Consider the following 56412-nt stretch of genomic DNA (forward strand, 5'->3'; position numbering starts at 1 on the left):
AAAAAATCTCCCGTAATATCAGCTACTTAAGCCTCCATCGGGAGGCTTTACGCATTTTCCCCTCCCAACCCCCGGAATCATATCGGAAGCAGTTGGGAGGAAGCAAAAGGTAAGCGTCCGGTCTGACCACCCTGCCGCTACGGTAGAGTGAGAGATAGTGTCTACCAAGGGCTTAGTGGACATTATCGAGGAACAGCGATGGGACGGCGGCGGCGGCGATTTTGGTTGGATGAAGAGAAGCGGATGATTTGCGCGCAGGCGCGGCACCCTGGGGTGTCGGTCAGCCAGGTGGCGCGGCATTACGATGTGAACGCCAATCTGATCTTCAAATGGCTTCGGGAGGGGCATTTCGGAGGCGAAGTCATTGATGAGGGTCCGGCCCGCTTTCTGCCGGTCGAGATCGTTTCCGAAAGCGCCACGCCCGACCATGATGCCGCTCCGGTTTCCGATCCCGCGCAAATTGACATCGATCTTGCAGGTGGTCATCGGCTGCGGATCACAGGCTCTTATGATCCCGAGCTTCTGGCGCGGCTGATCCGGGGATTGTCGGCATGATCCCGGTGCCGAGCAATACGCGGGTCTGGCTTGCCGCTGGCGTGACGGATACCCCTCTCTCCAGTCAAAGCGGATTTCGCCACATGTCCTGCGGCACACCGCTGCCATGGAGTTACTCCAGGCGGGCGTCGATTGTTCGGTAATCGCACTCTGGCTCGGTCATGAATCAATCGAGACGACCCAGACCTATCTTCATTCCCATCTTGAGCTCAAGGAGGCAGCTCTTGCCAAACTCAAGCCCTCGGAACGCCAAAAGGCCAAACGATTTCAACCTGACGATCGTTTGCTTGGATTTCTGAACGCTCTCTGACGACCCAAAATATGCCGAGCGCCACATGCCCTCGCAGGGCATCCCCGTTGGAGTTGATGCCGTCTTCCAACAGCGCTCGGCATAGTTCGCCAATCGGTATAAACCGCCCGGCTCAATGGCGTCGATCCCCAAGCATGGCTGACATGGGTTCTGGGGCGCATTGCTGATCAGAAAATAAACCGCCTCGATGAACTGCTCCCGTGGCGCTACGCCGAACTTGTCGCAGAACAATCATCCGTTGCCGCCTGACACTCACCAGCCGATAGAGTGGACCTTGGTGCCCACTATCGATGGTGGACACTAACGCTCTATCAGACACACCGGCAGGGCGGGTTCACCGGACGCTCACACATAAGCATCCCTCGGGAGGCTTTCTGCATTTGGCCCTCCCAACCCCTGGAATCAAATCGGAAGCAATCGCGCGAAAGCCATAGCGCAGAATCGGCGAGGATCACAAATGCGTGAAATGTAGTAGCGCCTACCGATCACTCAACCTAAGAGTGGATTACCCAGATTCGGCTGAACCTTGTGCAACATCGGCGCGAGCCCAAGCGCGCTCATGTACTGCAGCGCAGCACCCTGATGCAGGCGTTCTTTCGCGTGAAAGGCTAGCCAGAAGTCGGTTTTGCGCATCGCTTCAGAGAGGGTGCGGAGCAGAGCCTGATCCAAGCTTGTCTTCGTATCGTCTAGTCGCTGGACATTGCCGCGCCGACCGCGTTTGATGCAGCTAGCTTGAAGAAGAATGACCACGGAAACGCGGGAGACAGCATGGCGCGCAGCGGCCGGGAACTCAGAACCACGATCACCGAAGACGGAATGCTTCGGATCAACCTCGAGACCTTGCCGGTGCCCGAACCGGCGCAGGGAGAGTTGCTCGTCCGTGTCGAGGCCGCGCCGATCAATCCTTCCGACCTCGGCCTGCTGTTCGGCCCGGCGGACATGAACACGCTGAAGGCCCAGGGAACGGTAGAGAATCCAGTCCTTACGGCGCAAGTTCCGGCGCATCTCCTGCCCGCTGTCAAGGCACGACTGGGGCAGTCCATGCCCGTCGGAAACGAGGGCGCGGGGAAAGTGGTCGGGGCCGGGAGCGACCTTCAGCACCTCGTCGGCAAGCGCGTTGCCATGATCGGCGGGGCCATGTATGCCGATTATCGCCTGATCACCCCCGAGTCCTGCATCGTGCTGCCGGACGAGGCCACGGCCGCAGAAGGTGCGGCCCTGTTCGTGAACCCGCTCACGGCGCTCGGCTTCGTGGAAACGATGCGGGCCGAGGGTCACCGCGCCATCGTCCACGCGCCCGCCGCCTCGAATCTCGGCCAGATGCTGGTGAAGATCTGTCAGGCGGACGGGATCGAACTCGTCAACATTGTCCGCAGCCAGGAACAGGCCGACCTGCTGCGCGGGATTGGCGCCAGGCACATCGTGGACAGCAGTACCGAGACCTTCGCGCAGGACCTTGAAAATGCCATCGCCGACACCGGCGCCATGCTGGGTTTCGACGCGATCGGCGGGGGCGAGATGACCAGCACCATGCTTAACGCGATGGAAGCCGCCGCCGCGCGCAAGATGGACAGCTACAGTCGCTACGGGTCCAGCACGATGAAGCAGGTCTACATCTACGGCTCGCTCGATACCGGGCCGACGATCCTCAAGCGGCGTTTCGGCTTTACCTGGAACTTGGGTGGCTGGTTGCTCTTCAGTTTCCTCAAGCGCACGGATCCGGGTGTCGCAAAACGAATGCGCGACCGCGTCAGAGCCGAGATGACCACGACCTTCGCCAGCCACTACACGGCGGAGATCAGCCTGCAGGACGCTCTCAGGCCCGAGATAGCGGCGGTGTATGAGAAGAAATCGACGGGGGAGAAATACCTGCTCGTTCCGTGACCTCCCGGCTTTTGGCGCCGAGCAGGACTAAGATTCCGTCGCGTGGATTCTATGCGCTTCGAATGATCTCGGTCCCGAAGGTCAGCGGACGCAGGTTGTGGCCTCCGTTACTGTTAGGTTTTGGGGGTGGATACCGCCCGAGGACGGTTATCCGCGTCCGTTTCCTGCCCGCTGTCATTTAGTGCGGTGGTGTCGTATTGATGGCGAAACGATTCAGGACAGATAGTGCGAACTCAATATGCTGCTCTTCTCACCCTCATGATCGCTACCGGATGCACGGTGGGTTCTGGCGCCGTCGTCAAAGGTGCCGGGCCAGATAATCTCCTGAAGCTTCGCGAAGGCCCGGGCCTCAACCACAAAATCATAATCGGCCTGCCAGACGGAACCCGTCTAACCCGTCAGAACTGCGTGACAAATAATGGTAAGGTCTGGTGCAGGGTCTTCCTCACTGACAAGCCCAGTATCTCTGGTTACGTTTCGGCGGACTATCTGGCGCATCGTTGACAGCGATATCGGCGTATTCCGTTGAAATACTCGTCCTTGATCGAAGCGTAAGTTGCTGATTCAATTCTTCTGACGGGCGGGAGGGTTTGACGATGATGGGACCGAGACAAGAAGCTCAGGCGGCGCTGTTCTACGAGTTCTCGCTGGAGGATCACGTTCCGCAAGACCATCTTCTTCGCTCCATTGATCGGTTCGTCGACCTGAGCAGCATCCGTGCCCATCTGACCGAGTTTTACAGCCACACCGGCCGTCCGTCCGTCGATCCCGAGCTACTGATCCGCATGCTGTTGGTCGGATACTGTTTCGGCATCCGGTCCGAGCGGCGGCTGTGCGAAGAGGTGCATCTGAACTTGGCGTATCGATGGTTTTGCCGCCTCGATCTGACCGACCGGGTCCCGGATCACTCGACGTTTTCGAAGAACCGGCATGGCCGGTTTCGTAACAGCGAGCTGCTGCGCCACCTGTTCGAGACGACGGTGGCGCGCTGTATCGAGGAGGGCCTGGTCAGCGGCCAGCGAATGGCCGTCGACGCCAGCCTGATCGAAGCGGACGCGAACAAGCAGAACTCGACATCGAAGGAGGACTGGGATCCATCGGTCATCAACCCGGCCGACGTGCCCCGCGCCGTGCGCGAGTATCTCGACACACTGGACGAGGCGGCGTTCGGTGCCGCCAGCGAGGTTCAGCCCAAGTTCACCTTGCGTTCCGATCCGGCGAGCCAATGGACGGCGGCGCGCAAAGGCCCGGCATTCTTCAGCTATTCCGACAATTACCTGATCGACACGGATCATGGCGTGATCGTGGATGTCGAGGCCACGCGGTCCATTCGACAGGCCGAAGTCGGCTCGACACGCACCATGCTGGACCGCGTGAAGGCCAGGTTCGACCTGCATCCCGAACGCCTGATCGCGGACACAGCCTATGGCACCGGGCCGATGCTGGGTTGGCTGGTCGAACGCAAGATTGCCCCGCACATTCCCGTCTTCGACAAGTCCGGACGCACCGACGGCACCTGGAGCCGGGCGGACTTCGAATGGGACGCCGAGAACGGCCAATACATCTGCCCCGAGGGCCAAGAGCTGAAGCAGTTCCGGCGGAACTATTCCGACCCGAACCGGGGGCCGACCGGACGGGGCAGAGCCAAATACCGTGCCATGAAGCTGACCTGCCAGGCCTGCCCGTCCAAGGCGAAATGCTGCCCGAACGCAGATGCCAGATCGATCACCCGCGAAGAACACGAGGACGCCCGACAGATTGCCCGAGACATCGCGAAGACCAAGCAATACGACATCTCCATGAAGCTCCGGAAGAAAGTCGAGATGCTGTTCGCACATTTCAAACGTATCCTCGGCCTGGGGCGTCTTCGATTACGTGGCCCATGCGGTGCAAATGACGAATTCCTGCTCGCCGCCACCGCCCAGAACCTCCGGAAACTAGCGAAGATCTTTCCTGCACCGCAGCAAACGCGAAACGCCTGAGAAGAAATGCGCACGCGGTCTTGGAAATCTCGGAGTTTCTGCGGTCGCGACCGGGTGTTTTTCCACAGAATCGGCCCAAAGCCGCCGTTCGAGAGGGAGTCGCTCTGCCCTGCAGCATTCGCCAGACCCGCCATTCGATACCCGGCGCAGCATTTTTGCTGACTGGATAGCAGCAACGCGGACGAAGACAAATGCGCTGCTGTGGTCCCAACGGCAGACGGGCAGGACGAGCTCGCCGAATTTGAGACCAAAACCGCCGCGAGCGACGGATGGAGGGCAAGGCGCAGGGCGTGTACAAGGAACGAAAGCCCACCGCAGATTTGAGAGAGGTTCGACGGCTTGACGCCGAGGGTGCGACTCCATCGGCGATCATTCGGTGTCGGAGGATCGGGAACACCAGTGTTTTGTGGGCGGTTCAAGACTAGTTGACATGCCAAAGGCGAATGGAAAATGACGATCAATACCGCAACTCTCGAAATCAACCTTCGCCCTATTCGGCTCGGCTTCCTTGTAAATCCAGTCGATAGGCGAACTCTTTCTGAGGTTGCAAGGGTCGCGACCTGCCAATGGGGCGGCATCGCCTGTCCGATGATCCCGGTCATGGACGCCTTTCCACCGGCTTGGTGCGAGGCTAACCTTCCCAATCCCGATCCGAACGAGCTGACGCTCAGCCTGCTAAGGTACTTTGAGCCGGACCTGCTGGTGGAGACCTGTGCAGGTCAACTTGATCGCGTCGATCCGAACTGGGACAGCCTGGCTGTCGGGCTCCTTCTTCTGGGCAAGGTCATTGCCTCGGCGCTATCGCTCGGCGCGGGATTTCGAGGAGGGTTGTTCAGTTCCTCCTTGCTTATAGGCTGTTTGCTTGGGGCACTTATCGTGCAAATGCTGACTGTATTCGCTCCTGGCGTCGAGATCGCTCGAATACCGGCAATGATGGTCGGAATGGCTGCGGTCGGAGCCGCGATCACGGGTGCGCCGCTGACCATGGTGTTCCTGGTGTTGGAGATAAGCGGCAGTTTCATGTTCGGGATAGGTGTCTTGACCAGCGCTTTCATCGCCTCGACATTGGTCCGGCTGACCTTCGGATATTCTTTTTCTACCTGGCGGTTTCATTTGCGGGGTATTCCCTTGCTTGGAGCGCATGATGTCGGTTGGGTGCGGGACTTGACTGCGCGGCGGCTGATGAGAACCGATTTCCGGCCCGTGGCATTGGGGCGACCGCTCATCCGTTTGCGGGAAGAACTGCCGCTGGGCAGCCGGAAATACGCCTTTGCCGTCGATCAGCAAGGACGGTATGCAGGCATTGTCGATATTGCCACCCTGCATGATCCTGAACTCAATGAACTGGCCGAGATCCTGGTGGCTGCGGATTGCGTCATCGGCGCGGATAAATTCGTGAGGCGGGAGGATAATATCCAGATCGTTCTGGAGAAATTTTCCGCCGCACAGCTGGAGATACTTCCGGTTGTCGATGATGCCGGGAGGCTTGGCATCGTGGGGGCGGTGACAGAGGCATACTGCCTCAAGCGCTATGCGCAGGAACTCGATAACCGTCGGAGCGACGAGATCGGCGCCCCTTGACGGTCGATCGCGATCCGGGGGCGATGAATGAGAGGGGCCTTGAGGGGTCCTCCTGTTTCGTGCTCCTTGACGGCCCGGTCCCCGTCTTGCGGTAAAGTCAGGTCTTTTCACTCGCCTCCGCGGGTTGCGGGCGCAGATGCGCAGCCAGCCAGTCGAAAACCTGCCTGGTGTCGCGGTTGACGCAGCCGGGAGCAATCTTGAGGAAATATCCGCGGTTGCTGGCGAGTTGGTCAGGGACGGCCTGCAACAAGGCTCCGTCCGCAACCAGGTTGTCCACGAGCCCCCGCCAACCCAGGCATACGCCGAGTCCGGCGATCGTGGACTGTATCACGTGGTCGTAGCTGTTGAAGGTCAGGTGATCCGTCGACAGCTTGCGGTCGACGCCATGGGCACGCAGCCATGTTGCCCATGTGAACCATGCCGGCGTGCCATCGGCGGTCAGTTCGACCAGGGTCTTGTCTACCAGGTCGTTCGGGGTGCTCATGTCCGGATGGGCCTGCTTGTAACCCGGACTGCACAGCACCGAGACGGATTCCCGGAACAGGCAGAGCTCGTTCTCTGCGGGCTCGTGCTCGTCCTCCATCCGGATGATCAGATCCGCTTCGGGCAGGTTCTTGTGCCGGGGCTGCTGCACGGTGAGCAGCGAAATGCTGAGTTCCCCGAACCTGTTGCATAGCGACGAAAACACCGGCAGCAGCCGAAAGCTGGCAAAGGCGATGTCGCACAGGATGATAACGCCGCCGCGCGCCGGCTTTTGCTGATATCGGGAAAAGGCTTCCACGGCACCCGAAAGTGGCGTGGAGATAGCATCGAGGAGTTCCTGCCCGGCCTGGGTGAGGGTGATCCCGCGGCGTTCGCGGACGAAAAGCTGCTTGCCCAGGCTGTCTTCGAGAAAGCGGATTCTCTGGCTCATCCGGGGTTGCGACAGGCCGGCCAGCCTGGCGGCGTGGGACAGTTGGCCATGTCGTGCCGCCAACAGGAACAGACAGAGATCGGCGCTGTATCGGCCGAAGGTCGCATAAGGAAGATCAATATCTGACATTACCTGAATCTGCCTGTTTTCACGGGATACTTTGTTAACATGTGGCAGAGAGCATAAAAATTCGCAATGCCATCTTGTTGGGTGTTCCGGTGAATTCGGCATGGCTTGCGAATGAGGATGATAATCAAACGCTTTGAGAAGGAGCGATGATGGCCGTAAGAGCCTTGCCGAATATCCTGATAATCATGGTTGACCAGTTGAACGGAACGCTGTTTCCCGACGGCCCGGCCGACTGGCTCCACGCCCCGAACCTGCGCAAGCTGGCCGAGAGGTCCACGCGCTTTGCCAATACTTACACCGCCAGCCCGCTTTGCGCGCCGGGGAGGGCGAGCTTCATGTCGGGACAGTTGCCGTCGCGAACCGGGGTCTATGACAATGCGGCCGAGTTTCGCAGTGATATTCCCACCTATGCCCATCATCTGCGGCGCGCAGGCTACCATACCTGCCTGTCGGGCAAGATGCATTTCGTCGGTCCCGATCAGATGCACGGCTTCGAGCAGCGGCTGACCACCGACATCTACCCGGCCGATTTCGGCTGGACCCCGGACTACCGCAAGCCGGGAGAGCGCATCGACTGGTGGTATCACAATCTTGGCAGTGTCACCGGGGCGGGGGTGGCCGAGATCTCGAACCAGATGGAATATGACGACGAGGTGGCCCATCACGCCGAGCAGAAGCTTTACGATCTCGCGCGCGGCAGGGATGATCGTCCGTGGTGCCTGACGGTGAGCTTTACCCATCCTCACGATCCCTATGTGGCGCGGAAGCAGTTCTGGGACCTCTACGAGGATTGCGAGCACCTACTGCCGGAACTGGGCGCCCTGCCTTATGATGAACAGGACCCGCATTCCCGGCGCATCTTCGACGCCAACGACTGGCGCAGCTATGACATCACCGAAGAGAATATTCGCCGGGCGCGGCGGGGCTATTTCGCCAATATCTCCTATCTGGACGACAAGATCGGCGGCATTCTCGACGTGCTGGAAAGGACCCGGCAGGAGGCGGTCATCCTTTTCGTCTCGGATCACGGCGACATGCTGGGAGAGCGGGGCCTGTGGTTCAAGATGAGCTTCTACGAAGGCTCATCCCGCGTGCCGCTAATGATCTCTGCGCCGGGAATGGCTCCCGGGCGGATCGATGATCCAGTCTCGACAATCGACGTTTGCCCGACGCTTTGCGATCTGGCGGGCGTGTCGATGGACGAGGTGATGCCGTGGACCGATGGCGAAAGCCTCGTGCCGCTGGGCAATGGAGGATCGCGGGAAACGCCGGTGGCGATGGAATACGCCGCCGAAGCTTCTAATGCGCCGCTGGTCTCGCTTCGGCAAGGCAGGTGGAAATTCAACCGCTGCGCGCTCGATCCCGACCAGCTCTTCGATCTCGTGGCGGACCCGCATGAGATGACCAATCTTGCCGGTGATCCGGAACATGCCGGAACGCTGGCGCCTTTGGCGAATTGGCCGATGCGAAATGGGAACTCGACCGGTTCGACGCCGAGGTGCGCCAGAGCCAGGCGCGCAGATGGGTGGTTTATGAGGCGCTGCGGAACGGAGCCTATTTCCCATGGGATTTCCAGCCGCTTCGCGACGCCTCGGACCGCTACATGCGCAACCACATGGATCTGAACGTGGTGGAGGAGAACCAGCGGTTTCCCGGGGAAGGATAGCTCAGGGAAGGGGGGAGCAATCGGGGGCTGCGGAAGTCCGCGATTGGCAGCCGTCAAACTTCACGAGGACCACCAGACCTATCTGCAAGTTTCACAGGGAAGGGACACACCTATAATGAGCGATTATGACGAAAGCCGGCTCAATGTCGGCACCAGGGGGCTGTTCCGGGACGTGAACCCGCCGATGGCCACCATGTCTAAACTCATCATCCTGCTTTTCGTGCTGGCCGGCGTGATCATGCCAGACCGTGTCGGTGGTTTCTTCTCGGGCGTGCAGAGCTGGATCAACGCCACTCTCAACTGGTATTACATCCTTTCCATCGCCATCTTCATCGCCTTCGTGATCGGGCTGATCTTTTCCCGCTTCGGGTCAATCCGGCTTGGCAAGGATGAGGACAGGCCGGAATTCTCGACCTTCGCGTGGTTCTCGATGCTGTTCGGGGCAGGCATGGGGATCGGGCTCCTGTTCTGGTCGGTGGCCGAGCCGATGTATCATGTGCAGAATGCGCCATTCCTCGAACCGGGCACCGAGAATTCCATGGAGGGTGCCGTGACCGCGATGCAGGTCACCTTTCTGCATTGGGGGCTGCATGGCTGGGGCGTCTATGTGATCGTCGGCATGGCACTTGCCTATTTCGCCTATCGCAAGGATCTGCCCCTGACCATCCGGGCCGCGCTCTATCCGATCCTGGGCGAACGTATCTATGGTGCCTGGGGCCATACCGCCGATCTGCTGGCGATCTTTGGCACGGTTTTCGGGGTGGCCACGACGCTCGGCCTGGGCGCCGGGCAGATCCAGGCCGGGCTGAATCACCTCTTCGGTGTACCGATGGATCCTTGGGTCAAGTATCTGCTGATCATGGTGATATCCGCCATCGCGACCTTGTCGGCGGTTTCCGGGGTTGGCAGGGGAATCAAGATCCTGTCCGAGGTCAACATGTGGCTGTCGATCTTCATGATAATCGCATTTCTTCTGGCCGGTCCGACGGTCTTCCTGCTTGGCTTCTTCATCACCAATATCGGCGAATACATCGTCAACGTGGTGCCAATGGGGTTGTGGGTGAACCCCGACCCGGAAAGCGGCTGGCAAGGGGCATGGACCGTGTTCTACTGGGGGTGGTGGATTGCCTGGGCGCCCTTCGTGGGCATGTTCATCGCGCGGGTGTCGCGCGGGCGGACGATCCGCGAATTCGCCGTGGGCGTCCTGATCGTGCCGACGCTGATCACTTTCTTCTGGATGGCGGTTTTCGGGGGCACGGCGCTCTATCAGGAATTCATGCAGGATGGCGGCATCATTGCGGCGGTCAACGAGGATATCTCCAAGCCGCTCTTCCTGATCATCGAGAATTTCGGCCTTGGCTTCATCGGCAGCATCATGTCCTTCGTGGCACTGATCCTGATCATCACCTATTTCGTGACCTCGTCCGATTCGGGCACGTTGGTAGTGACCACGCTGATCTCGATGGGCAAGGAGGAACCGCCGGTGGCCTACAGGGTATTCTGGGGTTTCGGCGAGGGGGCCGTGGCCGCGGTGCTGCTGGCATCCGGCGGGCTCGGTGCCTTGCAGACGGCCTCGCTGGCCGCAGGCCTGCCGTTTTCGATCATCATGTTCTTGATGATGTGGGGGCTGATCAAGGCTCTGCGGGAAGAACCGGCGATGCAGTATCCCGCGGCCGGTTCGGCCAGATCCTGACCGCGAGGGCGGGCCGTCATGTCATGGCCTGCCCCGACACAATCCAAACCGGAGAATATCATGCACGAGCGCATCCTTGTCCCGATCAAGCTGAAGCACGCCGCCCTTTCCGACGAGTCGATGATGAAGGCCCTGTCCATCGCCCGGGCCCGAAACGCCGAGATCATCGCGTTGACCGTCGTGCCCGAGATCAGCAAGAACCTGAAAGCCCTGCCAGAGGACAGCAAGCCCGAACTGGAGGCCTTCGTGAAGCGTCACGACACCGATGGCATCACCATCAGCTCCGTGATCCGGACCGGGCAACCACACCGCGCCATTCCACGCGCGGCGCGGGAATTCGGCTGTGATCTGATCGTGATGAATTCGCATAACCCGCGCATCCGGGACTATGTCATCGGCTCGACCGCCGCGCATGTGGTCATGCATGCCGAATGCGATGTGCTGGTGGTCCGTCAGGGCAAGTGATGGCTGGCGGCAGGAAACAGTGCGGAAGCCTTCGGCAGCCGTTCCGGCGGGGCGGGCATGAATAGCCTCTCAAACCCCGCCGGTGCCGTCGAATATGCCCAGGGGCAGCATCGAGCGTTAAGATGACGCCAGGATGAACCGCGCGGCTTTCTCGGCAATCATCAATGTCGGAGAGTTGGTATTGCCGCTCGTGATGGTTGGCATGACGCTGGCATCCACGACGCGGAGTCCGGAAACGCCACGTACACGCAGGCGATTATCGACCACTGCTTGCGGATCGCCGTTCTGCCCCATTCTTGCCGTCCCGACCGGATGGAATATCGTTGTCGCGATATCTCCTGCCAGGCGAGTCAGTTCTTCATCGGTCTGGAACTGTGGGCCGGGCTTCCATTCCTCCGGCTTATATTTGGCGAAGGCGGGTTGCGATACGATCCTCCGGACCTGGCGCAGGCTTTGGGCCGCGATCCGGCGATCTTCATCGGTGGAAAGGTAATTGGGCGCGATGATCGGCGCATCCAGGGCTGTGTTCGAGCGGATCCGGACGGTTCCGCGGCTGGTCGGGTTCAGATTGCAGACGCTGGCGGTGATTGCCGGAAAGCGATGCAGGCCCTCTCCAAAGGCATCTAGGCTGAGCGGCTGGACATGATATTGCAAATTGGCATGTGGCTGGCCTTGGTCCGAGCGGGTGAAGGCGCCCAGTTGGCTGGGAGCCATGCTCATCGGGCCCGAACGGGTCAGAAGGTATTTCAGCCCTATCATGCCTTTGCCAAACAGGCTGTTGGCTAGCGAATTCAGGGTCTTGGCACCCGTCACCTTGTAGATGGTACGGATTTGCAGATGGTCCTGCAGGTTTGCTCCCACGCCGGGCAGATCGGTCAGCACGTCGATACCGTGGCGCCGCAGCAACTCGGCTGGACCTATCCCCGAGAGTTGCAGGATCTTGGGGGAATTGATTGCACCGGCGGACAGGATCACCTCGCGGCTGGCGCGAACGGGGGTTGCGTCAGGGCCTCTGCGGACGATGACGCCGGTGCAGCGTTGACGGCCATCAGCCTGGGTGTCGATCAGCAAGCGATCCACTTGTGCCTCGGTCCAGACCGTCAGGTTCCGGCGGGTCTTTGCGGGACGCAGAAATGCCTTGGCCGTGTTCCAGCGCCAGCCGGACCGCTGGTTGACCTCGAAATAACCCACGCCTGAATTGTCACCGGTATTGAAATCGGCGCTGCGCTCAAAGCCGGCCTCGGTCATGGCGGTGGCGAATTCCTCCAGCACGTCCCAATGCAGCCGCTGCTTTTCCACCCGCCACTCGCCACCATGACCGTGGATATCCGAAAGTCGGCTATTGGCGCCGGTCTGCGGATCGGCGCCGTCATCCAGGCTGTGGTGATCCTCATGTGCCTTGAAATCGCGCAGGCAGCTTTCCCAGCTCCAGGCGTCGTCTCCGGTCAGCCGGGCCCAGTTGTTGTAGTCGCGCGCCTGGCCACGCATGTAGATCATGCCGTTGATCGACGAGCAGCCGCCCAGGGTTTTGCCGCGCGGATACCGTAGACTGCGGCCGTTCAGACCCGCGTCGGGTTCGGTCTGGTACAGCCAGTCGGTGCGCGGATTACCGATGCAATAGAGATATCCCACGGGAATATGGATCCAGGGATAGTTGTCCCGTTTTCCTGCCTCGATCAGCAGGACCCGGCAGGAGGGATCCTTGCTGAGACGATTTGCAAGCAGGCATCCGGCAGAACCTGCCCCGATTACGATATAGTCGAATGCATCTCTGGGCATGGCTCAGCTCCGTTCGGACATAAGATGAGCGGCCGGTTTCACGTTGCACGGGCGGGCGGCGCCGCGGGTTGTGCCGGTGTCACAATCGTTCAAGCCAACCGGCAATATCCTCCGGTTAGAGTGGTTAATCCTGTTGTTGGTCACTATTCTTGCCTCCGATCACAATGACCTGTTTGTGTCCGGAGGGAGGATATTTCCAATGATTAATTCAAACCGCTCATATAATTTCCGCTAATATGCGGAACCGGATCGATATGAAGACTCTTCAGGCCTTTATCACTGTCGCACGCGAGGGAAACGTATCGCGCGCCGCGGATATCCTGTGCCTCACTCAACCTGCGGTCAGTCTGCAATTGCGCAAACTGGCGCAGGATACCGGGCTTGAATTGTCTCAGCGCACTCCGAAGGGCCTGGACCTGACCGCCGATGGCAAGGTGCTGATGGTCAAGGCCGAGCAGGTCTTGGGTGCACTTGCCGAATTCGGCCAGACCGCGCAGCGCCTCACACATGTGGTCGGCGGTCAATTGCGGGTCGGTACCGTGGTGGATCCCAGTTTCATCCGTCTCGGAACCTTTCTCAGCGAACTCGTCGAGGCGGCTCCCGAGCTGCGAACTCAGCTCGTTCATGGCATGAGCGGCGAGATCCTGTTGAAGATCCTGCGCGAAGAACTGGATATCGGCTATTTTCTCGGCACGCTCGACGATATTGCAATCGTTGCGGGCTCTGGTGCGGTGGAGAAGAAGGGCGGCGTCGCCTATCGGGAACTGACCCGTTTCCGCTATCGCATTCTTGCGCCAGCGCGTTGGGAAAGCCGGGTACACGGGCTGGGTTGGGCCGAGCTTGCCCGGCTGCCCTGGATCGGCACGCCGCGTGAATCGGTTCATCATCGCCTGCTGCTGCGTGTTCTTGAGCCGCTCGGGATCCGGCAAAACTGTGTCACCCTGGCTGACCAGGAAATGTCGATGCTGGCATTGGTGCGCTCTGGAGTGGGGCTGTGCCTGTCGCGTGAATCAATCGCGCTGCATGAGCAGCAGGCTCATGGCCTGGTCATCGTGGAAGATCATGAGTTAGAGGCTTCGCTGGCATTCATTTCGCTGCAACGAAGAAGTGCCGAGACCCAGGTCGAACTGGCCCGGAGAATCATGATGCGCGTCTGGAACATTGATGCCTGAACGCGCAATCGGGATCATCAGCCGATCAGGTTATCCGGGCCACCCAAGCGCATGATCCGATTCAGGGATTGTTTCCGGCAAGAACTGGATGAATTGCAGCCTGTTCGTGCAGCCCCTGCCGCATTCGAAAAGCGCCCCGCCGTAGCGGAGCGCCCGGGGATAGCCGGTTCCGCGCCGGATGGATCAGCTGGGCAGGAATTCTTGCGCCCAGCCAAGCGAGACGACGTTCCGCGCGATCAGTGCGGTTATCTCTGCATCGCTGTAACCCGCATTGGCCAGAACCTCGCGCGTTGAGTGTCCCCAGCGTTCGGGCAGCGAAGCGGCCCTGATGGGAACTTCCGAAGGGCGGATGGCATAATGGTCGATCTGCGTCAGGCAATGTCCACTGGGATGGTCGCGGTGAATCGAAAAGGCGAAACTGCCCATCGTGGTGCCTGCGGTGCCATCGGCTTCGCGTGAGTAAAGCGCACGCAGGTTCTCGATGGAGTTGGGGACCGCGGCGGCAATTCCATAGGCGCGCAGGCGTGCGGCCCATTCCTCGGCAGTGACGGTGCTCAAGGCCGTTTCAAGAAACCCGCACAGATCATTACTGCGGGCGATACCCTCGAGGCCGGGAATCTTGTCCAGCGTCTCGGTCTCGTTGTTCGAACAGTCGAGATAGAGCCAGCCATCGCCTGCGCGGTAGAAGCGCGACAGCGCATGATGGCCAAGCGCCTGGCGTCCCGAGGGCTCGTTGAACGGTGCCCGTCCGTCGTAATCGAAGGCAAACGGGATCTGCGCCAGGTTTGTAACCGCCGAGAGCGATGTGCGTGGACGGGTAGCCTGACCCGTGCGGCGCTGATGGTAAAGCGCGACCGCGACGCCAACGGCTCCGGCAAAACCGCAATTCACGTCGAGCGTCCCCAGGTGAGCATGTTCTTCCGGGGTGGCTTCGCCGCCGAATCGGCTCATGATACCGCTATTGGCCTGGATGATATCGTCATAGCCGATATAATCGGTCTTGGGGCCCCGGTGCGGGCCGCCAAAGCAGTCCAGGCGTGAGAATATCACCCGGGGGTTGATTGCGGAGAGGCTGGCCTGATCAAGCCCAAGCGGTTCGAGCTGACGCTCGGGGGCGTTGATGACGACGATGTCGGTATTGCGCAGCAGGCGGTTGAATACCTCGCGTCCCTCGGGGGACATGATGTCGACCAGGGCACTGCGCTTGCCCATTCCGGTCTGGAAGGTGAAAAGCGTCCCGATCAAGGGATCGTAAAGCGGCGTGACTGGGTCCAGCTTGGTTACCTCGGCGCCGAAACGGGTCAGGAATGCCGTGGAATGGGGCCCGGCGATCACGTTGGTCAGGTCCAGAACGCGCACTCCTTCGAGCCAGGGCTTGCGTGAATCCGGAAGCGGGGCAGCCGTGACGGGCGCAAAGCGCGGGCCCGCCGCTTGCAGCCAGGCCAACGCGGTCTCGTAGTCGACCATCTCGCGTGGAGCGGGCGACAGCATATCCTCGGCACAGGATTCCAGCCAGACGACCGGGCCGGGCTGGATCATCTCGCCATATTCGGGATCCTCGACCTTCAGCATGAGGCCCGCGGCATGCGTATGCGCATCATTGACCCATTCGCGCGTGGTGCGATGCGGCGCACCGGGAATCCGGCCTTCACCGAAGATACGGCCCCATTCCTCGGAGGTCTTGGTCTTGAAGGCGCGCTTCATTTTTTCCGAGATGATATCGGCCCATTTCTTCGGTAGCGGATAGACCCCGATCGAGGTTTCTCCGTCCCATTCCGCAATTGGGGCATGCAGGTCCCTGACCTCGGGCAGACCCTCGGCGATCAATTCGTCATAAATGCCGAGGACCGTCAGCGCGCGCTTGGCGTGATTGCGGTGAGACGGGCAGACGCAATAGAACAGCCGGCCATCGGCACATTCATAGGTGCGGTAGAACGGGTCCAGATACTCCTGGAGGGCTTCGTAGCCGAGATCCATCTCGATTCCGTTGGCCTTGCGATGCTCGATTTCAAGCTCGCGCATGGTCTTGTAGCGCTCCGGCAGGCCCTCGATGACATAGGAATTGTACGACAACCCTTCCATCAGCGCGGCGACGACAGGGACTTCGATTGCATCGCCGCGACCGGTCTCTTCGCGGGCGTTCAGCGCCAGTGCAACCGAGGCGGCGGTCAGGGTCGTGGCATAGGCCGAACCGAGCGGGAGCGGTGAGAAGCTTGGATTCAGCCCCATCAACACACGGTTGAAGCCCATATCGGTGAATGCCCCCGCGGTGGCAGCAATGATTGCCTCCGTTGCCTTCCATTCGCGACGAAGCGTATCGTTGCTGGCGAAGCCAGGAAGAGAGACGGTGATCAACTCGGGGCGCTGCTGGCGAAGCATGGCGAGATCGATGCCGGATGCGAGCAGTTCCCCGGGCTGGAAGTTCTCGATCACGACATCGGCTTCGTCGATCAGGGAGAGAAGTTGCGTCCGGCCTTCGGCCGAGCCGAGATCCAGCCGTAGAATCTTCTTGTTGCGATTGAGGATCGCATTCGCCGGATGATCCCAGGCGGGACCCTGGGGCGGATCGACATGCACCACATTGGCGCCAAGATCGGCAAGGATCATCGCGCAGGCCGGCGCGGCGATCTGCTGCCCGAGATCCAGGATGCGCACACCGGCGAGCGGCAGGTTATTAGTCCGATTCACTTCGTTCTCCTTTGAAGGCGTTCCAAGCCTGGACGCTTTTTCCATCGAGAACCGTGCAGGCCGCGCGAAGCCATGGCTCGCATCCGCTGCGGATGCGAGACGGGAAGATAAAGGCATGTGATTTGAATGGCTTGCGGACCATCCGGGTTCGCGCGGACAGCGCCGGGTTCGGTCCTGAAAATAGAAAGCCTGCAGGCCGCTCACCACCAAAATATTAAACGTGTTTGGCCAAACTTATTTTATGCCTCGGGGGCAGGATCGCGGTTCGAGACGGTCAAACTGACCCGCTTGTCGCGAATGTCGATTCCTTGTGCGCAAACAGCCCGGACCCATGGGCCTTTTTAGCTTATGGTATTTCGGATGAATCAGGCCCCACCACCTCACGCCGATATGCCGCGATGACAAGAAAGACCAAAGAGAAACGTAAACGCTTGCCGCCGCTGAACTGGCTGCGTGCCTTCGAAGTCGCCGCCCGGCACATGAGCTTCACGATCGCGGCCGATGAACTGAGCCTGACCCAAGCCGCGATCAGCCAGCAGATTCGTGGGCTTGAGGCTCATTTGGGCGTCGAGCTGTTCAAGCGTCTGCCGCGAGGAGTTGCCTTGACCGAAGCGGGGCGCGCCTATTTGCCTGCCGTCCGCGACGGCATAGATCGGATGGCCGTTGCCACGGAAGAGATCTTCGGAAGCGGTCGTATCCGCGAGCTGACGCTTCGTATCAACCTGGTTTTCCTCGTCAACTGGCTCGCACCACGGTTGCGGAGATTCAGAGCAAACTATCCCGACATCGTTCTGCGTTTCAGCTCGAACATCTGGGTCGAGGAACGTGAACGCAAGGAAGCCGATATCGAGGTGCGTTACGGAAACGGGCTCTGGGATGGCCTGACAGCCATGAGACTGACACGCGATACCCTGATGCCGGTCTGTGCACCATGGGTGGCGGAGGAACTTGCGGGTGCATCGGTTGAAGAGGCACTGACACGACATGGGATGCTGCATGTCATCGGCTATGGTGAGGGCTGGGGATACTGGCTGCGCGAATGCGGGATCACCGGTGTCGATCCTTCCTCCGGACTTCAGTTCGACACGCTGATTTCGGCCCTGGCAATGGCCGAGAACGGCATGGGTTTCGCGCTCGCCCGCAGCGAACTGAACGGTCATCTGTTCAATCGTGGCACGTTGATCGCACCCTTCCAGCAAAGAATACCGAGCGCCGAGGCGTTTTACGCCCTGCGCCGGACCAATGCCGTCCGCCTTCCGCAGGTTGAGGCATTCTGGCAATGGCTGGAGCAAGAGGCATACCAGGACGATCCGGACGTGCCGGATGGAGATGGCTCATAGAGAGCATCACGGCCCGGAAAGATGCGGATGAAATGACAGCGGCCGCCCCTGGAGGGCGGCCGGCAGCCTGGATCGTGGATCGTCAGTTTCATTCGCCGGGGCGCAGCCCGACCGGATAGGTTGAGGGAATGCCGTTCATCTCGCGCCGGGTATCGCGGATGATCGCCTTAACAGGCGATAATCCCATCAACACCATCACCAGGCTGAAGGGCAAGGCTCCTATGACCATGGCCGTCTTGATCGCTTCGAGGCCGCCGACCATCAGCAGAGCGGCGACCACCAATGTCAGCGCAATACCCCAGAAGATGATATGGATCCTGCCACGGGGGCTTTCGTCGCCTGCGGAATTGATCGTGTTGATGATCAGGATGGCAGAGTCCGCCGTCGTCACCAGAAATGTCAGAAGCAGCATCACGATGACGATTGCCATGAACCAGGCGATTTGCGGAGGCAGCATGAAGTCGATCATCGCGAATAGTTGCGATTCCTGCCCGGCGTTGCTGATTGCGCCTCCAGCGCCGCCGTTCAGTGTCAGGTCGATCGCGGTGCCGCCGACCAGCGCAAACCACACGAAACACATCATCGCCGGCATGACCGTCGCACCCAGGACATATTCCCTGATGCTGCGTCCACGCGATACACGGGCCAGGAACAGGCCGACAAAAGGTGCGAAAGCAATCCACCAGGCCCAATAGAATACGGACCAGTCACCTTGCCATTGTGCCAATGCGTCACCGACAGAGGTCCCGTCCGGACGCCAGACCGTAAAGACCAGTTCCGGGAGCTGGATAATATATTGCATCAGCCCGTAGAACAGCGTGTGCAGTCCGAAGAATGTCGAGCCGAACAGCAGGAAGAAGACCGGAAGAAAGAAACTCAGGCCCATGTTCAGGTTCGACAGCCATTTGATCCCCTTGCCAACGCCCGACACGGCGGACAGGGTCGAGGCAGCCATGATGATCAGAAGGGCCAGCGTTACCGCCGCGGGGGTTGCCTTGTCGGAATCGTCGAGCATCCAAGCGCCCGGTATGATGCGGTTCATCCCGGCAACGAATTGTTCGACGCCAAAGCCCAGGGTCTGCGCAACGCCCAATACCGTGGCGACGACGGCCACGATGTCGATGGCGTGTCCCAGCAGCCCCGAAAGGCTGCGGCCGAAAAGCGGCGTCAGGCTGGAGCGGATCGTCAGCGGCAGGTTGCGCCGATAGCAAAGATAGGCCATGGCAAGACCGGCGAGCGCATAGGTCGCCCAGGCAGAGAATGCGAACTTCACGGATCGCATCGACACGCGACATTCCTTGGCCGGCCAAGATCTCAACCTGCCGCAACTTTGTGATAATTTCTTCGGGTTTGTGACGCTTGTTCGCCATTTCTGATCTTCCGTTTTCCTAGACATAACGGTGGACAAATCTAGTGGAGGAGCATCAGTATCTCTGGTCGGTTTCGACGATTTCGACCTTGCCACGTTCATAGATCCCCAGATTACCGTTGTCGCGCAGCCGATCAGCAAAATCGGGCCGCTGGCTGCAGAAATCCTGTTGAAGCGGATCGAAGGGGACATGTCGGAGCCGCAGCATCGCAGATTCGCGACCAAGTTAATCATCCGTGGATCGGTGGCGCCGATATAAGGCCGCGCAGTGGCGAACATGGCGTCTTGTTCAACCGGAAGCCGTTCGGTTCAGGGTCAACCTGTCGTTCGAGATTTACCCGTGGAGCCGCGAGCGATGAATGGTGTCGGGATCACGATCTGATCTGGAGGTATCGCCTGGCCTTCCAAACGAGCGATCAATCGTTTGACGGCGGTTTGACCGAATAGATATGTCGGCTGGTCGATGATCGAAACCGGAGGCGAGGTGACGCGCGTCCAGTCCGCATCGAACCAGGAGACGAGCGACATGTCCTTGGGCAGCCGTATTCCGCGCGCTGAAAGCGAGCGGTAGATTTCGGCGCCAATAAGGCTGTCGGATGCAAGTATCGCGGTGAATCGCTGTTCATCCGTCAGCAGCCCGTCGATGATGCCGTCAATCGAGCGGCTGTCTACAGCTCCGCCACGCACAAATGTGGCGGAATTGGCAATGCCCGTCCCGTGCATGGCATCCATGAAGCCGCGCACCCTTTCACGTACGGCGGAGATGGGGATATCCGACAGGTCGGAAAGTCGTCCGTCCGTCAGATCGACCGCGGTCACATAGGCGATGCGTCTGTGACCGTTGACCAACAGATGCTCCATCACTTCGGTTGCAGCAGCATGATCTCCCCCGCATACACCATCGGCGCCGAGATCGGGCACCCAGCGATCCAGCGTGACAACCGGCGTTCCCGCCTTGATCGCATCCTTCAGGTGACGAACATCCCGGTCATCGGTTGGCGCAACGATCAGGCCCGCCACCCGCTGGCGCAGTAGAACCGAGACCATTTCGCGTTCCTGCTCGGGTCTTTCGCCGGAATTCGCGATGACGACATTCAGGCCCGCAGCGCGCGCAGTATCGCTGATGCCGCGAACCGCCCGGCTGAAGAAGGCGTTTTCGATATCGCCGACAACTACGCCGATCAACCCGGTTCGTCCGGTGCTCATGGATCGGGCCAATTCGTTGGGTTGATACCCCAGGCGATCCGCCGCTTCGATGACTGACCGGCGGGTTGATTCGCTGGCCACGCCATACCCGCCCAACACTCGAGCCGCCGTGGCTTTGGATACATTTGCTGCCCGCGCCACGTCCGCAACCGTTATCGAGTTTTTTTTCCTGTTCATAATCAATTGCCTGATCTTGTCGTTTCGATGCCAATACAGTTGGTGTGAAATAAATAATAGGTGATATCTTGACAGATTGATACCGGTCTCACTACGATTGATACCGGTATCAATCAAGATTTGATCGATTCCGAATGTATCGACGGTCGATCGGAGAAAAAGGGGAGGAATTGGAATGTTTCATGGGATGACAACGCGCTTCGCGTCGCTGGCGGCATGTGCATTGCTGGCGTTCGGAGGAACGATCGCAGGCGCGCAGGCCGATGAGGACAATCCCTATAACCTGATTCAGGCAGGGATGGTCAGTGTCGGGACTTTGGGGGATGCAAAGCCCTACGCGTTCACCACTGCGACGGGGGAATTCACCGGATTCGATATCGAGTTCCTGAAGGAGGTGTTGGGCCGGGTCGGCTTCGCCGAGGATCAGATCCAGTTCACCGGTCAGGAATTCGCAGCCTTGCTGCCGTCGGTGGCAAATGGCCGTTTCGACATTGCCGCTGCGGCTGTCGGGATCACCGAGCAGCGCGAGGAGGTTGTTGATTTCTCGGATGGCTACCTGGCGGGGTATCTTTCGGTGCTGTCGGGTGATGAGGCGATTACCGAGGATACGTCCAGTCTGGGAGGTAAACGATTGGGTGTCGTTCAGGGCACCTTGCAGGAGATGTATGCCAAGAAGAACTTCCCAGAGGCCGCGATCGTCCAATTCCCCGACAACAATACCGGGGTGGCTGCGCTGAACAATGGCACTGTAGATGCGCATTTCCTCGATTACGAGGCTGCCAAGGATTATGGCGAGCGTTATGAAGAACTGAAAATCAAGGCGAATATCCCGTCTTTCGATGCGCCGGCGGGTTTTGCGGTCAAGCCGGGCAATGACGCCTTGCGCGAAGCGTTGAACAAGGCGATGCATGATGCGATGCAGGAAGGCGTCTGGCGCGACCTTTACCAGAAATGGTTCCCGGGCTCCCCGATGCCCGAGCAATATCTCCCGAAAGAGTAATCCTGGGCAATCACGTCATCGGTTGCCGCGACCATACCGGCAGCTGGTGGGGTGAGATTCATGTCGTGATGCGAATGCAGGCGCGATCTTTCTGAAAGGGTCTTCTCATGTGGCTGGAGAATCTTCGTCGGACGTTCCTTGACTGGGATGCCATGGCCGAAATCCTGCCGATCATGCTGACGGTCGGTCTGAAAAACACGCTTATTCTGGCAGCTTTCTCGACGGTGATCGGGATCATGATCGGTGTCATACTGGCGGTCATGGGTATTTCGCGTGCGGCGTGGCTGCGGTGGCCGGCACGGGTTTATACCGATATTTTCCGGGGTCTGCCGGCCATCGTGACCATTTTGCTGATCGGGCAGGGCTTCGCCGGGATCGGTCGCGAGATTTTCGGACCCTCGCCCTATCCACTGGGTATTCTGGCGCTCAGCCTGATTGCGGGCGCCTATATGGGCGAGATCTTTCGCGCCGGGATTCAAAGCGTCCCCTCCGGCCAGATGGAGGCCTGCCGCGCTCTGTCCATGAGCTACAGCGAAGGAATGCGGCTGATCGTCGTGCCACAGGGGATCCGCCGGGTTCTTCCTGCCATGGTGAATCAGTTCATCTCCAATGTGAAGGATTCCAGTCTGATCTACTTCCTTGGTCTGCTGGTCTCCGAACGTGAAATTTTCCGGGTGGGGCAGGATGCTGCCGTGGTCACCGGGAATCTGTCGCCCCTGCTGTTGGCCGGGATCTTCTATCTGGTCATCACCGTGCCGCTGACCCATCTGGTCAACTATATTGACCAGCGGCTGCGCACAGGCAAGCGCATCTCTCGCGCTCAGCCGTCCAGCGGGCTGGAGGAAGTCGAAGAATTGAATACCGCCGTGTCGCAGGAACGCGAGACAACGCGGTTCAACGGCGGCAGCCTGTCGATTAAAGGGCTGCGTCTGAGCTATGGCGCCCTTGAGGTGCTGAGGGGGATCGATCTCGAGGTTCCCAAGGGCACCGTGACCTGTGTCATCGGGCCATCAGGTTCGGGGAAATCGACTTTGCTGCGCAGCCTCAACCGGCTGGTGGAAAGCAATGCCGGGGTGATGAAGCTGGATGGCGAGGATATCCGCCTGATGAAGCCCGAAAAGCTGCGTGCCCGGATCGGCATGGTGTTCCAGCATTTCAATCTTTTCCCGGATCACACCGCCCGCGAGAATATCATGCTGGCCTTGACCAAGATCAAGGGGATCGGGCGTGACGAGGCGCGTCGGATCGCCGATGCCCGGTTGGCGGAGGTGGGGCTGCAGGGGCGTGGCGATCATCGGCCCAGCAATCTGTCGGGCGGGCAGCAGCAACGTGTCGCCATCGCCCGCGCCCTGGCGATGGAGCCGGAGGTCGTGCTGTTCGATGAAGTCACCAGTGCGCTCGATCCCGAACTGGTCAAGGGTGTGCTGAACCTGATGGCCGATCTGGGCCGTCGGGGCATGACAATGGTGGTCGTTACGCATGAAATGGGCTTTGCCCGTCATGTTGCCGACCGGATCGTTTTCATGGATGAAGGCCAGGTCGTGGAGGCCGGTCCGCCCGAGCAGCTTTTCACGGCTCCACGCACCGAACGGCTGAAGAAATTCTTCGCCGAAGTCCTGTAGTCACGTGAAACCTGGAGAAATCGATATGGAACCCATCCGCTGGGGCGTACTCAGTACTGCTGGAATCGGCATCAAGGCGATGCTTCCAGCGCTGAACGCCGCGTCAAATTGCGAGCTGACGGCCATCGCTTCCCGGCAGAACGATCGCGCCGAGACTGTGGCCCGTCAGTTCGGGATCGGGAGTGCCTATGGCAGTTATGATGAACTGCTGGCCGATCCCGAGATCGACGCAGTGTACAATCCACTGCCCAATCACCTGCATGTGCCCGTTACGATACAGGCATTGAAGGCGGGAAAGCATGTGCTGTGCGAGAAACCGCTGGCCATGACCGAGGCAGAGGCAAGGCAAGTCGCCGAGGCGGCGTCGGTCGCCGGACGACAGGTGGCCGAAGCGTTCATGATCTGCCATCATCCGCAATGGGTGCGAGCACGCGATCTGCTGCGCGAGGGTCGGATTGGCAAGCCCTCGGCGATCCAGGTGCTGTTCAGCTATTCCAATACCGATCCCGAAAATGTCCGCAACAAACCCGATATCGGCGGCGGCGGGCTATACGATATCGGCTGCTACGCGGTCCGGGCGGGTCGCTGGCTGTTCGGCTCCGAGCCCGAGGCGGTTTGTGCCGTGATGGATCGCGATCCGGAGTTCGGCACCGACCGGCTGACCAGTGGCATGATCCGTTTCCCCGATGGTACGCATTTAAGCTTTACCGTCGCAACCCAATCCGCATTGGCGCAGCAGATGACCATTCTCGGTGCAGAGGGCTATATGCTCTTCGATGCGCCGTTCAATTGCCCGCCCGATCACGCGGCAAGGCTGATCATCGATGACGGTTCGGACCTGTTGGGCAAGGGCAGGCAGGTCGAAATTCTTCCGCCCGCCAACCAGTACCAATTGCAGGCCGAGGAATTCTCCCGCGCGATCCGCAGCGGCGAACCCCCGCTCAACGGCCCTGCGGATGCGATATGCAATGCCGCCACGACCGAGGCCCTGACCCGCGCGGCCGAAAGCGGAGGATGGGAGCTGGTCACGACCTGAGCGCGCCCCGTTAGCATCCGAAGAATTACCAAGATCACAGGAGAACCACCATGCAACCGGCCGCCCTGACCATTGAATCCGCCGTTATTATTGGCGGAGGTATATTCGGCGTATCCACTGCTGCTCATCTGGCCCGCATGGGCGTCTCGGTCACGCTGCTGAACGATGGCCCCCTGGGCTCGGGCGCATCGGGCCGGTCGCTTGCCTGGCTGAACAGCGCCCGCCGCCGTTTACTGCCTTATCATCGGTTGCGGTTGGCGGGGATTGACCGCTATCGCTGTCTCGCGGATCGCCATCCCGGTGCGAACTGGATCAGTTTCGGTGGCGGGCTGACATGGGACGCGGCGGATGAGAGCAACGAGATCGCGGCTGTTTATCGCTACGAGCGTGATCTGGGCTACCAGTCGGAACTCCTGTCGGGGGGCGAGGTCGTGGAACGTATTGCAGGGGTCAATGGCGACGCCGTGACCGCGCCCGGTGCGATCCTGAACGCGAATGAGGGCTGGGTCGATCTGCCCTCACTGATCGGGCTTTTGGCGAAAGAGCTTCTCTCGGCTGGCGGCAGGATCGTAACCGATTCCGGTAAGGCGGAGTTGATCGTTTCCGAGGGCAGGGCGACCGGGGCACGGGCCGCGGATGGCCGGGAGTTCACCGGTGACGCGGTGCTGCTGGCGACGGGCCCTTCGGTGCCTGCGATGCTGGCCAGTCACGGGATCACGATCGGCGACGCCAGTCCCATCGCCCTGCTGGTCGAGACCCGGCCCGTGGCCCATCCGCTGCGTGCGGTTCTGAATACCCCGCGTGTTGCGATCCGGCCGACACCGAACGGGGCGTTCTTTCTCGATTCAGCTTGGTCGGAAGAAGAGGTCGTTGTGCATGAGGATGGCAGTTTCGAGGCTCGTCCTGAAACCGTTACCGGCCTGCTGGACGAGGCTCGCAAGGTTCTGAACCCGATACCCGAACTCGAAGTCGCAGGTGTTCACCTTGGTCCGAAACCCATTCCCGGCGATGGCGAGCCGGTTTTCGGAGAGCTTTCGGCGCTTCCAGGCTGCCACGTCGCCTTCAGTCACAGTGGTGCAACACTTGGCCTGATCGCGGGCGAGATGCTTGCCGAGGAAATGGGCCTGTCAATCCGCCACCCGATGCTGGAGAGTTTCCGTCCTGAGCGTTTTGATTGAGGGGCATATTTGGGGCCCGGTTCAGCTGGCGCGGCGAGATCGGGCTGATCTGCACTTTCTGGGCCTTGTTACCCATCCCGCGGACGCGCATGTCCTCGATCATCCGCGCGCGCAGCGGGTTGCTCTCTCCTCTGTCATGGGAGCCTCCTGTCTGTCGATTGAGAAGGCCTCAATCGTCAGCCAGAAACGCCAATCCCCAAACGCACCACGGTCAGATCATCACGGAATGCCAGCCACATGCGCCATTGCAGCGCAAGCGGCTTCGTCCATGGGCCGGTTGCCTGCCGAGAGGTTCGAGGGTGCCAAGCTAGAGGGGCCTCCCCAGCGGGACGGATCATATATGGGCCTCGCATACGGCTTGCACGGAGGGCGGTGGATATCCGGGGCTTATGTCTATCTTATTGACATGTCATCGCGATGTGCCGATCTTTTCGGTCTGTGTCGACATATTCCTGTTAACGTCCTCCAATGTTGCGCGGCCGACAATCTCTATGTCCCGAGTGTCAGAAGGCGCCTGCTGCGCGCGATGGCCGCGCCTGAAACACTCTGCACCACTGTGTCGGGGAACCCGCGCGGAAGGCTGCCAGTAGCAGCCTCCAGAGCCCGCGGAAGGCGTTCGAGGACCTCCTCAAGGAGGGTAATCGCCCGTGAGCGGGATATTCCACCCCGTACAGCAGTCTGCACGAAATGCCGCCCCAGGATCTTGTCGAAGTGGTAGTGGCGGCTGTCGCCGACGGACATTGCCATCTTCATCTGCTTTTGCTCGATCTGCCGGGCATCGAGAGCCGGCTGCGCTGTAACGATGTCGTAGAGTGGTGTCATGCGGTACCTGCCACCCGGACTGAGCCAGAGACTGAAATTCTTCGCATGCCCATCCGTAGCGCGGATCAGCCAGAAGATGATCTGTGCTTTCAGGAAGGTGTCCTGATCCTCGACAGGCCGGTCGCTGCCCTGAAGCAGGCCGAGGATGTCCGCCATCCGCGGGCCGCCGTCACTTTGGTACTTCAACGTCGGTGGGACGGAAAGTGCCTGGCAGCAGTCCTCCTGGGGCAACCGAAGGAGGCGGCCGTCACGGGCCCAGAGACGATCGAAACGTTCGACCACCAGGGCACGGGTTTCACCAAATGTCTCCATACTGGCCTGGTTGGCCGGCAGTCCGAACGCCTCGGCAAGCTTCAAGCAGTAGAATTCGTTCTCGACGCTGTCGGACAGATCTATCCCACCGGGTAACCGGCCGATCTGTGTCTTGAAAATATGGGTTGTCGGCGTGGTGCCGTGCGGCTTTTTCCACTGGCCATCATGCCGGAGGAGGGCGGTCTTCTCTTGCGCGCCAGCTACCGATATCCGGAAATCGTCATCGCGCGACAAGCCAAGCGGTGCTTGGCCGAGCCCTCGCAGCAGTTTCTCGATGGCAGCTTCATTGACCGGCTCGCCTACCAGCCGACCGGTGCTGTCGGGGATCTCGTCTTCGCCGGCAATGAACTGTAAGGCCCCTACGCAGTCACGGCCGATCACGGAGAGGAGGCTGTAGGCATCCGTGCCGCGGGCGCCGACCTTTTCGGCGACAAGTCGGCGGACCCGGTCAGAATCCGGTAGAAGGTTTTCGAAAATCGCAGAACCGGCGCGCCGTACCAGGGTGTTTCGCGCAGTGGCAGGGAGAGCGAGACCGGGATCGCATTCTCCCAGGCTAGCCAGTCATCATGATAAGAAAACCGGGTCGCGCCGTTGCCCTCGCGGCTCAGTGTGCCGACCTCGCGGTTGTTCAGGTAGACGCGCAAAGGCTGCCAGGCCGGGCGCCGGCCCATCAGAACAGATCCTCGATTTCTGTCTTGTCGCCCTGTGAGCGAGGTGCGATTTGAAACTCCATATCGAGGGCGGCGAGAACAGCGAGGATAGACTCCAGCTTTGCCGGCTTCTCGGCCGTCTCTATGGTCGAGATCGTCGCCTGCCGCAGTCCTGCACGTGCGGCCAGGTCGCTCTGGGTCCAGCAGCGCTTCTTGCGCGCTCGCTGGATGATAGTGCCGATCTGTCTCGGGGTTCGCGCCAAGTCTGCCATGAAAGGATAATACGCTCAGGCGCATATGATGTAAATATGCGCTGCGGCAGATATTTTTGTTTTATACGCTGCTGCGTATGAGGCTGAATGGAAATGTGAGGATGGACACTGTCTGGGTGTCGAAAGCCCCATTTCCGGTCTATCGGCTGGCCCTGAAACACATGACGCATCTGTTCGGATGATGATGTGTGCTTCAAGTGCGTGGAGCAACTTTCTGGTCCGAGACTGAGGGGCCTGGCACCCAATAATGGTGGGGCAGGATCGAGCGCTCTCATGAACTGCCGGAACCGGCCATTCAGGGATCGACTGACGGAAACAAAATCCACACTGTCGTCGTTCATGTTCGTGCAGTGCTACAGGATGCTCCAACGGCAGCTTCGACGGGGTGCCCCACAGCGACACAAAGACCTGACGAGTGACCGCTAAATGGGCCGGGCCTTACATGGCGCCGGCCTACCTGCCGATATTCATTAGGCTCTGATTCAATCGACCCGGCCATGTTTGGCGAGATAGTCCAGCACGGCCTGAACCCGACGCGGAAGCGTCATGGACCTGCCTACGTAAAGCAGGTGAAAATCCTCGAAAACCGGTTCGGCACGCGGGTTGCACAAGACGACCTCTCGGGATACCAGTTCACGGGCGATGGTAAAGCGGCCGACACGTGCGGTGCCCGCGCCTGCGGCTACAAGGGCTGCGATGGTCGCCCCGTCATTGGCCTGCAGGCGCGATGTTCCACCCCGCCATGTCATGTCGCGGCGGGCATAGGAAAAGCCGATCCGGAATGAGGGCGGCGCGTCATCGCCTTTGGGGGAAGCCATGACCTCGACAATCTCGCTTCGGCCCAGGTGACGGGCCATGAGGCTCGAGTCCTCAAGCGGCCCGGCCCGCACTGCCAGATCGATCGGCTGGCCGTAAAGATCGCTGACATTATCGCCGATCACCAGGTCGATGCGGATCTCCGGATGGGCGCGCAACAGCCCGCCAAGGATCGGCGCCAGGATATGATTGGCATAGGCGGCGCTGGTGGCGATACGCACCGCGCCCGCTATCCGGCCGCAGCTTGCCTCGTGCTCTGCCGCATCGAGCGCCTCCAGGATCGCCTGGCCCTGCCGCGCGAAGCGCGCGCCTTCCTCGGTCACATGGACCTGTCGGGTAGAGCGTTTCAGTAGTGTCACGCCCAACCGATCTTCGAGCCGGGCCATCATCTTGGAAACCGCCGAGGGTGTCATCCCACGCATCCGCGCGGCGGCAGAGAAACTGCCCTCCGCTATGACGCTCAGCAGGGTTTCGATCTCCGCAAGCCGGTTGGTGTCGCGCATTTGCTTGGCTCATCTGTGAATTACAGGCACATATCCTTGTAGTTTTCAGCGTCTGGTTTCTCAAGTCCTCAGCGCCGATCTTCCATCCGAACAAGTGGAGATTTGCATCATGACGACTCTTACCGCGGGGAGCTTCGAGACCGGACGCGCGGCCCGTTGGGCCCTTGTCGCGCTTGGCATCGGCGCTTTCGGGATCGGGTTGACCGAATTCGTGATCATGGGGCTGCTGGTCGAGGTGGCGCAATCGCTTTCGGTCAGCGTGCCATCGGCGGGCCTGCTGATCAGCGGCTATGCGCTTGGCGTCACCTTTGGCGGCCCGCTGCTGACCCTTGCCACGGCACGCCTGCAGCATCGCAACGTGATCCTTGCGCTGATGGCGATCTTTATCCTCGCCAATGTCCTTTGTGCCGTCGCGCCAAGCTATGGGCTGCTGATGCTGGGGCGCGTCATCAGCGGCTTTGCCCATGGCACCTTCTTTGGCGTCGGTGCCGTCGTCGCGCAAAGCCTGGTTCCGCCCGAGCGCAAGGCTTCGGCCATCGCGCTGGTCTTTACCGGCCTGACGCTGGCGACAGTCCTGGGCCTGCCCTTCGGCACCGAATTGGGCCAAGCACTCGGCTGGCGCGCGACCTTCTGGAGCGTGAGCGGCATCGGCCTGCTGGCCCTGATCGCCAGCGCATTGTCGCTGCCCGCCGGCACCCACGGCGAAACCCCGGCGAATTGGCGCAGCCTTGCACGGCTCTTGCGTGGCGCGCCGCTACTGGCGCTTGCCACCACGACGCTCGGCTATGCCGGGGTGTTCCTGGTCTTCACCTATATAGCACCGATCCTGACCGGGATCAGCGAGGTCTCCCCGTCGCATGTGTCGCGATACCTGCTGTTGTTCGGGGCCGGAATCGTGGTGGGCAATATGCTTGGCGGACGCCTGGCGGATCGCGGGCTGCGCCCGGCACTACTGGGCACATTGGCGGGGCTGGCGGCGGTGATATTGGCCATGCGGTTTGGCATGGGCAATCCGGTCGCCGCGATGGTCTCGCTGTTCCTGTTCGGCGCCGCGGCCTTCTCGACTCTCGCGCCGCTTCAGGCCTTCATGCTGCGCCAGTCCCAAGGTGCAAGCGCGGAACTGGCCTCGACCCTGAACATCTCGGCCTTCAACCTTGCCAACGCTATCGGCGCGGCCATCGGTGGCAGCGCGATCGCTGCGGGATGGGGGCTTGGTAGCCTGTTCCCGCTTGGCGCCATCATGCCCACCCTCGCCGTGCTGCTGACCCTTGCAACCTTCAAATCCGGGAAAGATTCATGAAACCGATTGCCGCGACAACCGCCCTACTGTTACTCGCCCTATCCGGAGGAGCGGTCCATTCAGAGGAATGGACCCCGGCCTGGGCCGCAAGCCCGGAAGCGGTCTGGGACACCGAGTTTGATTTTCCCACTGGCCTGCCCGACAGTATCGGCGGGCAAACCATTCGCCAGCCGCTGACCCTTGCCTGGGGCGGGGACAACCTGCGCATCACCCTGTCGAACAGCTACGGCACCAGACCCCTGCCTGTTGACGCGGCCATGATCGCCCTCGGCAGCGAAGGGGCCGCGCTGGAAGGGCCGGAACTGCCCATCCTCTTTGGCGGCAAGCCCGAGGTGACCATACCGCCGGGGGCGCGGATCACCTCGGACCCCGTGGCGCTGCCGGTTGAGGCCGGCCAGCGGATCTCGGTCAGCCTGCGTTATGGCAAGGGTGCAGTCGCGCAGGATTTCCACTGGGACGCGCGGGAAACGGGCTTTGTCCTTGACGGAGACCGCATTGATGAGGAAATCACCGCCCGCGTAAGTCTTGCCAGCGTGCTGACCGATCGCCCGGCCGAGATGGTCGTGGTCGCGATGGGGGATTCCATCACCGACGGCAATGGTGCGGCGATGAACGAGGATGTCCGCTGGCCGGATTTCCTGGCCCGTCGGCTCGCCCCACAGGGCGTTGCGGTGGTCAATGCGGGTATCTCCGGCGGCAGGCTGCTTTCGGACGGCATGGGAGAAAGCGTTCTGGCGCGGATCGACCGCGATGCATTCGCCGTGCCGGGAATTGATGCCGTGGTGCTTTTGATCGGCACCAACGATATCGCCTGGCCGGGCTCGCCTTTTGCGCCTGACGAGGCCCCCATGACGCTTGAACGCCTGCAGGCAGGCATTGCCGCTGTTGCAGCGATGAGCAAGGCTCACGATGTGCGCTTGATCGTGGGGACGATCCCGCCATTTCGCGGCGCACTGCCCGACACGCCGCTGGAAGCTACTTATTGGAGCGCCGGGAAGGATGCTCTTCGCCGTGAGCTCAACGACTGGCTGCGAGAGACGGATCTTGTCGACGGGCTGGTCGATTTCGATACCGTGCTGCGTGATCCGGATGATTCGTCGCGGCTGAACCCTCCTTTTGACAGCGGAGACCGGCTGCATCCGGGCGTGGCAGGGAATGAGGCGATGGCAGATGTCATCTCGCTGGTGCTTTTGAAAGGGGAGGCACGGTGAGCATCGTTCGGGGTGGGCGTTACTGATCGGTTGAAAATTCTGCATCATCGACGAATGGAAACGACCTGCTGGGTGTCGTTTTGGTGATGATCGGAGTAGCGGTTCACAAGCCGGCACCTTTGCCTGCACCAGTGCCGGCGTGAGGGCGTGCCAACGGTCGAGCAGTTTGATGCAGCTCACATATGTAGCGAAAGGCTACTTTCAAAACGCCAAAGGGGCATTCTCCTTTACTTCCTTGAGGACGAAAAAAGTTCGAATTTGCCGGACGCCAGGGAGCGCGATCAGCATTTTGGTGTGCATGACATTGAAGTCATTCATGTCCCTGGCGCGGATTTTGAGCAGATAGTCGAAATCGCCGGCCACCAGATGGCAATCGAGCAATTCTTTCATGCCAGAGACCGCTTCTTCAAAGGCGGCGAAGCTCTCGGGGGTGGATCGGTCCAGCACGACTCCAACCATCACGAGTGTACCGAGATCGACAGATGCAGGGTTCACTTGTCCCGTAACGCGAAAGATGTGTCCCGCTTCGAAAAGGGCGTGTGTCCGCCTGTGACAAGTGGCCGGGCTAACGTTCACAGCCTTGGCCAATTCTGCATTCGTAAGGCGTCCATTGGCCTGAAGGTGGCGGAGAATGCCAATATCGATTCGATCCAGGTCATCCATGAAAGAATCTTCCATAAATTTTGATTTTAATGATAAGATATAAGAATATTTGTCATAGTTAAACGTCATATGGCAAAGTATAGTCGACAAATTTGAGAGCACCTCTCGCAAGCTTGTCGCTATGATCTCCGGCAATCAAACAAGGAGATCGCCCATGTCACTACTCGACAAGTTTGAACGCTATCCGCTTACCTTCGGTAAAACCGCCATCGAACATCTTCCCCGCCTGACAGAGGCCGTTGGCGCGGATGTCGAGTTCTACGCCAAGCGTGAGGACTGTAATTCTGGGCTGGCGTTTGGTGGGAACAAGTTGCGCAAGCTGGAATATATCGTGCCCGACGCCATCGCGAGCGGTGCTGATACGCTTGTCTCCATCGGCGGCGTACAATCGAACCACACGCGCATGGTGGCTGCCACGGCGGCGAAACTGGGCATGAAATGCCTGGTCATCCAGGAGAAATGGGTCCCGCATTATGACGCTGTTTATGACCGCGTAGGAAACATCATGATGACCCGCTTGATGGGTGCGGATAGCCGCTTGGTGGAAGACGGTTTTGACATCGGCATTCGCAAAAGCTGGGAAGATGCAATCCAGTCCGTGAAGGATGCGGGCGGCAAACCTTACCCGATCCCGGCGGGTGCGTCGGTTCATAAATACGGGGCACTTGGTTATATCGGATTTGCTGAAGAGGTTGCCGAGCAGGAAGAGGAACTGGGCTTCCGGTTCGACTACATCGTCGTCTGCGTTGTCACGGGCTCGACCCAGGGAGGGATGATTGTCGGTTTTGCCGCCCAGGATCGCGCGGACCGCGTTATCGGGATCGACGCCTCCGGCACAGTAAACCAAACCCGCACACAACTGCGGTCTATCGTCGACAACACCGCGTCGCTTGTCGACTTGGGGCGCCCCGTCGGCGACGACGAAATCCATATCAATCCGGACTATGCCTACCCGGCTTATGGCGTTCCGTCCGAGGAAACCAACGACGCCATCCGCCTTGCCGCCAGGACCGAAGCGATGATGACCGATCCGGTTTACGAGGGCAAATCCATGCAAGGCATGATTGATCTCGCAAGGAAAGGGTTCTTCCCGAAAGGCTCAAAGGTTCTTTACGCACATTTGGGCGGTGCGCCGGCCTTGAATGGCTACAGCTATTACTACAAAGACGGCTGAACGACAGCCATGCGAAAGCTGCATCGGTCGCGACAGGAACTCTGATCAATGGCGCTCAGTGCCCGGTCTTGGCACGATCCGGGCATCCAGGGCCGCTGCGGCGCGGAGACCGGTCGGCTCGTGCCCTTTTACGACTTTCGCCTCCACTTTTTTGGGGGAGGCGACGCAAATCCGGAGGCTCCACCAGTCAAGAGCGATTGCCCAACCCGTTGACTACCGCCAGAAGCTGGGCCACCTCCTGTTCGGTGTTGTAATGGCAAAGCGAGATGCGGATGCAATCGGGCAACCCCAAGGGGTTCAGGACGTTGCCGCTGTAGTGATCGGCTTTTCGGGTATGGGTGCGGATGCCCTGTTCGTTCAGGATCGTCACGACCTCCGGCGAGGCCATCCCGTCAACCACGATTGACACCAGACCTTTACGCGCAGGGTTGTCCGCGCCGGCCAGGATCGTGACATGCGCCATGTCAGCCAGCCCCGGCAGATTGCCGGTCCCGTGGATCAGGGCGTTGGTCAGGTGGGTCTCATAGGCGTGGATCGCACGACCCGCGGCCTCGATCCGTGCGCGCGGCGCGATTTCGTCCGAGACCCGGCCGCCGAGCCAGTCGAAATAGGCGACCACGTCGCACATCGTCGCATAGGCTCCGGTATCGCGGGTGCCGAATTCCCAACCGGTTTCCGGCGCATCGATCAGCTTGTCATGGGGCATGGCGCTGAGCCTGTCCGATAGCCATGCGATCCCGAAACCATGGCGCGAGAAGGCCTTGTAAGGCGAGATGGCGTAGCCATCGATCCCGTAGGCGTCGATATCGATCTGGCCATGTGCCGCGTGCTGGATGCCATCGACGATGATCAGGCAGTCCGGCGCCACCGCCCGGATGGCTTTCGAGATTGCAGCAACATCCATGCCCATGCCGGTCACCGGCGAAGCATGCAGGATCGTGGCCACCGCCACGTCGGGCGTCATCCGGGCCGCATAGGCGTCCGCGCTCACCGTTCCCGCTGCGTTATCGTGCTGCACGTTGACGTAGTCCAGGCCCGCAATCTCGGCCCATCGGCGGGCGGCGCTCCGGCTGGCGGGATGCTCGATGGACGAGCCGATCACCTTGCTTCCCTTTGGGGCATTGACACAGGCAGTGCGGATCAGGCGGAACAGCAATTCGGTGCCGCTCTCGCCGGCGATGAACTGCCCGGTGGAGGCGTTCATGAAGACCCCCATGTCCCCCTTGGCCTTGTCGATCACCTCAACCAGAGCATGCGCGGCGGGATTGTCTCGTCCCTGATTGTCCGGAATGGCGGCAAATTTGGCCGAGGTCTCGACGACGGATTTCAGCGTCAACGCGCCGCCGGCGTTCTCGAAAAACACTCGGGGCCCTGGAAGGGACAGTTATCCACATATTCGAAGCGGTCGCGAATCTCCGCGATCAGGTCAGGGTTGCCTTGGATCATGGTCTTTTTGCCCCTTGTAGCAATGCGTGACTCGCCGGGTTCTGCAGAGTTCGATCACGACGATGAAGTTTCGTCGCAGAAGGCTTCCGGGCCGTCAATATGGCTCCTTGAGAGGGACCGGCAGGTTGCAGGCGTCACGCAGGTGATTGGCAGTTCGTTCCGCCTCGATGACCTTCGAGCCGGGTAATCCCGATTGACTTGTAATGCCCGGCTTGCCGCCCGTGGCGACCCCGCCCACCGCAGGATATTCGAGCTGATTGCGGAGCATCCGCATACCGTGGCCGAGATCACACGGCAGGTTCCGGTTTCGCAATCTGCGCTATCCCGGCATCTCAAGGTGCTGCGTGAATCGCTTCTGGTTCGCCCCGAGCCGAGAGGTGCCAGCAATGTCTACCACATCGATCCGCACGGGTCTGGCCAGATGCGCACTTGGCTCGACCGGTATTGGGACAAGACCCTGGCGGCCTACAGGGTGGTCGTCGAACAACCGCCAGAGGAGACACCATGAGCATTCAAATATCTGCTTTGCCCGTGAAACAGTCCGTCGTGGTCGAAGCGCCAATTGCGCAGGCTTTCAAGGTCTTCACCGAGGGGTTCGGCAGTTTCAAACCTCCCGAGCACAATTTGCTTGGCGTCGAGATCGCGGAAACGGTGTTCGAACCACGGGCCGGCGATATGCTGAACGATTGCGGGCAAGGCCGGACTGCAATGACCCGGATGTGTCCTTGGCAAAGCTCCGTCGCCATATACATGCCATACGGCGGAAAGCGCCCAAGAGAATACCATCGCAGCGCAAAACATGGAATCATCGGTCAGTCTGCTCTCTTGTCCTTCCCAGGCACCTTGTTTGTGCAACCGCAGCAAAAACCCGCATTGCCGTTGTTCATGTTCCCGCAATGCCACAGGATGTGCCAACGGCAGCTTCGACGGGCCGCCTCGCAGCGTCACAGGGGCCTGGCGAGCAACCACAAATAGGCCGCGTTTGCTATGTCAGCATGATGTCAGAATTACATATGTGCCGCACGCAGAACCCGCGGGTCCACCGGCGCTTTACTTGCTCCGGCATAGACCACCAGCTAATTCGGCTGAACGATCGTTTCACGCGTCCCTGGGGATGGACCCGAAGCATGGACATGGTCGAGTTCCAGCTAAGCACCGGAAAACGACAGTCCGGCTATTTCGGTTCAGACATTGCGGCCGCAAGGACCTGCTGCCGGTCAAGGTCATCAGTTGCTTCCCACCATTCACCCAATGCATCAATGAGGGGCACCAGCCTTTCTCCGGCAGGGGTCAGGTCGTACTCGACACGAAGCGGGTAACCGGCAAATTCTGTCCGTTGGACAATACCTGCATCCTCTAGCTTGCGCAGTTCCAGTGTCAGCATCTTGTGAGAAATTGCCGGATTGTCCCGGCGAAGATCGCTGAAACGCTTCGTGCCATCCTGAAGGTAATAGATCAGTAGTGTCGGCCAGCGACCGCTCAGAACCTGCATGACCTCTTCGATGGGACAACGTGAGACAAGGTTTTTCATTCTTCGCTCATGGTTACAAAAAGGTGCGTAATTTACTTTGCGCGTGGCCCCGTTAAATTCCTCCCACGCTGCGCAGCGTGATCACCAGAAATCACGGAGAATGATAACATGGAACCTATTCTGCTGTATGGCTTTCCCTCGGGAAGCTCCATGGGGCTTGTGGCTGCGCTCGAATGGTTGGCACGTCCCTACAGGCTTTGCCGCGTCGATATGTTCGGCGAGATGCGTGAACCCGCCTATAAACGGCTCAATCCGCGCGTCGAAACGCCCGCCTTGATCACCGATAAGGGCGAGGTGCTGACCGAGACCATGGCGATTGCAACCTGGCTTGAAGCGCGGGACAGGGAACGTCGGATCAGCTTTGATCCGCTGTCGCGGCAGGCCGATCGAATGCATCAGATCATGGCCTTCATCAATACCGGGTTTACCGGCTCGTTCGGCCCCCTATGGGCCGCCATGGAGATGGAGCCACCCAATCCGGCGATGCAGTCGGCCTTGAGGGAATGGGGCAGTGAGGGCGTGATCGAGCGGCATGACAGGCTCGAAGAGATGATCGGCGATACAAAGTTTCTGATTGCAGATCATCCAACCCTTGCCGATGCTATTCTGATCGGCGTTGCACGATGGCTGGATTTCCATGGGGTGGCCGACAAGGAATGCTGGCCAAAGCTCGCAGCGTTGCGAGAGCGCATCGAGGCTGACCCGGCAGTCGTTTACGCGACGGCGCTGGAAAGCGGCGAGATGCAGCCGGGTAACGGGGCGTGCAGCGCACATATGGAGCTTTCGGAACTGATCGATCGGTTCGGCTCATAGCAACATCGGGTGCGGATGTTCTTGTTGCGAGGTCTAGCCGCACCCGATCACCGGTTGAACATCTGATACAGACCGAGTTCGGGTGCCGGCACAACGTCGTTTTTGTTCCTCATTACCGCTATTGGCTGCCTGAAAATGCTGTGACTGGCACGAACGGTTGGTTTAGGGGGGCGCCGGGTCGTGACTCATATGCCGCTCCGAATGGCGAGAATGGACCGTTCATACGGGTGCTTCTCTAACGAGAGGTAGACGTCGTTCCAGGGGAATCCTGGCGTCGAGAGCAGCGAGCTTTGCCAGTCCTATTGTTCGCTGCCCGTTCTTCTGCATTTTCCCAGCCGCATGCCAGGCCTCTGATCCGGGGCCGTTGTAGACCACAGAAATCGATTCTCCCTTGGGGCGGCAAAGTACGAGCAGGTGCTCCGGCTCGTGCCGAATTGAAACACCTTTTCCTTGGGTGAGCTTTATTTCGACTCTGCGGCCGTCTCGCGCCTGTGCATAGTGTGCCTTGGTTGACGCGGGATTCAATTCGAGATCGAACATATATGAGGCGACGACCTCTCCGACACTCCCAACCAAATGGCCATCCAATGTAAACTTACGGCCGGGAAATACCTTCGAGCGCGTCGGTGGACTGATAGAGTTGGTCAAGAAGAGCGCCAATTTGTTGCCAGTCGATCTCGTTCATCTGTAGTATCTCCGGGTCACTGGAACATCAGACCTGCCGGACGCGCGACAGCGTTTCGCGGGCACAAGCTGACAGGATGTCCATGATCAATTGCGACACCGTCGGCAGTTCCCTCACCGCACTGACAAGCAGGGATATCGACTGGGCGGCGGCGGTTTCGTCGGCGATCGGAATGAAAACCAACCTCTTCTCGAAAATCTCGGCAGATACGTCGAGTTCGGATGTCAGCGCGACATGCCGCCCCTGTGCAATCAGCCGTTTTACCAGTTGCAGGGAATTGGTCGCGACCGGCTGCCTGCCTTCATGTATCAGCCATTCGTGATCGGCTTCGAGATATTGCCTGATCGAGAGCGCCTGGCTTTGAAGCACGACCGGAAACTCCGTGATCTGTTGCAAGGTCACGGATTCTTCGTTGGCGAGATCATGGTTCGGTGCGACCACGCATCCCAGGGGAAGCCGCTCCGACCAGAGCGCGCGTATGTTGCGGTGAGGTTTTGCATTGAAAGCGAGTGCAATGTCGACGATGCCCTGATCGAGCGCCTGCACTGCATCGCCCGGGCTCATGACTTCCAGGTCCAACTGGACAAGGGGAAACTCTGCGGCGACACGTCCCACGAAATCCGGAATCATGCCGTTCACCTGGCTGTCCATGATCGCGATCCGGACCTGACCCAGATCGACCCCTTGCATTTGCTGCATCTCGGACCACAGGGCGTTTCCGTCATTGCGCCAGCGTCGGGCCAGCACGACCAGCATCTCTCCTGCCTTGGTGAGAGTCATCCCGTTCGAGTGGCGGTCGAAAAGGCGCATATGGGCCGCTTCCTCTAGGAGCAGGATCTGCCGGTCGATTGCCGAGGCGGAAATGCCAAGCACGCGAGAGGCGGCCTGGATCGAGCCGTTCTTGGCGACGGCATCCACATAGGCGAGCGATCTGGGCAGAAGATTCAAGGACATGACAGCCGAGTCCCTAGTTGCGCATTTCCTGAGCATACACATTTTTGGAATGCATGTCTGAGTTTATTATGATTTTTAAAACACTTCCCTTGCGTTAACCTTTCCAGGGATCAAGGGGAGAACTAGCGCAGATGCCTGTCAGCCTTCATGAACTGAACAACGCCGATGAAAATCGCTTTGTCGAAATGGCTGGCTTTCTGGTCGAGAATTCCTCCTGGGTCCTGGAAGAGATCGCGGGGCAGCGCCCTTTCGGCTCGGCGCAGGCCCTGTGCGACGCGATAGAGGCGGCAATCACCCGGATGAACCGCGCCGATCAGACCAACCTGTTTCTTGCGCATCCGGAACTTGCCGGGGCGGAGGCTCAGGCGGGAACGATGACGCGCGAGTCGACGGGCGAACAGGGGCGGCTGGGCCTGCTGTCGCTTGACCGCAAAGAACTGGAGAGGTTGCAGAAGCTGAATGCCGAGTATCGTCAGCGCTTCGGGTATCCTTTCATTGTCGCATTGAGCCGGCAGCCCGATCTTGCTGCCGTGTTCGGTTTGCTTGCACAACGGCTCCGCAACGATCCGGATGCCGAAATACGGGCGACGATCGCCGAAATAATGCATGTCGTGCGGGGGCGCGCAGCGCAGATTTCGGATGATCGGGTCATATCGGGCGGCCTGTAGGCCGGCTCGCAATTCAACAGGAAGGGAAAAACATGAACAAAACTGTAGCCGCACTTATTGGCATGGCCTTTTCGCTGGCCACGCTTGGCACCGCCTCGGCGGAAACCATTCGCATCGCGGGCAATTTCGCAGGCGAGCATTCGTCCAGCCAGGCGATGCTGGTGTTCAAGGAGGAAATCGAGAAGCTCACCGATGGCGAGCTGGAGGTGAACATCTTCCCGGCCCAGCAATTGGGAGGCGCGGCCGAGAATGTTCAGGCGGTCAAGCTGGGCGCGGTCGAGCTGATCTGGGTTGGAACCGCCTATCTGACCCGGACGATCCCCGAACTGGAGGTTCTCGGTGTGCCGTTCCAGTTCCCCGACCGCGAGACCGCGTTCAAGGTCGTTGACGGTCCGCTGGGTGCCAAGCTTGACGAACATCTCGCCGAGGAATCGCTGGCGTCACTGGGCTATATGGAACTCGGCTTTCGGCAGTTGACCAATAATGTCCGCCCGATCGAGTCCATAGACGATATCGCGGGGCTCAAGATCCGGCTGCAACCCAACGAGACCCACCTGGCCACGTTCCGCGCCCTGGGTGCCAACCCGGTCGCCATGGATGTCAAGGAGCTTTATTCCGCGCTTGAGCAAGGGGTGATCGATGGGCAGGAGAACCCGTTCTCGATCATCGTGGTTTCCCGTTATTCCGAGATCCAGAAGCATCTCAGCGACACCCGGCACTTCTTCGACTTCATCTCGGTGGTGGCGAACAAGGACTGGCTTGATGAACTGAGCCCCGAGCATCGGGACGCGGTGCAAGAGGCGATGAACAAGGCGATCGCGTTCCAGCGTGAACTTGCAATCGAGCAGGAGAGCGAGGCACTGGACAAGCTGATCGAGGAAGGCATGACCTTCACGCCGGTCTCGGACGAACTGGCTGCCGATCTGCGATCCAAGACGGCCGATGTGGCCACCTCGGTGCGCGAACGGATCGGCGACGAGTTGTTCACGCTGGTCGATTCCGAAATAGCCGCAAGCACGGAATGACCCGGCTCGCCGGGCGGGAGAACCAATGGAACGCGTGTTTACCCTGGTCTTGTCGCGTGTCGATGCCGTGGCACGGGTGGTCCTGCTTGGATGCATGACGGTGATGATCGTGGTCGTCGCCACGCAGGTCCTGATGCGCTACGCATTCAACGCCTCGATCGACTGGGCCGACGAGGTCTCCCGGCTGGCCTTTGTCTGGTCGATCTTCATCGCCATTCCGCTGGGAATTCGCGAGGGAGCCCATGTCGGCATCGAGCTGTTGATAAACAAGCTGCCACGAAAGCTGGCCCGGCAAGTGACCCGGACCATGCTGGCGCTGGCTTTCCTGCTGATGTGCGTGGTGACCTATGAAGCCGTTGTCGTCGCCTACGAGACATGGTCCGAACGCCTGGGCGCGATCAATATCTCGTCCAGCTATTTCTTCGTGGCGGTGATTGTCGGCTCGGCCCATGCGGCGCTGCACCTGCTTCACCTCGTGCTTCACCCGCTGGACGAGCACGGCCCGGAATACCCGATCGATTAAGGATATATCAGCATGAGCCTTATCGTCATTTTCCTTTTTCTCGGCCTTGCCGCGCTGGGGATGCCACTGGCCTTTTCGCTGGGCGTGTCAGCGCTTGGGGGACTGGTGCTTTCCGGGTTCGATCTTGCCGTGCTGCCGCCGCGGATCATGAACTCGGTCAACTCCTTCCCGCTGATGTCGATCCCCCTGTTCATGGTGACAGGGGAGCTGATGCTGAAGGGCGGCATCATGGAGCGGCTGGTGGATTTCGCCAATGCCTTCGTCGGGCGCGTGCGCGGTGGCCTGGCGCAGGTGGCGCTGCTGTCGGGCGCCGGGCTAGCCTCGGTATCGGGGGCTGCGGTGGCGGATGCCAGCGCGCTGTCGGCAACGCTCGTGCCGTCGTTGAAAAAGCAGTATGGCCTGGGATTTTCCACCGGGATCGTCGCGGCGGCGGCAAACCTGGGTCCGATCATTCCGCCATCCGGCGCGATGATCGTCTATGCCTTCATGGCCGGCTCCAGCGTGTCCGTCGGGGGCATGTTCATGGCGGGCGTGATCCCGGGGCTGATCCTGGTGCTGGTGCTGATGTCGCTGTGCTGGCTGATCTCGTATGTTCGGGACTATCCGCTCGTTGGCGAAAAAGTGAGCCTTTCGAATATCCTCCACCAGCTTCGCCGGTCCTTCGTCGTCTTCATGATGCCGATCGTGGTGATCGGAGGCATCGTCGGCGGTGCCTTCACGCCGACCGAGGGGGCTGCGGTAGGGGTGGTCTACGCGCTCCTGCTGGGCTTTTTCGTGACCCGCAGGCTGCGGCTCGCCGATCTGCCGGGGGTGCTGCTGCAGGCAGCCAAGACCTCGGCCATTGTCGGTGCGATGATCGCCTATGCCTCGACCGTCACCTTCCTGTTCACCATCGATTTGCTGCCGATGCAGTTGGCGGGATTCGTGAACCAGTTGACCGAAAGCCCGACCATGTTCCTGATCCTGGTGGCATTGATGCTGATCGTGGTCGGGATGTTTCTGGAATCGAACGCGGCCTATATCATGCTGGTGCCGTTGTTCCACCCGATCGCGATCACCTATGGCATCGATCCGCTGCATTTCGGCTTTCTGTTCGTGTTCAACCTGGTCATCGGCATGCTGACACCGCCCGTGGGCGTGGTCCTGTTCGTCGTCTGCGGCATAACGGGGGTGAAAATGGGCGAGCTTGTGCGGGAAAGCTGGCCTTTCATCGTGGCGATGTACGTGCTGCTGATCATCTGCATGTTCGTGCCGGGTATCGTCACCTGGCTGCCGCACCGCTTGGGCTACTGAAGCATTTCCGGCAGGGGCGGGTATCGCCCTTGCCGAAAATGCGGCGAGCGATACCCGCACCGGCAAAGGCACGACGATAACGGAGCCCGAAAAAAGGTCCCATCGCTCGGGAAGGTCAAATAACAGGGGGAGAAGTCGAGAATGGAATTTCCAGACATGAACCGGCGCGAATTCGTGACCGGGCTGGGGATCGGAGCGGCAGGGCTGTCCGCGATATACGGGGATGGCACGCTCGTCTCACCGGCACATGCGGCCACGCAGGCGACAGGCGGGCAATTGACCCTCCACGCGATCGATACCCATTTCGGGCAAACCCGCGCCGATCTGCAGATCGACCTGTCGATGCAGGATGCGGACGGAACCTACCAGTTCGTCAAGAGTGTCACGACGGTCGAACGCGGGCGGACCGAGAACCCTGTGCTTGAACCGGGCGAGCTGCGCATCGGCCGCTATGAACTGCTCATGTATCTGGACGACTACTTCGCCCGCTTCGCAACCGAACTGCCGAACCCGCCCTTTCTTGGCAAGGTTCCGATCCGTTTCGGCGTGTTTGATGGGTCGCAGAACTTCCATGTGCCGATCCTGTTCAGCCCATGGAGCTATTCCTATTATCGCGGCAGCTGAGTCCCGGCCAGACAGTATAATCTATCAAGGAGGAGATCGAGATGGCTGGCATCACCACCCATGTTCTCGACAATGAAACCGGCAGCCCGGGGGTCGGCATGCGCATCGATTTCTCGGTTTTCGAGAATGGCGAATACCGTCTTTTGAAAACAGTCCAGACCAATCAGGAAGGCCGGACCGACGAGATGATCCTGACCCCGGAGGAAACCCGGATCGGACAATACCAACTGTTGTTCCATGTTGACGAATATTACCGCAGCAAGGGTACGGACCTGCCTGAGCCGCCTTTTATCGAGAAGGTGCCTGTGAATTTCTCGGTCTTCGATACCGGGCAGCATTATCATGTGCCGATGCTGTGCACTCCCTGGACCTGCACCACCTACCGCGGGAGTTGATCCCGGACCCTTGCCGATCGAGATTTTGGAGGGGAAGCGATCCCGATGGCCGCTTCCCGTTTCGTGTTCACGCAACTTTATCTTGTGCTGGATATCACTGCCTCGCGCCTTGCCGAGACAAGGACCAGCAGTACGGTCACGAGTACTCCCGCCACAAGCGCAGCCGTGAAGGCGAGGCTTGGCCCAAGTGACGATAGCGTAACCGACAGCACGAAGGAGAAGGCCGCGAGGCTGGAGATGCCAAGCATGATCGCGTGAAGCGTCGAGATCGCGATTTCGGCGCCCAGTCTTTGGTGAATGGTCACTGAGATCACCGTCAGGCCGATCGGGTAGGCGATCAGGAACCCGGCCCAGACCGGTCCGAGCCGATCCGCCGCAAACGTCACGACACCCACGAGCAGACCGGCGGCCAGGCCGCGCAGGATCAGCAGCATATAGGTGCCCTTTGCGCGCGCCACGCCATGCGGCCGCACGAAGTGAACGGCCAGTCTTCGCACAGCCAGCATCGACAATGTAAAGATCAACAGTCCCATCCAGGGCGATGCGGGTAACAGAGACAGCAGCAAGGCGCTGATCACCCAGGCGAATATCGCCGCGCCGATTGCCGCACGCGATCTTGCGGCGACGGCCACGTAACCCAGCAGGAACGCTTGCGTCGCAGCAAGCGAGGTCAGCGACGCGGCCGCGGCATCAGCACTGAAAGCCTGGCTCTGCTCGCGGATCAGGAAGAAGAATGCCGGACCGATGACGATCGGCAGCCCTGCGAGAGCACCGCCGATCTTCGGGCCAAGATGCTCGGCGGCCAGAGTGACCCCGATGACGATCGCGGCGGTAGCGGCGATCCGGACAAGCAGCTCGATTTCCGGTCCGAAGGTCATGTCGAATGGCGGCTCATGGAAGCGTGTCCGGCGTTCCGCATTCCAGGAATTGACCGCGCCCCGGATTGCCGAGGCATTCGCCGTCGCGGATCACCACCGCTCCACGCGACAGGACGATTTCAGGCCAGCCGGTGACTTGCCGGCCCTCGTAGGGGGTGTAATCGACATTGTGATGCAGCATGTCATTGGTGATGGTCACCTGCTTCTGTGGATCCCATATCGCGATATCGGCGTCGGAACCGATGGCGATGGTGCCCTTGCGGGGCATCAGGCCGTAGAGGCGCGCCGGATTGGTCGATGTCAGTTCGACGAACCGGCGCAGCGAGATACGCCCCTTGACGACCCCTTCCGAGAACAGCAGCGGCAGCCGTGTCTCGACCCCGGGAATGCCGTTCGGGACATGGCTGAAACCGCTCGTCTCGCCGCCCACCTTCTTGCCTTCCGGATCGTCGAAACGGAAAGGCGCGTGGTCAGAGGAGAAGACCTGGAAGGTGCCGTCCTGAAGCCCGCGCCAGACCGACTCCTGGCTGGCCGTGTCGCGTGGCGGCGGGCTGCAGATGTGCTTTGCGCCTTCGAATCCGCCGAGATCGAGGTCATCCGCGGTCAGGAAAAGATACTGCGGGCAGGTTTCGGCAAAGACACGAGTTCCCCTGTGACGCGCGGTGACGATCTGTTGCATCGCCTCTCCGCCCGAGACATGAACCACGAGAATCGGCGTGTCCACCACTTCGGCCAGCGAGATGGCCCGGTGCGTGGCCTCTCGCTCGGCAATGGCGGGACGGGCGGTCGCGTGAAAGCGCGGCGCGGTATCTCCTGCCCGTTCCAGTGCTTCGGTGAGCCATGCGATGATGTCGGAATTCTCGGCATGGATCATGGTCAGCGCACCCTCGCGCTTTGCCAGGGCCAGCACCTCGATGATCTGGCGGTCGTCAAGCTTGAGATCGTCATAGGTCGTGTAGATCTTGAACGAGCTGTAGCCGTCACGGATCAGTGCCGGCAGTTCCTGGCCGAGAACCTGTTCGGTCGGATCCGTGACGATGAGGTGAAAGGCATAGTCGATGACGGATTTGCCATTTGCGCGTTCGTGATAGTCGCTGACCGCCGCGCGCAGGCTTTGGCCTTTCTGCTGGCAGGCGAAGGGGATGACCGTCGTGGTGCCTCCGAAAGCGGCAGAGAGCGGCCCGCTGGCGAAATCATCGGCCATGCGCGAGCCGTCCGAGGTAGGCTGGTCGAAATGACAATGCGCATCCACGCCCCCCGGCAGGACCAGTTTCCCGGTTGCGTCGATCTCGTCCTTCGCGCGGGGCAGTTCGACAGCCAGGGTAACGATGCGCCCGTCACGGATGCCTATATCGGCTTTGAATTCCGCCGATGCGGTAGCAACGGTGCCGCCGCGAATAACAAGATCCAGAGGTTCGGTCATGGCTTGCTCCGTCAATTATACATGGTTCGTGGCAGCCAGGTGACGATGCCGGGGAACCAGATCAGCAGAAGTACGAAAAGGATCATGATGATGACATAGGGAAACGCGCCACGGATGAGATCCATGAATGGCCCATCGTCCTGGCGGACCCCATGAACCACGTAAAGGTTCATGCCGACCGGCGGCGTGATCATGCCCAGTTCGCACATGATGATGATAAATATGCCGAACCAGACCGGATCGATCCCCATTGCCGTCACTACCGGCACGGCAATGGGGATAGTCAGCACCATCATTGACAGCACGTCCATGAACATCCCCAGCAGAACGTAGAAGACGATCAGCACCAGCAGCAGTTGGGTAGCCGTCAGGCCAAGCGAAGTGACCCAGTTGGTTGTCGTCTGTGCGACGCCGGTCAGCGACAGCGTGACGTTCAGCACGAAAGCTGCCATCACGATCAGCAGCACCATGCCGGTGGTTCGGGCGGTCTGAATGAAGCATCGGCCAAAGAACTCGATGCTGAAATGGCCGCCGATCCCGACGATGACAAGCGCTGTTGCAACGCCGAGCGCCGCCGATTCCGTAGGCGTCGCGATCCCCAGATAGATCGACCCCATGACCACCAGAAAGATGATGGCTGGCGGAATCAACGCGGTAGAGGCTCGCAGCTTCTCGGATAGCGGCACTTCCGCGATCTGAGACGAGGTGTCGTTCCAGTTGTTGATGATGATCCAGATCATGAAGAACGCCACCAGCAACAACCCGGGGAGGATGCCCGCGACGAAGAGCTGACCGATGGAGGTTTCGGCAAGCGAGCCGTAGATCAGCAGGTTGACGCTTGGCGGGATCAGGATCCCGAGCGTCCCGCCCGCGGCGATGGAGCCCAGCGACTGCGCCTTGTCGTAGCCGCGCTCGTTCAGCGACGGCGTTGCGACCGTGCCGATGGTGGCCGCGGTGGCCACCGACGATCCGGACGTTGCCGCGAACATCGCGCAGCAGCCGATATTGGTGTGCAGCAACCCGCCGGGCAGGCGGTTAAGCCATAACGCGGTGGCGCCATACATCTTGTCGGCCATGCCGGAGCGCAGCATCAGCTCTCCCAGCAGGATGAAAAGTGGGATTGCCGTCAGCAGGTTGTCGTTCATGACCGACCACATCACCGGGCCCGTGCTGTCGAGCAAGGGCCATCCAAAGGCCAGGACGCCGCCGATGACGCCCATTACCAGCATGACGGATGCGATCGGGATCCCCAGCAACATGATGAAGATCATGATCAGGAAAGAAATGGCGATGGTTGTGATTCCGACCATGATTCAGCGACGCTCCATATCGGAAAGTTCCTCGGCCAGTTCTTCCTGGGCGGTCTTGGGGTGGAACTCTGCGTTCAGACGATCGAACTGTCCGGTGAAGAACAGCCGCGACGCCCGGCCAAACATCCAGAGCGACGCCAGGGTGAAGATCAGCATGGCGCCATACCAGATCGCCTGCGGATAGATGAGCGGCGTGGACCAGGCGGTCGGCGCGGTAGAGTTGTATGTCAGGGTATCGTGGATGACCAACCAGATATACCGTGCCACGAACAGGCCGAAAAGCGCGAGAGACAGTGACGCCAGCCAGCTGAGCGCTGCCTGCACCGTCGGAGAAAACCTGGTATACAAGAGGTCAATGCGGATATGGGCGCGCTCGGAAAGTGCGATGGTGAACGCCAGCGCACCGCTGACCGCCAAGACATAACCACCCAACTCGTCTGCCCCCTGCAGCGATGCGCCGAATATCTTGCGCATGACGGTCTCGAGTGTCACGAACAGCGACAACCCAACCAGAAGCAGGCCAAATAGCCAGCTTACGAAGACGATGAAACGATGCATGACGATCCCCCAGTCGATTGTAGCCTGCGGCCCGATATCCGGGCGGGCCGCAGGCCAGTCAGGTCAGGTTCATTTGGCGACGCGCGCGCCCACGGTATCCATCCAGGATTGTGAGCAGCCTTCAGTGCTGGCATCGCAGACTTGCGCCCAGGCCGGGAACGACACGTTCATCAGGCCCTCGGATACCACCGCGAGATCCTCGTCCGAGACGGGAACCTCGGTCAGCTCGAATGGCTTGTTCAACTCGCAAGGCGTCTTGCCGACATTACAGTTCATCGCATCGACATAGAGTTCTTCCGAATAGGTCCAGATCTCATCGATCAACTCATCGAAGGCCGCCTGGATTTTCTGCTGCTCTTCGGCGGAGAAACTGTTCCAGGTGTTCAGATTCATGCCGTAACCTTGGACCGCAAAGCGGTAGGACAAGGGCAGAATATGGGTCGTGACCTCGGGCCAGTCCGAGGCGTTCGCGGAACTCGGTCCGGTGATCGCGCAATCGACAACCCCGCGGGCGAGGGACTGATAGACTTCGGAGAACCCCATCTGAACCGGAATGGCGCCGATGGATTCGATGAATTTGGAAAGTGTCTGGTCGTCTGTCCGGATCTTGACGCCACTCAGATCCGAAAGCCCGGTAATTTCCTTGTTGCAGAACAGAACCTGCGGTCCGAACGGCCAAAGACCCAGCAGCTTGGTATTGAAGTTCTTCTGGAGATTTTCATCGACGACGGGGCCGAACTCGGCCATCGTTTCACGGCCGTTTTGATAGTCGGTGTTGAGCCCGACCAGATCGAGCCCCATGATGACCGGCGAATCCCGGCTGACTTGCTGCAGGCGCAACGAAATGATGTCGAACAGGCCGGATTTCAGGATGCGAAGTTCTTCCGCGCCCTTGACCCCGGTCTGATCCAGTGTCTGGAAATTGGCGGTCACGTCCAGCCCGGTCTTTTCGGCAAAATTCTGAAAGAACGGAGCTTCCTTGTTCTTCTGGATTTCACCCGTGGCACCGGGTTGGCCAAGGACCTTGAGTGCCCGGGTCTCGGCGGTCGCGGTGGTGGCCAGGGCGCAACTCAGCGCGATGGCAGTGAGGGTTATCAGTTTTTTCATGTGTCCGCTCCCTTTGGACATTGGTGTTGAAGAAAATGATGATTATCCGCTGTCTTGATCCGCAGTTCTCAGCATCTCCGGTGAGGCATCGCTTCTTTTGCTGACGAATTCGCCAACCAATGTGCCCGTCCGCAGGACGTGGTCGCGCATCAGCTCGGCCGCCCCGGCACAGTCCCCATCGTTGATCGCCTGCATGAAAGCTTCGTGTTCCGACATTGCTTCGTTCCAGCGACTTTGCGAATGGAGCGCGAAGTAGCGGACCCGGCGCGAGCGGATCATCAATCCGGCATGCAGGTCCCGAAGAACCTGGTTGGCAGACAGGGCGACGATCCGGTTGTGGATGTCGTAATCGTTCTGAAAGCATTCCCTGCGCTGACCCTTTCCATGCAGGTCGATCATCCGGGCATGCATCTGGTTGAGCTGTTCGAGATCGGTCGCGGTCATCCTTGCCATCGCCAGCTCCAGCGCGATGCGTTCCAGATTGGCGAGAACTTCGAACTGCTGCAGAACCTCATCGGACGAAATCGTCGAGACCGTGGCGCCGCGATTGGGATAGAAAGTCACCAAACCCTCGACTTCCAGGACCCGGAATGCCTCGCGCAGCGGGTTCCGGGAGATCGCGAAAAGTTTGCAGAGCTCCGCCTCGATCAGGCGAGAGCCGGGCAGTAGTTCGCCGTTGATGATCATCTCGCGCAATATCTCGACGGCCTCGGCATGGAGGGCACGCCGTCTAAGTGGCCGCTGGGTGGGTGATGCTGTGCGGAAAGTCTCCATGGCATTAGCATCGCAACAAATCATGTCCAAGAAAAGGAAATCTTATTATTAAAAAACAATTATCTAATAATAAATTGCATTCAATACTACAATGTTGTTACGCTTGATTCGACAAAAACGGAAAGGATTCGCATGCCACATAATCGAACATTGATCGGTGTTTTGACGCCATCGTCCAACACTGTGCTCGAGCCACTCACCAGCGCCATGGTAGCGGAACTGCCTGACGTTTCCGCCCATTTCGGGCGTTTCACCGTGACCGAAATCTCGATGAACGAGGGGTCGCAATCACAGTTCGACCTTGAGAATCCCCTGAATGCCGCCCGCATGCTGGCGGATGCGCGGGTCGATGCCATCGTCTGGAGCGGCACCTCGGCCAGTTGGCTTGGCTTCGACCGCGATCAGCGGCTTTGCGAGCGCATCAAGGAGGAAACCGGCATTCCCGCAGATTCCTCGGTATTGGCCATCAACGATCTTTTTGCCGCTTCGGGGGCGACCACGTTTGGCCTGGTCAGCCCTTACGTGGATGACGTGCAGGAGCGTATCGTCGCGAATTACGCCCGCAGCGGCCTTGAATGCGTCGCCGAACGGCACCTGAACGAAACGGTGAATTATGCCTTCGCCGAATTCGATGAAGCCACCATCGCCGAACAGATCCGCCAGGTTGCCGGGGCAGGCCCGGATGCGATTACCGTTATGTGCACCAATATGCGCGGGGCCCGAATAGTTCCGGAACTGGAGGAAGAGTTGGGAATTCCAATCTTCGATTCTACTGCCGCTGCGGTCTGGACCGGAATGAAGCTGGCTGGTGACGATCCCGCCCGAATCAGGGGATGGGGGCGTCTTTTCGGGATGTAAGCTGCCACCATCACGACGCAGTTGTGACAGAGAGGGGCTGCTGATCCCTGGCGGGGCTGAACTGGATAATCGTTGTCGCGTTGTCGGGTCAGCTAATGGTAAGATACTGGATTCGCGGAGGAAGCCCTTCGCGAATATCCATGGCAGGGTTCATCTGATCCTGGTCCCGCGATGTCATGTCGGGGATTCCTTCAAGGATTGAAGCAAGGCTTCCCCAGTCATCTGCAGATGTGCGCGCCAGATGCGCGCCGCCAGCTCGCTGTCGCCCTGCCGCAGGGCAATCATCAGGTCTTCGTGCTGCTGCATCGCTTCCGCCCACCGGGTTCCGGACAATATGGCCAGGTATCTTCCCCGCCTTGCGCGCAGCATGAGACGCTCATGCGTATCCCTGAGAATCGGATTTCCGGAATGCTCGACAAGGAAATCGTGAATCTCGGAATTCAGCTCGAAATAGCGTGACCTGTCGCCCTGATCGAAAGCCTTTTTCATCCTGGAATGCAGGTTCTCCAGCTTCCTCGTTTGTTGCGGGCTGAGGCAGGTGGCTGCCTGCTCTGCGGCAAGGGCCTCAAGCACCGCTATCACCTGGAACAGGGTTTCGATCTCTGCGGCATCCAGGGGCTTGACCATCGCCCCCCTGTGCGCCGGGCTTTCGACCAGACCATCAAGCGTCAGTGTCTTGATCGCCTCGCGAATCGGTGTTCGCGACACCCCCAGCTGCGCGGACAGATCATGTTCGATAATGCGGTCTCCGGGCTGTAGCGCGCCGGTGACAATCATTTCACGCAAGGACGCGACAACCTCGTCATGCAGGGAAAGCCGTTTGATCGGCCTTCGCTTTGTTTTCCCCGTATTTCCTTGTTTGTCCATTTTCGCGTGACCTGTCTTGCCGCCGACAGTCTAGGCCGGCTCGCATCCATTGTCCACTTGTTGCATGTTGCATATTGCATGCAATCGAGGTAAAAGCGGAACACCGGAACGTTTGGCGACGAAAATTCTGCGCGGCGTCGGGACCGGCAAACAAACCAGAAAAACGATCTTCAAGACAGGGAAAGCCATGACAATCTCAATCAAAGCCGCAATGGTGGCTGCCGGTGTCGCGGCGGGTAGTTTCGCGACCGCGCAAGCCGATACGATCCGGTTGTCGACGACAGTCGCGGAAACCTCCAATTGGGTCGCGGCAGCCAACAAGTTCAAGGAACTGCTCGAAGAGCGCAGCGACGGCGCCCACACGGTCGAAGTCTATCCCTCGGGTACGCTGGTTGGCGGCAATGATCGGGTGGAACTGGAAATGGCCCAGGCCGGGGCAGTGGACATCATCATGAAATCCACTCCTTGGCTCAGCCAGATCATCGGCGATTTCATGGTCGTTTCAATGCCCTGGATATTCCCGGACACGGACGCGGCCATGGCTGTCATGGACGGACCGGTTGGTCAGCGCCTGTCGGCCGATCTTGCCAAGACGGGGGTCGAACCCCTGGCGTGGGGCTCGGGCAGTTTCTTCCAGCTTTACACCAATCCCGGCCCGATCGAGACGCCCGACGACATCAAGGGCGTGAAGATCAGAACGCCGGGCCTCGATCTCTATCTCGACAGCTGGTCCTCCATCGGCGCAGTGCCCGTGGCCATGAGTTTTGCAGAAGTCTTCACCGCCCTTCAGGCTGGCGCGATCGATGGCGGCATCTCCCCTATCCCGTTGATCTATGCCTCGCGTTTCTTCGAAGTTTCGAAGAATATCGCCATCATCAATTTCTCCTTCGAAGCCATCGGGATGCTGGGTAGCACGACCGCGCTGGCGCGATTCTCCGAAGACGACCGCGAACTGATCCGGCAGGCGGCAAAGGACGCGATGCTGTTCCAACGCCAACTCGCGGAAGAGGAAGAGGCCGAACTGGCGGCCAAGATGGAGGCCGAAGGCGTGATCATCCAGACACCTTCCGACGAGGCGATGGCCGATTTCAAGCTGCGAGTGCAGCCGGTTTATGACGCCTTCCGGTCTGAAATCGGCGAAGAACTGGTCAGCGAAGTCGAAGCCGAAGTCGCAAAGCTCTCCAGCAATTAACGATCTTGCCGCGGCGCATGCGCTTTGGGGCGCCGCGGCATCCTGATCCTTTTCCGGGAGATGGCTGTCATGCCGCGTATGATGATCATTCTGAGCGATTGGCTCGACCGCATCGAGAAAGCAATCGTCGTATTCCTGATCGGGGGCATCGTTCTGCTGGTCTTTTCCGGCGCGCTCTCCCGATACATGTTTTCCTATTCGATTGCATGGTCCGAGGAACTGGCAAGGTACTTCTTTCTCTGGGGGGCGCTTTTCGGGGCGGCCGTCGCCTGCCGGTATGGCCAGCACGGGGGCATCCCGCTGCTGGTCGACAAGTTCCCTCCCAGTGTCCAGAGATGGGTCGAGCGGCTGGTCTTCGCGGGTATGCTGGGCTTCCTGGGCTATCTGGCATGGCAAAGCCTTGGGACCACCGGCCGCGCGTTTTCGACCGGGCAAATCAGCACCACAACCAAGATCCCCGTCTGGGTCGTCAATCTTGGCATGCTCATCGCCTTTTGCCTGGCGATCCTGCGCACCATACAGGGCTACTTCGCAGGGGCATACCGGGTTGACCGGCCGGTAATCGAATAAGCCGCAAGGATCGCCGAACATGGATTTACTGACCAACCCGGCCGTCATCGGCCTGTTCATATTCTTTGCCCTTCTGGCACTGAACTTCCCGGTTTTCACCGCGATCGGGCTTGCCGGGCTTGCCGCCTTCGTGGTTTTCGAAGCCGGGCCGCTGAGCGTCATGCCCTACGTGTTTTCCGGCTCGCTGGACAGTTTTCCCCTGCTCGCGACACCGCTGTTCATCGTCGCGGGCAACATGATCACCCGCACCGGCATCGCCAACAAGCTGGTCCGGGTCGCTGAACTGATCGTCGGGCCGCTGCCGGGCGGGCTTGCGCTGACCGTTCTGGTCACCGGCGCGGTTCTGGCGTCGATGTCAGGCTCGAACATCGCGACCGTGGCGGCGCTCAGCTTTCTCGTGAAGCCGATGGCGGAACGCGGATATCCGCGCGCATTCGCCGTGGCCTGCGTGGCCGCGGGATGCACCTTCGGGGTAGTCATTCCGCCCTCTATCGGTTTCATTATCTACGGCGTCGTAACCGAGACCTCGATCCCCAAGCTGTTCGCCGCAGGCGTTGGTCCGGGCATGGTCATGCTGACTATCCTGGGTGGTTACGTGCTTTACGTGTCCTGGCGCAGGGGCTATGCGGGCGCCACGCTGGAGCCGCGCACGATGAGCAATTTCATCGATGCGGTAAAGGATGCGTTCTGGGGCCTCATGGCGCCGGTGATCATCCTGGGGGGCATCTATACCGGGATCTTCACCGCCACCGAGGCCGCCGCCGTCGCGGTGGTCTACCTGTTCATCATCGACCGGCTCGTATACCATTCGATCCGCCTGCGCGATCTGCCGGATGTGCTGTTCGATTCCGGGCGCACCATTGGTGTCATCGTGCTGATCATCGCGACTTCGGCGGTCTATGGCTGGGTGATGCAGACCCAGGGCCTGGCAACCCGGCTGAACGAGGCCGTGCTGTCGGCGTCGGGCGGAAATACGGTGCTTATCCTGCTGTTTTTCAACGTGATACTTCTGGTCGTCGGCGCCTTTCTGGAGCCGATCGCGGCGATGTATCTCCTTGTGCCGTTGTTCAAGCCGACACTCGAAGCAATAGGCTTTGACCTTGTGCATTTCGGCGCGGTGCTGACCGTCAATCTTTCGATGGCACATCTCACGCCGCCGGTCGGTGTCGGGTTGTATCTGGCGTCGCAGCTGGGCGGAGTTCCGTTCGCGCGTGCCGCAAGATACGCGATCCCCTTCGTCATCCTCGAATTCCTGATCGTGCTGATCGTGACCTATGTCAAACCGATCGCGATGTTTCTTCCCTCACTGATGTAACCAGAGGCAGTCCCATGCGCATACTGATGATAAATCCCAACACGAGCAGTGCGTTGACCGACCGTCTCGAAGCTGCGGCGCGCAGCGTCCTGTCGCCCGGCACAGTTCTGGAAACCGTCACGGCTGCCACCGGCGTTCCCTATATCTCGACACGGACAGAGGCGTTGGTGGGGGGGCTTCAGACACTCGAGATACTCGCCGAGCGGCATCAGGATTACGACGCTGCAATCGTCGCGGCATTCGGAGATCCGGGTCTTGGCGCCGCGCGCGAGCTTTTCGACATCCCCGTGGTTGGATTGGCCGAAGCGGGGATGCTGACGGCCTGCATGATGGGTGGGAAATTCGCCATCGTCACTTTCGCGCAGGCGCTAGGTCCATGGTATCAGGAATGCGTCGAATGGCACCGCATGCAAGATCGCTGCGCCGGTATTTTCATGGCCGAGGGGGCGTTTTCAGCGATCGAGGATGTCCAGGACGAGAAGGAGGCGGCCCTGATAGAACTCTCCAACAGGGCCATAAAGGAAGGCCAGACCGATGTCATCGTATTGGCCGGTGCACCCCTGGCAGGCCTTGCCCCGCGCATTCGCGACCGTCTGGCCGTTCCAGTGGTCGATTGCGCCCAAGCGGCGATTCGGCAGGCGGAAACCCTGGCCGCGCTGCGGCCCCGCGGCGCGGAGTCCGGCAGCTTTCGCCGGCCGGCGGCGAAGCCGTCAATCGGTCTGTCCCCCGCACTTGAAGCAAGGATTGCCTGGAAATGACCAAGGATGTTTTCTGGAAGCTTGGAATATGCGAATTGTCGCAAGCCTATCGCAACGGGGCGATGACACCCATCGAGGTGGCAGAGGCCTATCGAGCGCGCATCGACCGCATCGATCCGATCCTGAATTGCTACGTCGCGATAAATCCCGCCCTGGCGGATGAGGCGGCAGAAAGCGCGGACCGCATTGCCGCCGGGGCTCCGCGATCTCCGCTCGAGGGGGTCCCGGTGGCGGTCAAGGACAATCTGGTGACGCGTGGCATGCCTGTCAGTTGGGGCAGCGCAGTTTTTGCCGAGCAGGGAATCTGCAGTCATGACGAATTGCCCGTCTCCCGGCTGAGAGAAGCCGGGGCGGTCATCCTCGGCAAGACCAACACCCCGGAATTCGCGGTCGAAGGTTACACCCATAACCGGCTTTACGGCACCACCGGCAACGCCTGGAACCCGGCGCTGACACCGGGTGGTTCTTCGGGCGGCTCGGTCTCTGCCGTGGCCGCCGGACTTGCCGCGGCGGCTATCGGGACGGATGGCGGCGGATCGATACGGCGTCCGGCGGGCTATACCGGCCTGCTTGGCCTGAAGCCGACAATAGGGGCGGTGCCGCGCGCGGGTGGCCTGCCGCAGGTTCTTCTCGACTTCGAAGTCGTTGGAGGGCTGGCCCGCTCCGCCGCCGATCAGCGTGTTTTGCACGCAGTGCTGGCGGGGGAGGATCGAGCCGATCCGATGTCACGCCGCCGGATATCGGGACAGCCGCTCCCGGAAAGCCTGCGGATTCTCTACGTGCCGGTTCTGGGGGATAATCCCTGCGATCCGGGGATCCTGAAGTGTTGCGGAGAACTGGCGGACAGGTTGCGCGATCTTGGGCATCAGGTGACCGAGGACGCGATGCCCTTCGACCTTGCTGCCCTCAACGATTTCTGGCCCCGTTTTGGACAGATCGGCCTTGCGGCGATGCGCAATGCCATTCCCGAAATGGCGGCAAAGGCGTCGTCCCCCTATCTCGACATGGCGGATATGGGCGCTTCGGTGGCTGCTCCGGATTTCTATGCTGCGCTTGATCTGGTTCGCGACCTGCGGGCCGCGACCTCGGCATTCTTTGCCGACTGGAACGTGATCATGACCCCGTCCTCCGCCGCGCAGCCATGGGCGGCCGCCGAGCCATTTCCGCCGGAAATAGCCGGTCGGCCCGTCGGACCACGGGGGCACGCGGTTTACACAGGTTGGGTGAACGCGGCGGGCCTGCCGGGGCTGAACCTGTCCGCCGGGATGGATGGCGACGGAATGCCGGTCGGGGCTCAACTGGTGGGAGACTTGTTCTCCGAGTCGATGCTTCTGGACATGGCGGCATCGCTGGAGGCCGACCATGGCGGGTGGCGTT

General features: G+C 60.1%; 53 protein-coding genes and 5 pseudogenes (1 of these 58 only partly in view). 35 read left to right on the top strand and 23 right to left on the bottom strand.

Translation table 11 applies throughout. The annotated features are described in order from the left end of the window. Positions 1 to 198: 198 nt before the first annotated feature. From tnpA to A7A09_RS10415, 3 genes and pseudogenes are all read left to right on the top strand, one after another. Positions 199 to 555: an IS66-like element accessory protein TnpA gene (tnpA, locus tag A7A09_RS10405; RefSeq protein ID WP_106691359.1), complete on the top strand. Its 357-nt coding sequence runs from the start codon at positions 199 to 201 to the stop codon at positions 553 to 555. 73 nt (positions 556 to 628) lie between these two features. Next, complete coding sequence (locus tag A7A09_RS10410) at positions 629 to 865, top strand: tyrosine-type recombinase/integrase (RefSeq protein WP_436277796.1); 237 nt, start codon at positions 629 to 631, stop codon at positions 863 to 865. Positions 866 to 967: 102 nt separating this feature from the next. Beyond that, positions 968 to 1114, top strand: a pseudogene (locus A7A09_RS10415) (transposase domain-containing protein); the annotation flags it as partial. A 240-nt stretch (positions 1115 to 1354) separates the two neighbouring features. Here the strand turns inward: A7A09_RS10415 and A7A09_RS10420 are convergent. Further along, positions 1355 to 1534: a hypothetical protein gene (locus A7A09_RS10420; RefSeq protein ID WP_148043639.1), complete on the bottom strand. Its 180-nt coding sequence runs from the start codon at positions 1532 to 1534 to the stop codon at positions 1355 to 1357. Between the two features lie 99 nt (positions 1535 to 1633). On the opposite strand from A7A09_RS10420, the gene A7A09_RS10425 reads away from it, so the two are divergent. The 4 genes from A7A09_RS10425 to A7A09_RS10440 all read left to right on the top strand — a co-directional run bounded on the left by A7A09_RS10425 (position 1634) and on the right by A7A09_RS10440 (position 6312). Then, entirely contained in the window at positions 1634 to 2749 is a 1116-nt protein-coding gene (locus A7A09_RS10425) for a zinc-binding dehydrogenase (protein WP_106691361.1), read from the top strand. Positions 2750 to 2974: 225 nt separating this feature from the next. After that, positions 2975 to 3253, top strand: a complete 279-nt coding sequence (locus A7A09_RS10430; RefSeq protein WP_106691362.1) for an SH3 domain-containing protein — start codon at positions 2975 to 2977, stop codon at positions 3251 to 3253. Between the two features lie 92 nt (positions 3254 to 3345). Then, positions 3346 to 4731, top strand: a complete 1386-nt coding sequence (locus tag A7A09_RS10435; RefSeq protein ID WP_106691363.1) for a transposase — start codon at positions 3346 to 3348, stop codon at positions 4729 to 4731. 450 nt (positions 4732 to 5181) lie between these two features. Next, positions 5182 to 6312, top strand: coding sequence for a chloride channel protein (locus tag A7A09_RS10440; RefSeq protein WP_106691364.1), 1131 nt, complete (start codon positions 5182 to 5184; stop codon positions 6310 to 6312). A gap of 97 nt (positions 6313 to 6409) precedes the next feature. On the opposite strand, the gene A7A09_RS10445 is transcribed toward A7A09_RS10440, so the two are convergent. Then, positions 6410 to 7456, bottom strand: a complete 1047-nt coding sequence (locus A7A09_RS10445; RefSeq protein ID WP_106691365.1) for a LysR substrate-binding domain-containing protein — start codon at positions 7454 to 7456, stop codon at positions 6410 to 6412. Between the two features lie 47 nt (positions 7457 to 7503). Between A7A09_RS10445 and betC the strand changes: the two are divergent. The 3 genes and pseudogenes from betC (at position 7504) to A7A09_RS10460 (ending at position 11178) form a co-directional block, all read left to right on the top strand. Beyond that, positions 7504 to 9020 (top strand): annotated as a pseudogene (gene betC / locus A7A09_RS10450) (choline-sulfatase). Between the two features lie 115 nt (positions 9021 to 9135). Then, positions 9136 to 10713, top strand: a complete 1578-nt coding sequence (locus A7A09_RS10455; protein ID WP_106691366.1) for a BCCT family transporter — start codon at positions 9136 to 9138, stop codon at positions 10711 to 10713. A gap of 60 nt (positions 10714 to 10773) precedes the next feature. Continuing rightward, positions 10774 to 11178, top strand: a complete 405-nt coding sequence (locus A7A09_RS10460; RefSeq protein WP_170167075.1) for a universal stress protein — start codon at positions 10774 to 10776, stop codon at positions 11176 to 11178. 117 nt (positions 11179 to 11295) lie between these two features. On the opposite strand, the gene A7A09_RS10465 is transcribed toward A7A09_RS10460, so the two are convergent. After that, entirely contained in the window at positions 11296 to 12957 is a 1662-nt protein-coding gene (locus A7A09_RS10465; RefSeq protein WP_106691368.1) for a GMC family oxidoreductase, read from the bottom strand. Between the two features lie 236 nt (positions 12958 to 13193). Here A7A09_RS10465 and A7A09_RS10470 point away from each other — a divergent pair, with 236 nt between their 5' ends. Next, positions 13194 to 14129 (top strand): LysR family transcriptional regulator, encoded by a 936-nt coding sequence (locus tag A7A09_RS10470; protein ID WP_106691369.1) that lies wholly within the window; start codon positions 13194 to 13196, stop codon positions 14127 to 14129. A gap of 183 nt (positions 14130 to 14312) precedes the next feature. Here A7A09_RS10470 and A7A09_RS10475 read toward each other — a convergent pair whose 3' ends face one another. Next, a complete protein-coding gene (locus tag A7A09_RS10475) occupies positions 14313 to 16817 on the bottom strand; it encodes a CoA transferase (RefSeq protein WP_106691572.1) in 2505 nt (834 codons plus the stop codon). A 398-nt stretch (positions 16818 to 17215) separates the two neighbouring features. Here A7A09_RS10475 and A7A09_RS10480 point away from each other — a divergent pair, with 398 nt between their 5' ends. Further along, positions 17216 to 18157 (top strand): LysR substrate-binding domain-containing protein, encoded by a 942-nt coding sequence (locus tag A7A09_RS10480; RefSeq protein WP_106691370.1) that lies wholly within the window; start codon positions 17216 to 17218, stop codon positions 18155 to 18157. Positions 18158 to 18245: 88 nt separating this feature from the next. On the opposite strand, the pseudogene A7A09_RS10485 reads toward A7A09_RS10480, so the two are convergent. Further along, positions 18246 to 19424: pseudogene (locus tag A7A09_RS10485) on the bottom strand (BCCT family transporter); the annotation flags it as partial. A 133-nt stretch (positions 19425 to 19557) separates the two neighbouring features. On the opposite strand from A7A09_RS10485, the gene A7A09_RS10490 reads away from it, so the two are divergent. Next, complete coding sequence (locus A7A09_RS10490) at positions 19558 to 19785, top strand: substrate-binding domain-containing protein (RefSeq protein WP_245999274.1); 228 nt, start codon at positions 19558 to 19560, stop codon at positions 19783 to 19785. Positions 19786 to 19841: 56 nt separating this feature from the next. On the opposite strand, the gene A7A09_RS10495 is transcribed toward A7A09_RS10490, so the two are convergent. Further along, on the bottom strand, positions 19842 to 21026 hold the full coding sequence (locus tag A7A09_RS10495; protein ID WP_211341101.1) for a LacI family DNA-binding transcriptional regulator: 1185 nt from the start codon (positions 21024 to 21026) through the stop codon (positions 19842 to 19844). 58 nt (positions 21027 to 21084) lie between these two features. Between A7A09_RS10495 and A7A09_RS10500 the strand changes: the two genes are divergently transcribed. The 4 genes from A7A09_RS10500 to A7A09_RS10515 all read left to right on the top strand — a co-directional run bounded on the left by A7A09_RS10500 (position 21085) and on the right by A7A09_RS10515 (position 25745). Next, positions 21085 to 21909, top strand: coding sequence for an ABC transporter substrate-binding protein (locus tag A7A09_RS10500; protein WP_106691374.1), 825 nt, complete (start codon positions 21085 to 21087; stop codon positions 21907 to 21909). Positions 21910 to 22016: 107 nt separating this feature from the next. Next, a complete protein-coding gene (locus A7A09_RS22085; RefSeq protein WP_106691375.1) occupies positions 22017 to 23531 on the top strand; it encodes an amino acid ABC transporter permease/ATP-binding protein in 1515 nt (504 codons plus the stop codon). A 25-nt stretch (positions 23532 to 23556) separates the two neighbouring features. Next, positions 23557 to 24567: a Gfo/Idh/MocA family protein gene (locus A7A09_RS10510; RefSeq protein ID WP_106691376.1), complete on the top strand. Its 1011-nt coding sequence runs from the start codon at positions 23557 to 23559 to the stop codon at positions 24565 to 24567. A gap of 50 nt (positions 24568 to 24617) precedes the next feature. Continuing rightward, entirely contained in the window at positions 24618 to 25745 is a 1128-nt protein-coding gene (locus A7A09_RS10515; RefSeq protein WP_106691377.1) for an NAD(P)/FAD-dependent oxidoreductase, read from the top strand. A 489-nt stretch (positions 25746 to 26234) separates the two neighbouring features. Here the strand turns inward: A7A09_RS10515 and A7A09_RS10525 are convergent, their stop codons facing one another. From A7A09_RS10525 to A7A09_RS10535, 4 genes and pseudogenes are all read right to left on the bottom strand, one after another. After that, a complete protein-coding gene (locus A7A09_RS10525) occupies positions 26235 to 27260 on the bottom strand; it encodes a HipA domain-containing protein (RefSeq protein ID WP_366465910.1) in 1026 nt (341 codons plus the stop codon). Between the two features lie 24 nt (positions 27261 to 27284). Beyond that, positions 27285 to 27550, bottom strand: a pseudogene (locus A7A09_RS21465) (HipA N-terminal domain-containing protein); the annotation flags it as partial. Next, positions 27550 to 27801, bottom strand: a complete 252-nt coding sequence (locus A7A09_RS10530) for a helix-turn-helix domain-containing protein (RefSeq protein WP_106691378.1) — start codon at positions 27799 to 27801, stop codon at positions 27550 to 27552. The gene A7A09_RS10530 and the pseudogene A7A09_RS21465, both read right to left, overlap by 1 nt. Positions 27802 to 28283: 482 nt before the next feature. Further along, positions 28284 to 29120 (bottom strand): LysR family transcriptional regulator, encoded by an 837-nt coding sequence (locus tag A7A09_RS10535; protein WP_106691379.1) that lies wholly within the window; start codon positions 29118 to 29120, stop codon positions 28284 to 28286. A gap of 109 nt (positions 29121 to 29229) precedes the next feature. Here A7A09_RS10535 and A7A09_RS10540 point away from each other — a divergent pair, with 109 nt between their 5' ends. Together A7A09_RS10540 and A7A09_RS10545 are read left to right on the top strand one after the other, a co-directional pair. Beyond that, positions 29230 to 30420, top strand: coding sequence for an MFS transporter (locus tag A7A09_RS10540; protein WP_245999276.1), 1191 nt, complete (start codon positions 29230 to 29232; stop codon positions 30418 to 30420). Beyond that, complete coding sequence (locus tag A7A09_RS10545; protein WP_106691380.1) at positions 30417 to 31631, top strand: SGNH/GDSL hydrolase family protein; 1215 nt, start codon at positions 30417 to 30419, stop codon at positions 31629 to 31631. Before A7A09_RS10540 ends, A7A09_RS10545 begins: the two co-directional genes overlap by 4 nt. Positions 31632 to 31832: 201 nt before the next feature. Here the strand turns inward: A7A09_RS10545 and A7A09_RS10550 are convergent, their stop codons facing one another. Next, positions 31833 to 32294 (bottom strand): Lrp/AsnC family transcriptional regulator, encoded by a 462-nt coding sequence (locus tag A7A09_RS10550; protein WP_211341102.1) that lies wholly within the window; start codon positions 32292 to 32294, stop codon positions 31833 to 31835. Between the two features lie 154 nt (positions 32295 to 32448). Between A7A09_RS10550 and A7A09_RS10555 the strand changes: the two genes are divergently transcribed. Then, complete coding sequence (locus tag A7A09_RS10555; protein ID WP_106691382.1) at positions 32449 to 33468, top strand: 1-aminocyclopropane-1-carboxylate deaminase; 1020 nt, start codon at positions 32449 to 32451, stop codon at positions 33466 to 33468. A 187-nt stretch (positions 33469 to 33655) separates the two neighbouring features. On the opposite strand, the pseudogene A7A09_RS10560 reads toward A7A09_RS10555, so the two are convergent. Beyond that, positions 33656 to 34914: pseudogene (locus A7A09_RS10560) on the bottom strand (aminotransferase class V-fold PLP-dependent enzyme). A gap of 94 nt (positions 34915 to 35008) precedes the next feature. Continuing rightward, positions 35009 to 35182: a hypothetical protein gene (locus tag A7A09_RS20790; RefSeq protein WP_170167074.1), complete on the bottom strand. Its 174-nt coding sequence runs from the start codon at positions 35180 to 35182 to the stop codon at positions 35009 to 35011. On the opposite strand from A7A09_RS20790, the gene A7A09_RS10570 reads away from it, so the two are divergent. Together A7A09_RS10570 and A7A09_RS21065 are read left to right on the top strand one after the other, a co-directional pair. Next, positions 35108 to 35422 (top strand): ArsR/SmtB family transcription factor, encoded by a 315-nt coding sequence (locus A7A09_RS10570; protein WP_106691384.1) that lies wholly within the window; start codon positions 35108 to 35110, stop codon positions 35420 to 35422. The two genes, A7A09_RS20790 and A7A09_RS10570, sit on opposite strands and share 75 nt — an antisense overlap. Beyond that, positions 35419 to 35889 carry an SRPBCC family protein gene (locus A7A09_RS21065; protein WP_211341103.1) on the top strand — a complete coding sequence of 157 codons (471 nt, stop codon included), beginning with the start codon at positions 35419 to 35421 and terminating at the stop codon, positions 35887 to 35889. Before A7A09_RS10570 ends, A7A09_RS21065 begins: the two co-directional genes overlap by 4 nt. Before the next feature lie 199 nt (positions 35890 to 36088). Here A7A09_RS21065 and A7A09_RS10580 read toward each other — a convergent pair whose 3' ends face one another. Continuing rightward, complete coding sequence (locus A7A09_RS10580; protein WP_106691385.1) at positions 36089 to 36445, bottom strand: winged helix-turn-helix transcriptional regulator; 357 nt, start codon at positions 36443 to 36445, stop codon at positions 36089 to 36091. 108 nt (positions 36446 to 36553) lie between these two features. On the opposite strand from A7A09_RS10580, the gene A7A09_RS10585 reads away from it, so the two are divergent. Next, positions 36554 to 37258, top strand: coding sequence for a glutathione S-transferase family protein (locus tag A7A09_RS10585; RefSeq protein ID WP_106691386.1), 705 nt, complete (start codon positions 36554 to 36556; stop codon positions 37256 to 37258). A 219-nt stretch (positions 37259 to 37477) separates the two neighbouring features. On the opposite strand, the gene A7A09_RS22225 is transcribed toward A7A09_RS10585, so the two are convergent. Further along, positions 37478 to 37846 (bottom strand): DUF6998 domain-containing protein, encoded by a 369-nt coding sequence (locus A7A09_RS22225; RefSeq protein ID WP_436277797.1) that lies wholly within the window; start codon positions 37844 to 37846, stop codon positions 37478 to 37480. Between the two features lie 124 nt (positions 37847 to 37970). Then, positions 37971 to 38897: a LysR family transcriptional regulator gene (locus tag A7A09_RS10590; protein WP_170167076.1), complete on the bottom strand. Its 927-nt coding sequence runs from the start codon at positions 38895 to 38897 to the stop codon at positions 37971 to 37973. A gap of 131 nt (positions 38898 to 39028) precedes the next feature. On the opposite strand from A7A09_RS10590, the gene uraD reads away from it, so the two are divergent. The 6 genes from uraD to uraH all read left to right on the top strand — a co-directional run bounded on the left by uraD (position 39029) and on the right by uraH (position 43425). Further along, entirely contained in the window at positions 39029 to 39565 is a 537-nt protein-coding gene (uraD, locus tag A7A09_RS10595) for a 2-oxo-4-hydroxy-4-carboxy-5-ureidoimidazoline decarboxylase (RefSeq protein ID WP_106691388.1), read from the top strand. A 32-nt stretch (positions 39566 to 39597) separates the two neighbouring features. Beyond that, a complete protein-coding gene (locus A7A09_RS10600; protein WP_106691389.1) occupies positions 39598 to 40590 on the top strand; it encodes a TRAP transporter substrate-binding protein in 993 nt (330 codons plus the stop codon). Between the two features lie 25 nt (positions 40591 to 40615). Further along, positions 40616 to 41113, top strand: coding sequence for a TRAP transporter small permease (locus A7A09_RS10605; RefSeq protein WP_106691390.1), 498 nt, complete (start codon positions 40616 to 40618; stop codon positions 41111 to 41113). A 12-nt stretch (positions 41114 to 41125) separates the two neighbouring features. After that, the gene (locus A7A09_RS10610) at positions 41126 to 42406 is read left to right on the top strand and encodes a TRAP transporter large permease (protein WP_106691391.1); all 1281 of its coding nucleotides are present in this window, start codon (positions 41126 to 41128) and stop codon (positions 42404 to 42406) included. A gap of 141 nt (positions 42407 to 42547) precedes the next feature. Beyond that, entirely contained in the window at positions 42548 to 43030 is a 483-nt protein-coding gene (locus tag A7A09_RS10615; protein WP_106691392.1) for a hydroxyisourate hydrolase, read from the top strand. 41 nt (positions 43031 to 43071) lie between these two features. Continuing rightward, positions 43072 to 43425 (top strand): hydroxyisourate hydrolase, encoded by a 354-nt coding sequence (gene uraH / locus A7A09_RS10620; RefSeq protein WP_106691393.1) that lies wholly within the window; start codon positions 43072 to 43074, stop codon positions 43423 to 43425. Between the two features lie 77 nt (positions 43426 to 43502). On the opposite strand, the gene A7A09_RS10625 is transcribed toward uraH, so the two are convergent. The 6 genes from A7A09_RS10625 to A7A09_RS10650 form a co-directional block, all read right to left on the bottom strand. Then, positions 43503 to 44303: a hypothetical protein gene (locus A7A09_RS10625; RefSeq protein WP_106691394.1), complete on the bottom strand. Its 801-nt coding sequence runs from the start codon at positions 44301 to 44303 to the stop codon at positions 43503 to 43505. A 13-nt stretch (positions 44304 to 44316) separates the two neighbouring features. After that, positions 44317 to 45726 (bottom strand): dihydropyrimidinase, encoded by a 1410-nt coding sequence (gene hydA, locus A7A09_RS10630; protein ID WP_106691395.1) that lies wholly within the window; start codon positions 45724 to 45726, stop codon positions 44317 to 44319. Between the two features lie 11 nt (positions 45727 to 45737). Then, on the bottom strand, positions 45738 to 47036 hold the full coding sequence (locus A7A09_RS10635; protein WP_106691396.1) for a TRAP transporter large permease: 1299 nt from the start codon (positions 47034 to 47036) through the stop codon (positions 45738 to 45740). Between the two features lie 3 nt (positions 47037 to 47039). Continuing rightward, positions 47040 to 47594 carry a TRAP transporter small permease subunit gene (locus A7A09_RS10640; RefSeq protein WP_106691397.1) on the bottom strand — a complete coding sequence of 185 codons (555 nt, stop codon included), beginning with the start codon at positions 47592 to 47594 and terminating at the stop codon, positions 47040 to 47042. Between the two features lie 69 nt (positions 47595 to 47663). After that, positions 47664 to 48701, bottom strand: a complete 1038-nt coding sequence (locus A7A09_RS10645) for a TRAP transporter substrate-binding protein (RefSeq protein WP_106691398.1) — start codon at positions 48699 to 48701, stop codon at positions 47664 to 47666. Positions 48702 to 48743: 42 nt separating this feature from the next. Beyond that, entirely contained in the window at positions 48744 to 49475 is a 732-nt protein-coding gene (locus A7A09_RS10650; protein WP_170167077.1) for a GntR family transcriptional regulator, read from the bottom strand. Between the two features lie 132 nt (positions 49476 to 49607). Between A7A09_RS10650 and A7A09_RS10655 the strand changes: the two genes are divergently transcribed. Beyond that, a complete protein-coding gene (locus A7A09_RS10655) occupies positions 49608 to 50333 on the top strand; it encodes a maleate cis-trans isomerase family protein (RefSeq protein ID WP_106691400.1) in 726 nt (241 codons plus the stop codon). A gap of 174 nt (positions 50334 to 50507) precedes the next feature. On the opposite strand, the gene A7A09_RS10660 is transcribed toward A7A09_RS10655, so the two are convergent. Further along, positions 50508 to 51200 (bottom strand): GntR family transcriptional regulator, encoded by a 693-nt coding sequence (locus tag A7A09_RS10660; protein WP_106691401.1) that lies wholly within the window; start codon positions 51198 to 51200, stop codon positions 50508 to 50510. 64 nt (positions 51201 to 51264) lie between these two features. Between A7A09_RS10660 and A7A09_RS10665 the strand changes: the two genes are divergently transcribed. The 5 genes from A7A09_RS10665 to A7A09_RS10685 all read left to right on the top strand — a co-directional run. Then, complete coding sequence (locus tag A7A09_RS10665; protein ID WP_106691402.1) at positions 51265 to 52392, top strand: TRAP transporter substrate-binding protein; 1128 nt, start codon at positions 51265 to 51267, stop codon at positions 52390 to 52392. A 69-nt stretch (positions 52393 to 52461) separates the two neighbouring features. After that, positions 52462 to 52962: a TRAP transporter small permease gene (locus A7A09_RS10670; protein ID WP_170167078.1), complete on the top strand. Its 501-nt coding sequence runs from the start codon at positions 52462 to 52464 to the stop codon at positions 52960 to 52962. 19 nt (positions 52963 to 52981) lie between these two features. Next, positions 52982 to 54277 (top strand): TRAP transporter large permease, encoded by a 1296-nt coding sequence (locus A7A09_RS10675; RefSeq protein ID WP_106691404.1) that lies wholly within the window; start codon positions 52982 to 52984, stop codon positions 54275 to 54277. Positions 54278 to 54291: 14 nt separating this feature from the next. Continuing rightward, positions 54292 to 55035: an aspartate/glutamate racemase family protein gene (locus A7A09_RS10680; RefSeq protein WP_106691405.1), complete on the top strand. Its 744-nt coding sequence runs from the start codon at positions 54292 to 54294 to the stop codon at positions 55033 to 55035. Beyond that, a protein-coding gene (locus A7A09_RS10685; protein WP_106691406.1) for an amidase crosses the window boundary here: on the top strand, positions 55032 to 56412 show its 5' portion. It continues 26 nt past the right edge of the window; only the first 1381 of its 1407 coding nucleotides appear in the window; its start codon is at positions 55032 to 55034; the stop codon falls past the right edge of the window. Before A7A09_RS10680 ends, A7A09_RS10685 begins: the two co-directional genes overlap by 4 nt.

Source organism: Paracoccus methylarcula, from assembly GCF_003007735.2.
Lineage (GTDB): Bacteria > Pseudomonadota > Alphaproteobacteria > Rhodobacterales > Rhodobacteraceae > Paracoccus > Paracoccus methylarcula.

What these genes read in the sequence shown, in the direction of transcription:
- A7A09_RS10665 (WP_106691402.1), top strand. Translation starts at nt 51,265, where the DNA reads ATGTTGCATATTGCATGCAATCGAGGTAAAAGCGGAACACCGGAACGT.
- A7A09_RS10510 (WP_106691376.1), top strand. Translation starts at nt 23,557, where the DNA reads ATGGAACCCATCCGCTGGGGCGTACTCAGTACTGCTGGAATCGGCATC.
- A7A09_RS10530 (WP_106691378.1), bottom strand. Translation starts at nt 27,801, where the DNA reads ATGGCAGACTTGGCGCGAACCCCGAGACAGATCGGCACTATCATCCAG.
- A7A09_RS10605 (WP_106691390.1), top strand. Translation starts at nt 40,616, where the DNA reads ATGGAACGCGTGTTTACCCTGGTCTTGTCGCGTGTCGATGCCGTGGCA.
- A7A09_RS10470 (WP_106691369.1), top strand. Translation starts at nt 13,194, where the DNA reads ATGCGGAACCGGATCGATATGAAGACTCTTCAGGCCTTTATCACTGTC.
- A7A09_RS10590 (WP_170167076.1), bottom strand. Translation starts at nt 38,897, where the DNA reads ATGTCCTTGAATCTTCTGCCCAGATCGCTCGCCTATGTGGATGCCGTC.
- A7A09_RS10445 (WP_106691365.1), bottom strand. Translation starts at nt 7,456, where the DNA reads ATGCCGAATTCACCGGAACACCCAACAAGATGGCATTGCGAATTTTTA.
- A7A09_RS10435 (WP_106691363.1), top strand. Translation starts at nt 3,346, where the DNA reads ATGATGGGACCGAGACAAGAAGCTCAGGCGGCGCTGTTCTACGAGTTC.
- A7A09_RS10645 (WP_106691398.1), bottom strand. Translation starts at nt 48,701, where the DNA reads ATGAAAAAACTGATAACCCTCACTGCCATCGCGCTGAGTTGCGCCCTG.
- A7A09_RS10545 (WP_106691380.1), top strand. Translation starts at nt 30,417, where the DNA reads ATGAAACCGATTGCCGCGACAACCGCCCTACTGTTACTCGCCCTATCC.
- A7A09_RS10610 (WP_106691391.1), top strand. Translation starts at nt 41,126, where the DNA reads ATGAGCCTTATCGTCATTTTCCTTTTTCTCGGCCTTGCCGCGCTGGGG.
- A7A09_RS10650 (WP_170167077.1), bottom strand. Translation starts at nt 49,475, where the DNA reads ATGGAGACTTTCCGCACAGCATCACCCACCCAGCGGCCACTTAGACGG.
- A7A09_RS10585 (WP_106691386.1), top strand. Translation starts at nt 36,554, where the DNA reads ATGGAACCTATTCTGCTGTATGGCTTTCCCTCGGGAAGCTCCATGGGG.
- A7A09_RS10440 (WP_106691364.1), top strand. Translation starts at nt 5,182, where the DNA reads ATGACGATCAATACCGCAACTCTCGAAATCAACCTTCGCCCTATTCGG.
- A7A09_RS10555 (WP_106691382.1), top strand. Translation starts at nt 32,449, where the DNA reads ATGTCACTACTCGACAAGTTTGAACGCTATCCGCTTACCTTCGGTAAA.
- A7A09_RS10480 (WP_106691370.1), top strand. Translation starts at nt 17,216, where the DNA reads ATGACAAGAAAGACCAAAGAGAAACGTAAACGCTTGCCGCCGCTGAAC.
- A7A09_RS10500 (WP_106691374.1), top strand. Translation starts at nt 21,085, where the DNA reads ATGTTTCATGGGATGACAACGCGCTTCGCGTCGCTGGCGGCATGTGCA.
- A7A09_RS10600 (WP_106691389.1), top strand. Translation starts at nt 39,598, where the DNA reads ATGAACAAAACTGTAGCCGCACTTATTGGCATGGCCTTTTCGCTGGCC.
- uraD (WP_106691388.1), top strand. Translation starts at nt 39,029, where the DNA reads ATGCCTGTCAGCCTTCATGAACTGAACAACGCCGATGAAAATCGCTTT.
- A7A09_RS10465 (WP_106691368.1), bottom strand. Translation starts at nt 12,957, where the DNA reads ATGCCCAGAGATGCATTCGACTATATCGTAATCGGGGCAGGTTCTGCC.
- A7A09_RS10540 (WP_245999276.1), top strand. Translation starts at nt 29,230, where the DNA reads ATGACGACTCTTACCGCGGGGAGCTTCGAGACCGGACGCGCGGCCCGT.
- A7A09_RS22085 (WP_106691375.1), top strand. Translation starts at nt 22,017, where the DNA reads ATGTGGCTGGAGAATCTTCGTCGGACGTTCCTTGACTGGGATGCCATG.
- A7A09_RS10680 (WP_106691405.1), top strand. Translation starts at nt 54,292, where the DNA reads ATGCGCATACTGATGATAAATCCCAACACGAGCAGTGCGTTGACCGAC.
- A7A09_RS10635 (WP_106691396.1), bottom strand. Translation starts at nt 47,036, where the DNA reads ATGGTCGGAATCACAACCATCGCCATTTCTTTCCTGATCATGATCTTC.
- A7A09_RS21065 (WP_211341103.1), top strand. Translation starts at nt 35,419, where the DNA reads ATGAGCATTCAAATATCTGCTTTGCCCGTGAAACAGTCCGTCGTGGTC.
- A7A09_RS10660 (WP_106691401.1), bottom strand. Translation starts at nt 51,200, where the DNA reads ATGGACAAACAAGGAAATACGGGGAAAACAAAGCGAAGGCCGATCAAA.
- A7A09_RS10515 (WP_106691377.1), top strand. Translation starts at nt 24,618, where the DNA reads ATGCAACCGGCCGCCCTGACCATTGAATCCGCCGTTATTATTGGCGGA.
- A7A09_RS10615 (WP_106691392.1), top strand. Translation starts at nt 42,548, where the DNA reads ATGGAATTTCCAGACATGAACCGGCGCGAATTCGTGACCGGGCTGGGG.
- A7A09_RS10580 (WP_106691385.1), bottom strand. Translation starts at nt 36,445, where the DNA reads ATGAAAAACCTTGTCTCACGTTGTCCCATCGAAGAGGTCATGCAGGTT.
- A7A09_RS20790 (WP_170167074.1), bottom strand. Translation starts at nt 35,182, where the DNA reads ATGCTCCGCAATCAGCTCGAATATCCTGCGGTGGGCGGGGTCGCCACG.
- tnpA (WP_106691359.1), top strand. Translation starts at nt 199, where the DNA reads ATGGGACGGCGGCGGCGGCGATTTTGGTTGGATGAAGAGAAGCGGATG.
- uraH (WP_106691393.1), top strand. Translation starts at nt 43,072, where the DNA reads ATGGCTGGCATCACCACCCATGTTCTCGACAATGAAACCGGCAGCCCG.
- A7A09_RS10675 (WP_106691404.1), top strand. Translation starts at nt 52,982, where the DNA reads ATGGATTTACTGACCAACCCGGCCGTCATCGGCCTGTTCATATTCTTT.
- A7A09_RS10535 (WP_106691379.1), bottom strand. Translation starts at nt 29,120, where the DNA reads ATGCGCGACACCAACCGGCTTGCGGAGATCGAAACCCTGCTGAGCGTC.
- A7A09_RS10670 (WP_170167078.1), top strand. Translation starts at nt 52,462, where the DNA reads ATGCCGCGTATGATGATCATTCTGAGCGATTGGCTCGACCGCATCGAG.
- A7A09_RS10425 (WP_106691361.1), top strand. Translation starts at nt 1,634, where the DNA reads ATGGCGCGCAGCGGCCGGGAACTCAGAACCACGATCACCGAAGACGGA.
- A7A09_RS10625 (WP_106691394.1), bottom strand. Translation starts at nt 44,303, where the DNA reads ATGACCTTCGGACCGGAAATCGAGCTGCTTGTCCGGATCGCCGCTACC.
- A7A09_RS10550 (WP_211341102.1), bottom strand. Translation starts at nt 32,294, where the DNA reads ATGGATGACCTGGATCGAATCGATATTGGCATTCTCCGCCACCTTCAG.
- hydA (WP_106691395.1), bottom strand. Translation starts at nt 45,726, where the DNA reads ATGACCGAACCTCTGGATCTTGTTATTCGCGGCGGCACCGTTGCTACC.
- A7A09_RS10655 (WP_106691400.1), top strand. Translation starts at nt 49,608, where the DNA reads ATGCCACATAATCGAACATTGATCGGTGTTTTGACGCCATCGTCCAAC.
- A7A09_RS10640 (WP_106691397.1), bottom strand. Translation starts at nt 47,594, where the DNA reads ATGCATCGTTTCATCGTCTTCGTAAGCTGGCTATTTGGCCTGCTTCTG.
- A7A09_RS10460 (WP_170167075.1), top strand. Translation starts at nt 10,774, where the DNA reads ATGCACGAGCGCATCCTTGTCCCGATCAAGCTGAAGCACGCCGCCCTT.
- A7A09_RS10455 (WP_106691366.1), top strand. Translation starts at nt 9,136, where the DNA reads ATGAGCGATTATGACGAAAGCCGGCTCAATGTCGGCACCAGGGGGCTG.